Consider the following 56,975-nt stretch of genomic DNA (forward strand, 5'->3'; position numbering starts at 1 on the left):
TTACAGGGGAATTGATATTTTAAGGGAAAAATAAAGGCTGTCGAGATTTTCTCGACAGCCTGAAGATACCAAATGATATTGGTATCTTTTTTGTTTGCACTAGGTTTTATATTGATGTTTTTGCTGAATGACATCTTCTTCATGCTTCCTGCTTCAGAACAGAAAAATGTTTGCTGCTGAAACTGACGGACGGCTTAATGAAAAGCGGTTTTCACAAAGCTTGAGGATTGAAAAGCGTTATTGATTTATTTGTGAAATAACATATCATGGAAGTATAAAATATAATCTCGTTTGGAAGGAGAATGATATGATCATTAAAATGACTCAATTAAATATGAAAGACTTCAATAAACCAAACGAACCTTTCGCTGTTTTTGGGAGAATTGTACCTGCATTTGAAAACAATGTTTGGACATATACCGAGGAACTATTTTCGAAGCCTTATTTCAAGAAGTATGAAGATGACGAAATTGATGCCAGTTACGTTGATGAAGAAGGGAAAGTTGTCTTTTTTTATTATGTTGAAAGCAGCTGCGTCGGCCGGATTAAGCTTCGTTCTAATTGGAATGGGTATGCGCTAATAGAGGACATTGCCGTTGCAAAAGATTATCGGAAAAATGGTGTTGGAACAGCATTGTTACATAAAGCGATTGAATGGGCAAAGGAGAATCACTTGTGCGGTCTAATGCTTGAAACACAAGATATTAATGTTTCAGCTTGTCATTTTTATGCTAAACATCACTTTGTCATAGGTGCGGTCGATACGATGCTTTATTCCAACTTTCCAACAGCAAATGAAATTGCGATTTTTTGGTACTGTAAATTTTAATTGTTGCTTAAGGTTGTATGAGTTTTAATTGAGTGGCATTCAAGTTAAAAAGGGGAAGTCTCAGAAATTATGTCGTTTGAGGCTAAAGATACGTCGATAGAATAAACCGTGAGTAAGAATGTCTGATGTTGTTCGGATCATGAGAAGAATTAATGAAAAATAGAATTGTATTCATATTGTATTTTTTATTGAATAACATAAAATGTAAAAATACTGGTTTTAAGTACATTTATTAAAAAGGGGTTATCATATTGTTAAAAAGGTTTTGTCTGGTTTTTCTTACGCTTATGATGTCTATTGCTGTTGTGCTGGTGGCTGCTAAAGATTCCCCTGGAGATAACGTCATTTCATTTGAGCAGCCTATTCTCTTAGTGATATCAATTGGAATCGTTGTCTTTTTATTCATACCCCCATTAGCCATGTCCTTTTTTGGCCACCGGGTTGTAAGAATCATTTCTGGAGTATATCAATGTTTTATCGTTTTAACTTTTCTGGGGCTCATACCCATTGGATTTCTTATTCCTAATGGTGCTTTGACTATTCTTGTTTCTATTGCAGGAACGTTAGTCAGCATAGCAAGTGTTGTGGTAACCTTACTCATTGGAAGAAATAAAAAAGTTCAATCATAGCTGACAACAAGGTGAGAGGGCTTTATCCTTAATCTCGGGGAAAGAAGCTTTCTTTTTTTTGCAGGTTTATAGGTTGGGGACATTATAGTTCTTATTGACTGATGCTTTTAGGATCGGAAAGCAAAGTTACAGGGCATAATATTCCCTAAATGTCAGAGTGCAAATTGTTCATTTACCCCAAAGTAAGTCCTCTAAGCGATCAGCAGTTTCTTATCCATAAATATCAATGTTGTTTCATAAAAGCATGTCCAAGTCTTCCTTTTGTGATTGCATAATCTTAACCTTAAGCTTAATCTATTGAATACATAATAAAGTTTGAACCTGCCGCTTGATATCGGAGAATAAACAACGATCGTATGTCAAAAATAAAATGAACAGGAGGTTCCTCATGACAAATAACAGAACGAATCCTAAGGTTGACGAATTTTTAAGTAAAGCTGCAACGTGGAAGGACGAATATGAGAAGTTGAGATCCATCGTTCTTGACTGTGAGCTGACCGAAGAATTGAAGTGGATGCATCCTTGTTACACGTTTAATAATAAAAATATCGTTTTAATACATGGATTTAAAGAATATTGCGCGCTTCTGTTTCACAAAGGTGCCTTGCTGCAGGATGCCTATGGGATTCTCATCCAACAAACGGAGAATGTACAGGCGGCGCGCCAGATTCGGTTTACCAATGTCCAGGAAATCGTTGAAATGGAAACCATCTTGAAAGACTATATTCATGAAGCCATTGAAGTTGAAAAGGCCGGGTTGCAAGTGAAAAAGAATACGGAATTGATCATTCCTGAAGAGCTTGAAAACAAATTCGATGAAATTCCCGCCTTAAAAACAGCTTTTGAAGCATTGACCCCGGGGCGGCAAAGAGCATACATTTTTTATTTTTCTCAAGCCAAACAATCAAAAACTAGAGAAGCAAGGGTTGAAAAATATGTGGAGAAAATTCTTGATGGAAAGGGATTAAAGGATTAGTTTATAGTTTGGCTTTCAGGTATTGCTGAGGAATAAATTATGGAAGTTTATTCTGCTCATAAGGCAGAAAAAAACAAGCATAGGAATGATATGCTTGTTTTTCTGAAGACATCATTTACTTTCTGCTGAGATGTTTCTTTAGATTAGCATTGTATACTACTAGACATACAGCGCTATAAAATTCTAAAGCAACACCCAGTAATAAGACGATCCAGCCCAAAGTAACTGATAATGCAACAGTTTGGCTCATAACTAATAGAATGACTCCGACTGATGAAAGAGCCAATAGGATAGGCAGATTTTTAAGCAAGTGATTACACTCCAAACTTTGTAAATATAAAAATAACTAACCATTATTGATAAAAAAGATAGGCGTGAAAAAGTATCATGTGTCTGTTGCAGACACATGATACTGATTAATGAATAATCATAATGTCTATGAGTCGCTTGATTTTTTGATCGTCGCCAGTATTAACGTACACTTTTTTTGTGTTTTTAATGATATTCTCAGTCTCTTTCCGCATGACGCCTTGATCTAAATCAGCTGCGGAATCCCAGCGTAAAGGAACATTGTATATATTGATTGTGCCATCTCCATTGCCGCTATAGGTAACTGATCCATCTACTAACCTGGAACCTGCCAACTGGATCACATCTTCTGGATAGCTGGCACTGGTGTCATCATTAGGATTGATCGGCTCACCAGCTGAAATGTGCCGAACATTCAATTCATCTAATTCTTGGTTGGGCCCAAGTTGCAGCCAAACACGGGCATACTCGATTTTCTCAGATGAATATGCAGCCAATCCATTGCCCTCTTTGCCTTTCTCCACATTTTTTACTTTTTCAGAAGAGGTTTTGCTTGATTCATTCGTTGTGGATTCTTTTGATGCATTTTCAGTTGAAGCCTTAGCTGCGGCTTTTTCTGATTCTGTTGTTGGCTCTGTTTCCTCTTTGCGTATGTTGGTGCTATCTTCAGTCCCATTATCATTTTTGTCAGAATGGGCAGCAGCATCATGTTTTGAAGGCTGTTTTGACTCTTCGTCCTTACTGCCCGTACATCCTGCAAGCAATAAAGCGAGCAGAAGCAAGGCAGCATGACTGTAAAATATCTTGCTAAGTTTCTTCATTCTTTCATTCCTCTCCATTACCTCGGTTTCAGTTTCATCAGTTTATACAACTAAATATTACCATGTAATAGATAGAATTGTATAAAATTTGTTTAAAAGAGGAAACAATTTTTCATCCTAAACGGCTGTCAGCCTTCGTTCACTTCAGATATTGACTGTGATAGAGGAAAACAAACTGGGGAGATTCGATATGAAGCGTCTGTTATTTTTATTTTAATATATAGGCCAGCTAAGAACTGTCGTCGCCATTCTTACCGGTTCAAGGTTTCTTGAATTTTATTAAAAAAAAAGTGTAAAGGCGAATTAGATTTTATTGATTGTAAATGAATGCGCTAAAGGTAAGGCATAAGATGTATAGGAAAACAGATGAAGAAACAGTTAAACGATTAGATTTTAAAATGGAAGGACATGAGGAAGTTATTTTAACAAAAGAAGACAAACCCAGTAATAGGGATCAAAAGAGGGCTGACAATCTCGATTCAATAACCTCTCATTACAATCATAAGAGCCTGGCTATATTGTAGCACCAGACTCTTATCCATTTGACATTATTTTTTTGTGTAACGCACCCAATCGTAATGAGCGTATAGAGGTGTTACACCATTGTAGGAGCCAAGCCAGTCATCGACACCTGCACCATTCCACAAGTTCATCATAATTTTTCCCGGTGTTGTCGGAAGTTGGCTTGTCGCAGTATGTTTTAATTGCCCATCGACGTACCATTTAATAGAGTTTGGCTGCCAATCGAACGCATACGTATGATAGGCATTAGCGGCATCAAATCCGAGATTCACAATTTTCTCATGGTTTCCTGCACCATTTGTATAATAGTTAAATTGAACCTTTGTTGTGTCTTTTCCTAAAAATTCGATATCAATCTCATCCCAAGGAGTTCCATCCGATGGACCTGTGTAAGTGAAGAACGATGAAACGATCCCTGTGTTTTTAGCTGGTTTCATTCTGACTTCGTAAAGCCCGTAGCCATATGTTTGAGCAGAGCGGTTTTCTCCGCAGTCAAACTTGTTATAAGACGGACTTGTCAAAGCCAAACGCAATTCACCTGCTGACGTCATTGATATGTTATTTGCACGCCAAGTGCAGTTGAACATATCTCCGTTTGAGTAACCATCTGCTTTTTGCCATAAGCCGGAGTTATAGCTGTTAAAAGGATCATAAAACGATCCGCCTGTTTGAGCCGAGGCAGTAGAAGTGACTCCAAACAAACTCATAAACAATCCAGTGACAAGAAGTAACAACAATCGTTTCATACGACAAGACATATTGGCATCCCCCTTTATTTGAAAGCGTTTTCCTAAATGATCATACATGATTCTTTGAAAGGGGAACATCGGTCAAATTAATGATAATAACGAATCTTATTTATTGAGAGGATCCGCCTGGGTTTTATTGGGCATTATTCCTATTAAAAATGTTGCAGGCTTAGAGCAACTCAAAATAGACGTATGACGATGAAAGAATGAGGTGGAAAAGTTCATTTAGCAGGTCAAGCAGCGGCCACTGAAAGACAACGGCGTGATTGAGGGATATACATTTAAAGTGAAATTAGGTTGTTAATATATATTGCCTTGCCTATATTTATACAAATAGCATCTATCATCAGCCATACCTGTCATGGATAAAAACACAAGAGAAATATCATCAATCATGATAAAAACAGCGGAGACGGCTGTTAGTTTGAATGCATATTTCCGCCTAATAAATGTTAGATCAGCTGTAAATGATAAATGACCGATTGTGATTAATAAATAGAGACAATAACCCGGGAGGTTGATTGCATCTACACGGACGCATGCAAAAAAACAAGGGCCCCAGACTCTTGGTTTTTTTATGCTTTCATATATTTTACTCCTTACTACTTTGCAAATCGCCGAGCAGCTGCCACGCACATGATCACGGCAATACTCACTGCTACTAGTGCCCAGCCTACTTTTTCGTGCAGGATCATTGAGGCAAGCAGCAGTCCAAATAAGGGCTGAAAAAGCTGAAGCTGTCCAACCGCCGCAATTCCGACTTGGGTAAGGCCTCGATACCAGAACATAAAGCCGATCAGCATGCTGAATAAAGACACATAGGCAAGGCTGAGCAGCGCGGGAGTCCCGGTGCCTGACCATGAGGCCGGTGTAAAAAAGAACGACAATGGCAGCATAAGGGGGAGCGACAGAACGAGTGCCCAAGAGATCACCTGCCAATTGCCCAGACGACGAGCAAAAAAAGAGCCCTTTTACTAGAAACTGTGCAAAGAGAATGAGGAAAGCATGTCAGGATTCGCGGAGAAAACGCCGGGCTTCGGATTCTATTTGACGTTTATTTGCCTTATAGTGAAAAAGAGTGAATTGAGAAGGCGGAGGAACATGGGGTGAAAATTTATCCTGTTTCACTTTCTTATCAAAACAACCCTCCTGCAAAAGCGGTCTCACTTGGATTTGCAGGGGTTTCGGAATGTAACATACGAGAAGGCATAAAAAAACTGAAAGCAGCTTGGAAAGTATGAGGGAGCTTTCAGTTTAGTTTATAATTAAAAAGGACAAGTGCCTATACTGCAGCATTTGTCCTTTGGCACTGCCTCACTATTTTATTTAAGGCTCGTACAAAATCAATTACAAAGTAGAGGTGTAAGCATGAGATTAGATGAGTTTACAATTGGCCAGGTATTCAAAACGAAATCACTAAAGGTAACAAAAGATGATATTATGCGGTTTGCAGGTGAGTTTGACCCTCAATATATGCATGTAAATGAGGAAAAAGCGAGTAAAGGCAGATTTAATGGCATTATCTCTTCTGGAATACAAACGCTGAGCATTTCCATTAAACTTTGGGTTGAAGAAGAGATGTATGGAGACGATGTGATAGCCGGAACAGAAATGAATAACATTAAATTCATAAAACCCGTCTATCCTGATGATGAACTGCATACCATTGTTGAGGTTCTTGATAAGCAGCCAAAGAGAAATGAATTGGGAATACTCACTGTATTATTATCTACTTATAATCATAAAGAAGAAAAAGTATTTGAAGGAGAGTTATCGGTATTAATTAAACAATAACGCGTAAAGCCCGCTATGCTAAAGCGGGCTTATTCAAATACGATGAAAGTTTTTAGCCGATTTCTTTTGAAAAATAGGAGCTTAGCACATCATAAACGATAGGCAAAGAAGTAAACCCCTCATTCTCCAAAAAATGGCCTCCGTGTTGGACTTCATAAAACGCAGCGTCTATTTGTTGTGCCAGCTCCTTGCTCCATGCAAATGGCACAATTTGATCGTCTTTAGAAGCAATGACAGCACGGTGCTTTGCGGACCTGATGATTTTTTGATCATCAAACGATCCCTCTGTAAATTCTTCTAACATCTTTAAATGAGGCAATGATTTGGCAAAGCCGGAAACAAGGATGATTCCGCCAAGCTGTTCGCGCAATTGAGTACGTTCCAAAAATCTCAAAATGGCGGGACACCCTAAACTGTGAGCCACGACATACGTATTTTCATGTAAAGTGTGTTGATAAGAAGCGAGTGTATCCAGCCAATCTTCAAGTCTGGGCTCAAGCGGGTTGGGCATGTCTAAAATTTCGGCTTGAATCCCGTCTGCGAGCAGTCGTTTTTTCAGCCATGGAAACCAATGGTTTGCCGAAGAGGCTCTGTAACCATGAATGATATAGACTTGTTTTGTCATTATTTCCTCCTAACAAAGTATTTTTATGTAGTATAAAATTCCTCTCATTAGAAGACAAGTACGCACTTTTTTGTAAGTGGTTTTTATTCAAGAGGTGCGCCTTGCGTTATTCCCCATTTGCACATCTCATCTAAAAGGGGATTCAATGACAGCCCTTTGTCTGATAACGAATACTCTACTTTGAGGGGGATTTGTGAAACCTCTGTCCGATGAATAAGGCCGTCGGTTTGCAATTCCTTGAGCTGTGAGCTTAACATTTTATGGGTGATTAAAGGCATAGCCCGTTTCAGCTCGCCGTATCTCATCGTTTTTTCACATCCTAACTCATACAGAATTCTCATTTTCCATTTGCCGCCTATAAGAGATAAGGTGTATTCAAATGGGGCTTGTTTACTGCGGCATAAGTTATTCAAGGAAATCAAACCTCCTTTTTAATAAGTATAATATCAGAATGAATCAGGATTTTCGGTGTTCTGATCCGAAAGCGTACTTGTTTGAGGATCTAGTGCGCGCAAAGAGGTTTATGAAGGATAACGAAGAATGTAAGTTCTTTTGTATTTTTGCTATAAACAGGATGCTGGATTTCATCTGCAGCAGGTACATGTTGAATGTTCTAATTCATAAAGGGTTACCTTATCTTTATGATTTATTATTCTTTGGTTGAGATATGGGATAAAGCGGTATAAGAGGAGTCCTTCTTACAAACTGAACAAATCTATTATGGTATAGTTACATATAACGAAATATTTAAGAAATGAGGAATGGTATGAATACAATCAAAAAACATAAGAAATTTAAAGCAAAAATGATTCTGCAAGTTATCATGGTCATTATCGGGGGAATTATAGCGGCATATGGATTAGAAACAGTGCTCATTCCAAATAGTGTCTCTGATGGAGGAGTGACAGGTCTCAGCATTGTTGGTTCACAGCTATTCCATTTGCCGCTGGGGATTCTGATTGCGATTATCAATATTCCATTTGTCTGGTTAGGATATAAACAAATTGGGAAAGGCTTTGCGTTATTATCCATTCTCGGCATCGTATCACTTGCCGCGGGGACAAGCTTTTTTCACCACACTCCGGCTATCATAGAGGGAGACACTTTGTTAATTACCGTTGTCGGCGGGATTATCCTTGGTTTCGGAATGGGCTTGGCGCTGCGTAATGGCGGCGCGTTAGATGGAATTGATATGCTAGCTGTGCTGCTATCCCGCAAACTGCCATTTGGAACGAGCGATCTTATTCTATTCTTAAACCTTTTTGTGTTTATTTTTGTTTCCACAGTATTTGGTTTGCAAGGGGCATTGCTTTCAGTCATTGCTTACTACATCGCATCCAAAGTCATTCATGTCGTTGAGGAAGGCTTAAGCGGTTCTAAAACGTTTCAAATTATTACCGCCGAGCCTGCATTAATGGTAGAGACCATACGTGATGAATTAGGACGAAGCGCCACATACAAAGAAGCTTACGGGGGCTTTTCCCACGAGAAATTTCAAGAAATCACTTGTGTCATCAACCGATTAGAAGAAACCAAACTAAAGGAAATAATTAATGATATTGATAAAAGTGCCTTTGTTACTGTCTACGACGTAGCTGAAGTGAAAGGCAGCAATTTTAGAAAACACAATGCTCATTAGAAAAAGGAATGGCCTTTTCACAGTGACACTCAGAAAAGGCTTTTGCCGTCAATGAAGCTCGGCCGCATATATAGAAATACCAAGGGTTTTGAGACCCTTGGTATTTTTATTTCTCTGAGATGAAATAAAGCAAAGCGATGACCGGAAAAGCGATTCCAATCCATAATGCCGCACTCCATCCGCCTGAGGCATAGGCCCACCCCCCAATTGATGACCCTATAGCGCCGCCAAGAAAGAAGATTGCCATGAATAATCCGTTTAATCGGCTGCGGATTTCAGGCGCCAACGAAAAAATAGCACGTTGACTGAGCACGAGATTGGCGGATACGCCCATATCCAACAGAATAGCCGCGGCCGCTAGAACTGTTATACCAACGGGGGAGCTGCTCTGAATCATGAGCGGCAATAATAAAGAAACGATGACAACACTGAGAGCGATTCCAGTGGCAATCCGGGTCAATCCGCGATCAGCCAAACGGCCGCCTATAGGGGCAGCGGCTGCACCCGCAATGCCCACTAATGCGTACAGTGCTATTGCCTTCTGAGAAAAATGAAAAGCAGGACCGGATAATAATAAAGGAACAGTCGTCCAGAACAAGCTGAAAGCTCCAAATACAAACGCATGGTAGATGGCGCGGCGGCGTAAGACTGGAGTCGTCTTCAGCAGCCTCCACATTGAACCGAGTAAGGCGGTATAGTTTGTATGTGCGGTTGGTTTTCTGGCAGGAAGCACTTTTGCTAATACGATTGCCAGGACAACACTTACCGCGGCGGACAAAGCAAATATTGCATTCCATCCCCAGATATCAGCGACTAGACTGGATATCGGGCGAGAAAGCATGATACCGAGCAATAGGCCGCTCATGACATTGCCGACCACTCGGCCCCGCGCAGCGTCTGACGAAAGGTATGAAGCATATGGAACAAGCACTTGGGCTGCGACCGATCCCAATCCGATGAAAAACGCAGCAGCTAAAAACAGTGTGCCATGCTTTACAAACGCCGTTAGTGTCAAAGCTGCTGCGCTTAGAAGCAGAGATACAACGACGAGTTTTTTGTTTTCGATCATATCTCCCAAAGGGACAAGAAATAGTAAGCCGGCAACGTATCCGATTTGGGTGAGTGTGACAATCAATCCAGCACCGCTCGGAGAAATTCCAATTGCCGCACTAATTAATCCTACCAAGGGTTGTGCGTAGTAAAGATTAGCGACAATGATACCGCATGCAGTTGCGAGAAGAAGGGTTAAACTGGGTGAGATTCTCTTATCTGCTTTTTGTTTGTTTAATGTAGCCATATGAATGAACTCCTTTTTAATGATTTTATGATGTTTGATACATAATTTGCTGATTCTTCTCCTCTCCATAGATTTTTAGTGATAAGGTTTTGCGGAGTGTTGAGCATTTTATAAACTAAACGTTCAGTTTTATTTATAAGTGAATGATAAACTAAACGTTCAGTTTTGTAAATGGGTTTCTGTTTTATTTTTTTATCATGTTAAGTATACTGAACGTATCGTTTATATTTCGGGAAGGAATGATTGATGTGCAGAGTAAACGAGGGCGGCCGCGTGATGAAGGAACACATAAGGCGATTCTTTCTGCGGCCTATGACCTCTTGCTGGAAAAAGGCTTTGATGCGGTGACAGTCGATAAAATTGCAGAGCGCGCGAAAGTGAGTAAAGCAACGATTTATAAATGGTGGGCAAACAAAGCTGCCGTTATCATGGACAGCTTTCTTTCGACTGCTACGGAAAGACTGCCAGTGCCTGATACAGGATCAACTGTACATGATATATCGATCCACGCCGCGAATTTAGCAAGGTTTTTGACAAGCCGGGAAGGTACCGTTATTAAGGAATTAATAGGTGCGGGGCAGCTGGATGCCAAATTGGCAGAAGAATATCGCACACGATTTTTCCAGCCCCGCCGCCTTCAAGCTAAAGGCCTTCTGGAAAAGGGAATTCATAAAGGTGAATTGAGAGAGAATCTTGATATTGAAGTAAGTATTGATCTCATTTACGGACCGATTTTCTATCGCCTGCTTGTTACAGGGGACGAGGTCAATGATGCCTATGTGCATGATTTGGTGATGAATGCGTTTAAGGGAGTTCAAGCTACGTGAATCGTGTAGAGAGGAGTCCGTTCTTACATTTCTGTTCCATACGTGTCAATTTGATTGCCTTAACTTAAATAGGGTGATGAGCTTCTTTCCCATGCTATTTCGATGCCCGCGGGCATCTTTTTTTCTTACCAATTGATTAACTTTATAGAGAATTCGTGAATGAGGACAGAAGAGGGCAATGGCGGTTATGATTCAATAAATGATTCATGTCCCAGGTTGATACATTGCAATTGAATCGATCACGAGGACGAATTGTTACATCACATCAAACAAAAGGAAACTCAAGTGTGTTGCCAGTAAGGAGGCTTTGGATTGACTTCAGTGATTTTGGCGGTATTCATTTTTTTCTTAACTTTAGTATTGGTCATATGGCAGCCGAGAAACTTATCTATAGGGTGGTCAGCCTGCGGAGGAGCTATCTTGGCTCTAATTGCCGGAGTTGTTACTTTACATGATGTATTAACTGTGACCGGGATTGTTTGGAATGCGACATTGGCATTTGTGGCCATCATTATTATATCCTTAATCTTAGATAACATCGGTTTCTTTGAATGGGCAGCGCTTCATATGGCTAAGGCCGCAAAAGGAAGCGGTGTGCGCATGTTCGTTTATGTATCTATATTAGGCGCTATCGTCGCCGCATTATTTGCAAATGACGGTGCCGCTCTTATCTTGACACCGATTGTATTAGCGATGGTCAGAGCTTTAAACTTCAATGAAAAATTGGTTTTTCCCTTTATCATTGCCAGCGGGTTTATAGCAGATACGACCTCACTTCCATTAGTCGTGAGCAATTTGGTCAACATCGTTTCAGCGGATTATTTTCATATTACGTTTATTGATTATGCATCCAGAATGATTGTCCCGAACTTGTTCTCGCTGCTGGCGAGCATCATTGTACTTTACCTTTTCTTTAGAAAAAGCATACCAAAACATTATGATCTGACTGAGGTGAAAAACCCTGCTGATGTCATAAAAGATCATAACATGTTCAAGCTATCGTGGTATATATTAGGGCTGTTGTTAGTTGGATACTTTGCAAGTGAATTCTTATCTATCCCTGTATCAGTGGTAGCCGGTATCATTGCACTCTTTTTCTTAATTGCTGCAAAAAAGAGTCCAGCCGTTCATACAAAAAAAGTGCTGAAGGACGCGCCATGGGCTATCGTGTTCTTTTCAATTGGCATGTACGTTGTTGTGTACGGTGTCCGTAATGCTGGATTGACAGATGTGCTTTCAGATGTGATTCAAACCGCGGGTGATCAAGGAGTGTTTGCGGGTACGATTGGAATGGGCTTTATCGCGGCGATTCTTTCTTCCGTGATGAATAACTTGCCGACTGTCATGATTGATGCATTGGCAATTGCCGGCACAGATACACATGGGATGATGAGAGAAGCGCTCATATACGCAAATGTTATCGGTTCAGATTTGGGACCTAAAATAACGCCGATTGGTTCCTTGGCGACATTATTATGGCTCCATGTCCTCTCGCAAAAAGGTGTGAAGATTTCCTGGGGAACGTATTTTAAAACAGGAATCATTCTTACAATTCCAACATTATTGATTACACTTGTCGGCCTGTATCTTTGGCTGATGATGATTCATTCATGTTTCTAAAAGGAGAAAATGGACATGCCAAAGAAAACATTTTACTTTCTATGCACAGGAAACTCCTGCCGCAGTCAAATGGCTGAAGGGTGGGGGTAAAGCACCTCGGAGATGAGTGGAATGTGTACAGCGCGGGAATCGAGGCTTATGGATTACATCCTCGTGCTGTCAAAGCAATGAAAGAAGCGGGGATTGATATTTCCAAATGTAAAACGTGAGCATTGGGGATTTAATAATCCGGCAAAAACGCAGGGAACAGACGAAGAAAAATGGGCGTTTTTCCAAAGAGTCCGTGATGAAATTGGAGGTAAAACAGTTTGCTGAAACTGGGGAATAAAAATATTAGATATACTCAGCATTTATGAAAAAATTGGTGAGCCCATCAATTGCTGTTCAACAGGTGGGCTCAGTGCAGGCACCTGTTTTTTATTTGACTTGTCTGAGTTCTGAACCGCCGCTTAAAAGCTGAGACAAAGGAAAATTGATTTTGTTAACAGAATGATGAAGGAGACGCTGTTTGAGAGGAGTTGTCGGTTTGCAGGAATTAGCAAAAGAAAAATATAACGGCATAAAAACATTGTTTGATGAATCATTTTGTCCCACATTTGTCTATGCAATATTAGAACAAACCATTCCGGGAGTTGTTTATACAGATGACCAAACATCCCCTAGATCGTTTTTTATAGGAACTGAATCAGGAATTTATTTTATTGCGGGAGACCAAGGGAATCAAGTTTTTAATGATTTCATTGCTGAATATTATGAACAACAAGCGAAATCAACAAAAAGGTTTACCCTGTTTTCTGCTAATGATACATGGGATCAAGTATTGAAAACAATACTGAAAGACGATTTGAATCAAATGAAAAGAATGGCATTTTCCTTTCAGCAAAAACCTTCTAAAACAGCTTTGAAACTTCCAAAGGAGTTTGTATTGAAAAGAATAGATGAAGACATGATTTCAAACAGCACAGTGTTTAACAGTGCTTATTACGAGGAGTATTGGAATTCTGTCTCACATTTTTCTTCAAAAGGTTTTGGATTTGCCGTATTACATGGCCATCATGTTGTGAGTGAGTGCACCTCTATATTCTTAGGGGGGAATCGGGCAGAAATGGATATCTATACACTTGAAGAATATAGAGGCATGGGGTTAGCGTATTGTGCAGGCAGCAAGTTTATCGAATGTTGTCTGGAAAATGGGATGGCTCCCATTTGGGATTGTGATGTTTGCAACAAGTCGTCCATAACACTAGCAGCTAAACTAGGATTTAAGCCGGCAGCTGAATACTCTATTTACTACTCTGGATAATCTTAATGAAAGAACCTTAAAGGAGATACCAAACGATGTTGGTATCTTTTTTTGTTTTAGATTTTTTTAACCCTTTTAGCAGAAAAATGGGTGAAGGAAATCTTATTCGATTTATTTATTTTTAGGTAGGTAAAACACACGCCGCTGACTGTAACCATCCCGCCCAGCAGAGAAAGAAATGCAGGTATTTCGCCTATCCATACCCATGAAATGACCAAGGCCAAAGCCGGTGTTACATAAAGAGAAAGAGTTGCTTCTGAAGCGCCGACGAGCGAAGTGACATATGCTAGTGCGAAGTAAGGAATAACCGTGGGCAATAATCCCAAGTAAACGATAGACAAAGTTGCGCTTGTTGAAGCGTTTATCATCTCTCCGCCTAAGCCTGGCAGAAACACAAGCATAGGTATTGTTCCGCCCCAAATGGTGAATGTAACGAATGGGATAAAACCATATTTTTCTATATAGCGGGCTTGAAACACGAAATAAAAACTCTCCGAAAAGGCTGCCAGCAGGATGAACAAGATACCACTCATTGAATACGTAAAGTCTCCTGACCCAAATGCAATCAATAATACACCCACTAAACTGATCATAGAACCAAGCCATTTCGTAAATCCAAAATGCTCTCTAAAAAACAGGCGGGATAGCATGGCTGAAAAGATCGGTGCCATGGTGACGAGCAAGCTTGCAACCCCGGCACTCACTGTTTTTTCACCGATGTTCAGCAACATGTGATAGAGTGCAAAACCTAAAAACCCTAAAAGAAAAATGGCAGGAATGTCTTTCATGTCAGGTAAGCGCATCTGAGTCAAAACAGCAAAAAGGAATAATGCCATAGAGGCGATTAACAAACGAAATAAAGCAAGGTGTTCTGGTGTATAACCTTCCAGACCTGCACGAATTCCCGGAAAAGCTGATGCCCACAAACCGATCATCAGACTGTAAGATATGATAATTTGAACTGTTTTCTTTCGCATCTTTCTCTCTCCTCTTTACAAAAACCAACCGGTTATTTAATGTGTTTCTATACTAATAAAGATTTGGTGATATGGCTTCAACCAGTTCAATAGATTATGACCCAACCAATTTAGTTTGAAGGAGACTGCTTTCATGAACGACCCAGAAGAAAAAAAGATGAAAAATCTACCTAAGTACAGACAAATCGTTCATTTTATTAAGGAGAAAATCGGAAATGGAGAGTGGCCGATTGGAAGCAAGATTCCAAGCCAGCGCACGCTCGCAAAAGACTTTCAGGTAAATCGAAGCACGGTCATTACGGCCTTAGAGGAATTAATGGCAGATGGGTTAATAGAAGGCAGAATGGGGAAAGGGACAGTTGTTATCAACAATACATGGACACTTTTGGCTAAGAATTCTGCGCCTAATTGGGATCAATATGTAACCTCAGGAATCCAGCGGCCCAGCCAAAAAATCGTTCAAGAGATCAATCAATCAGAATCAAATACAGATCTTATACAGCTCAGCAAAGGCGAACTTTCAGCTGAGATTTTTCCTTTGGATGTTATGAAAAAGATGATGGGGCAGGTATCTCAAAACATGGAAGCATTCGGATATGAGGAACCAAAAGGTTATTTTCCATTAAGAGGGGCCCTAAGCAGCTATTTAAGAACCATTGGGATCAATGCCTCCCCATCTTCCATTCTGATTGTGTCGGGAGCGTTGCAAGCTCTGCAGCTGATATCAATGGGGCTTTTGCAAAGAGGATCAACCGTATATCTTGATCAGCCATCCTACCTTTATTCATTGCATGTGTTTCAATCTGCCGATATGAAACTAACGGGCCTTCCTATGGATCAAGACGGGCTTTTGCCGGAAAATATTCACATGCCAAGAGGGGAACGGGGAAGGTCTATCTTATATACAAATCCTTGTTTTCATAATCCGACCGGTATTTTAATGTCAAAAAAACGGCGGGAAGAAATCCTTGCAGCGAGTGAGAATACACAGCTTCCCATTATTGAAGATGACATTTATCGTGAGTTATGGATCGATGAAATTCCGCCATTTCCTATTAAAACAATAGATAAAAATGGGCATGTGCTTTACATAGGCAGTTTATCGAAAACATTGAGCCCAGGCTTGAGGATTGGGTGGATCGTCGGTCCGGAACCAGTGATAGAACGTTTATCCGATATTAAAATGCAAACAGATTACGGATCCAGTTCGTTATCCCAGAGAGTAGCGGCAGAGTGGTTTACAACAGGCCAATACCAGCTGCATGTGGAAAAGGTTAGGCAGCAATTAAAGCTGAGAAGAGAATTGGCCTTGAGTGCATTAGGAACTCATTTGAAAGATGTTGCGACATGGAATATCCCAAAGGGAGGATTCTTTATCTGGATAAAAGTATTGCCTTCAATATCAATGAAATTACTTTATGCGAAAGCTTTGTCAAAAGGGATTCTTCTCAATCTAGGCAGTATCTATGCTCAGGAAAAAGGGAATTATGTTCGCTTATCATATGCCTATGCGTCACTTGAAGACCTTCAAAAGGGGATCTATGAATTGGGCTTAATGATAAAAGAATTGGCAAGTAAGTAACTCTATCCTTAAATGGATGTTCTAAAAAAGAGACCAAGCCTGATGATGGCTTGGTTTTGAAAAGGTAAGAAAGGTCATGTTTCTGAACGAAAGGTTTTTCCTCTTTCTCTTCCTAAACCAAAATAATGTCTAAAATTATAAATAAGAGGACTCCATTTAGAAGGGTTTATATGATTTTCATTCAAAATGATCCTTTCCTCGGCGTGAAAATGCAATGCCTGCGTCTCTACAATCGCAAAAGATGAATCATATTCTGGAATGCGAATATGTTTGACTTCGGCTTCAATTTGGATAGGGCATTCTTGAATTCGTGTTGGTAATACTGTTTTTGATTGTAAAGGAGTTAACCCTGCCGCCTCGTATTTTTCTTTTTTATAGGCAAACCCGAGCTGTTTCTTCAGAGGCGGTATACTCTTTTTTCCGCTATAAGATGAAATTCTTTCAACGTGTTCCCACAGTTCAGGGCCAGGCAAGTTGATGACACATTCATTGTGTCTTTCTAAATTTTCAATGGCTTTTCCTCCCAGCCCTACTCCGAGGACAATATAGTTTCCAAGAGCCCAGGAAGAAGACATAGGGCTGATATTAGTTGTTCCATCCTCATTCAGTGTGGTAAGAAGAAATGCAGGGGTGCCATAATACATGATTGTTGGTTTGATTTCTTTAAAATGCAGAGTGTCTTGTTTTTCAATATCCAACGCTTATTCCTCCTTGTCATGATTCCATTCCTATTGTAAAGGTTTAACATTTCAACTATCATCGAAATATGAATGTAAGGAGGAAAACCATGAATCCTAATATCGCAAAAATCTCTTCGCTGCTATCTGATCCCTCGCGTTCGTCCATTCTTCTCACCCTAATGGATGGAAGGATACACCCCGCAGGAGAGCTTGCATATCTCGCTAATATTAAACCTCAAACCGCAAGTTTTCACCTGAAAAAATTGCTGGAAGAAAAGCTAATCAGCGTAGAGAAGCACGGAAGGCATCGGTATTACAGATTGTCTAACTCAGATACTGCAAACGTGATTGAACAATTGCTTTGTATAGCGCCTAAAGCCAAAGTCACATCTTTAAAAGGTTCAAAAGGAAAAAGTGACTTGCATTTCGCCCGAAGCTGTTATGATCATCTGGCGGGTTATGTGGGTGTGCAAATCACAAATTCATTAGTTGAGCAGGGGATGTTAAAAAAAGTCGATCAAAACTTTGAGATGACGTCAGAGGGTTCTTTGTTCTTTTTAAGTTTAGGCATCAACGAAGAGCAGCAGCGAAATAAGAGGAGAGCTTTTGCCCGCTGCTGTTTGGATTGGAGTGAACGGCAGCATCATCTTGCAGGAGCATTAGGAAACGCCCTATTGGCACGAATGTTGGAAGAAGAATGGATCGTTCGTATGCCTAAAACGAGAGCGGTTAGGATTACACAAAGCGGGAAAAACGCGTTTGAGAAGTACTTCAAAGTGAATATGTAGGGACTTTTAATGAAGGGAATGAGAAAGAAGGAGCAAGATTCGTTACATCTTACTCCTTCTTATTATCTTGAAGTTGCTTGATTTCCCATTGCAATAGAGATGCGATTCCAACTGTTTATTTGATTGATGATGAGCACAAGGTCTTTCATCATAATGTTTTCGCACTCGATGATATAGCTCGTTGGGAATCCTTTTAGTTGGGATCAGCGTGATGTGTTCACACAGTACGAGCGCAGCTTCCTCTTTATGGAATTATTTTACTATTTTTTGGCAAGAAGCTGCTTTGAATAAAAATAGGGATAGCCAACAATGATGAGCGGAGCTGCTAATGCAAGCAGGATCCACGAGTCTGAGTGACTGTCTTTAATGATTCCAATGAATATACAAGTACCGATGAGAAAATATAATAAAGTACCTAAAAACCAATACATGTTCATTCCTCTTTTTCCTTGAATGTGATTTTTGATTGAGTATTTTTGTCTTTCTCATTGCTTAATCGATCGCTGATTTTTTAACACTTTTTCAGTCCGGATTCCTTTTCTTTTTAATGATAAAATGGTGAGATCAATCGATTTCAATGATGATCATTCCTTCAAAATAGTGACTTCCTTATTATTGTAAATGTAAGCTCGGAAAGATAAAACGTACATAAAGGCAGAACGCTTATGTACGTTTGGGCAATCATCACATGTTGGAAACGCTAATGCTTCACTGTATCTTTGTATTGTTGAGTACCTTCTCTTCCTATAAAATGATGGGAAACATGTATATGTGGTTCGAGTGTATATCGCTTCTGCCAATGGAAAGGAAGTGAATGCGGTTTGCGTATAAGGAATCCATTCAAAGAAAAATACTACACACATGATAGACGGGCATTAAACATGCTTGCGCTCAGAGTACCGGGGCTGGCTTTTATTCTCATGATCTATGTAGCCTCTGTCGTGCTGCAATTTATTACTGCGAGCTGGTCCGTTTTATTGCTTAATGTGTTCACGATATTGATGGCTGTTTTTTCTTTTCTGCACTGGCATTCATATCGCTGGGTTAAGAAAAGCGTCATTCTATACTTTGCACTGCAAGGTTTGATCACTTTTACACTTGCCAATGTCATGACCGGTTTCTTGGTGCTGATTATCATTGGCCTTTATGCATTTTTGATTGGACAGATTGCAGGAATGGCAGACAGAAGAAAGACTTTCCTCATACTTTATTTATTGCTTCTGCTGTCAATCAATATACCGCATCAGATTCATAAAGGTGAATATTTGCATTTTCTTGTCATTGCCGTACCTATTATGATCGTGATTATTACTTATGCCGCTACATTATTTGCCCAAGTCGATGAAAAGATAAAAGCGCAGCTGACTCTTGAAAGGCTGGAGCTGGCTCATCAGCAGGTCGAACAGCTGACGCTGCAAAACGAAAGACAGCGTATGGCCCGGGACTTACACGATACGCTTGCTCAAGGGCTGGTCAGTTTAAATATGCAGCTGGACGCTATTCATGTTCATCTCACGAAAGGCAACACAGAAAGAGCAAAAGAAATCATTCAACAATCGATGAATAGAGTGAAAGGCACATTAGCTGATGCTCGTTCAGCGATTGATGATCTGCGCAGCAAATCAGAAGAAATCGGTTTTTTAAAAGAAAGAATTACCTCCCTGATGGATCATTTTCAAGAGTCGACAGGCATGCGTGGTTTTTTAGACTACAGATTACATCAGGTGTTAGACGTTCGTACAGCTGAAAACTGTTATTCCATTATTGGAGAATGTATTACGAATGCAGCAAAGCATGCTGAAGCAGAATCGATCTCAGTATCCATTTGGGATGACGATAAGGGGAGGCTCCATTTAACTGTCGAGGACAATGGCAAAGGATTTAATGTTGAAAAGAGCAAGAAAAAGAGAGGGCATTATGGGCTTCTTGGCATACAAGAACGCGTCAGAGCTATGAATGGCCAATTCAATATAAAGAGCACAAAATCGAAAGGAACACAAATTGAGATCACTGTACCAATTCAGGGAGAGATGCAAGATGAATAAGGTTTTAATCGTTGACGACCATCTTGTCGTGAGGGAAGGTCTAAAGCTTTTAATTGAAACGAATGATCACTACACCATCATAGGAGAGGCCGAAAATGGCAAAACGGCAGTCCGCCTTGCAGATGATTTAAAACCGGATATCATTCTCATGGATTTGTATATGCCGGAGATGAGCGGGTTAGAAGCCATTAAACAAATAAAAGAAAAACACGACATCCCTATCATTATTTTGACTACTTATAATGAAGATCACCTAATGATTGAAGGAATTGAATTAGGTGCGAAAGGATATCTGTTGAAGGATACGAGTTCAGAAACCCTTTTTCAGACGATGGATGCAGCAATAAGTGGAAACGTGCTGTTGCAGCCTGATATCTTAAAACGTCTGCAAGACATCCAATTGGAGCGGATGAAAAAGCAGAGCAATGATACGCAGCTGACAGAAAAAGAAGTCATTGTTCTCAAAGCAATTGCTAAAGGTTTTAAAAGCAAAGCGATCGCCTTTGATTTGGGCGTCTCAGAGAGAACAGTAAAATCCAGGTTAACGTCCATTTACAATAAATTAGGCGCGAATTCAAGAACGGAAGCCGTGACGATTGCCATGCAAAGAGGTATTCTGACATTAGACAAATAACTTCATATTTAAAATTTGCCCAAACGTACATGCCCGAATGTACGTTTTTTTTATTTCAATGTCAACTACAATGAGAAAGTAAGTTGATCAAGCAATGTGCTGAAAGGAGATTATCATGTCAAAAATGTTATATAAATTAGGAGGATGGGTTGCTCGCCATCGCGTAAAAGTCATATGCGCGTGGATCGTTGTGTTAGTTGCATCGATAGGGTTTGCCATCACGTTAAAACCAAGTTTTTCTGAGGATATGTCCATACCTGACACACCTTCGGAAAAAGCGATGGATGTGATTCAAAAGGAATTTCCGCATGGCCCTGATAAAGGGAGCATACGGGTGATTTTCGGAGCTGAAGATGGAGAGAAACTTACTGCAAATTCAGCGAAAAAGGCAATAGAAAAAACGTTCAAGGAAATCAATAAAGATGATTCAGTGGACTCGATTGCAAGTCCTTTTGTGACAGGAACAATCGCGAAAGACGGCACAGTTGCCTATGCTGATATCAAATATAAATCTTCAGCGGATGATATAAAAGATTACTCTATTAAACACTTAAAAGACAGTTTGAAAATCGCTGATGATGAGGGATTGCAAACGGAGCTGAGCGGTGATATACCGGGAGCCGAGATGGAAATAGGCGGTGTGTCTGAAATTGTCGGCATTATCTTGGCCTTTGTGGTGTTAGCCATTACGTTTGGCTCTTTATTAATAGCGGGTTTGCCGATTATAACTGCGCTCATTGGTTTAGGTGTAAGCATTGGACTGGTGTTGATTGGAACACAAGTTTTCGATATTGCTTCCGTCAGTCTTTCATTAGCAGGAATGATTGGTCTTGCTGTTGGGATTGATTATGCTTTATTTATTTTTACGAAACACCGCCAGTTTTTAAGTGAAGGCATACAAAAAAATGAATCGATTGCGAAAGCTATAGGAACAGCTGGGAGTGCAGTTGTTTTTGCCGGAGTTACCGTGATCGTCGCCCTTTGCGGATTGACTGTTGTTAATATTCCATTTATGTCCGCAATGGGACTTACAGCAGGACTTACTGTGCTGATGGCTGTTCTCGCTTCGATCACGCTGGTGCCTGCCGTTTTATCAATAGCAGGGAAACGGATGATTCCGAGAGCAAACAAGAAAAAAGAAAAACAAAGCTCTGACACAAATGTTTGGGGTCGTTTTGTCACAAAACATCCTATTCTGCTAAGTGTTTGCAGCATTCTCATTTTGATCGTCATTAGTATTCCATCTATGCATTTGGAACTGGGCTTGCCTGATGCAGGGATGAAAGCGAAGGATAATCCTGAACGCCGGGCTTATGACTTGTTTGCCGATGGGTTTGGAGAAGGTTTTAATGGCCAATTAACAATCGTAGCGGATGCACAAAGTGTCACAGGAAATAAGGCGAAAGCCTTCGCAGACGCAGTGAAAGAGATAAAAGGCTTAGACCATGTAGCGAGTGTCACTCCTGCAAGGCCTAATAAAGAAGGGAACTTTGCCATCATTACGGTTGTTCCTGCAACAGGTCCAAATGATGTGGCAACGAAGGATTTGGTAAAGGAAGTACGAAGCTTATCAGATAAAAACGGAGTGGATTTGCTCGTTACTGGATCGACGGCAGTGAATATTGATATTTCAGATCGCCTTAATGATGCGATACCGGTATTTGCTGTACTCATTGTTGGTTTTGCGTTTGTATTGCTGACAATCGTATTCCGTTCGCTGCTGGTTCCTCTTGCTGCAGTTGCTGGTTTCGTATTGACAATGACAGCCACTCTTGGAATCTGTGTATTTGTTTTACAAGACGGGAATCTCATCGACTTTTTCAAAATACCTGAAAAAGGGCCGATACTCGCGTTCCTGCCGATTTTATCTATTGGGATTCTGTTTGGATTAGCAATGGATTATCAAGTATTCCTTGTAAGCAGAATGCGGGAAGAATATGTGAAAACAAAGAACCCGGTACAAGCGATACAAGCTGGATTAAAACACAGCGGTCCTGTTGTCACAGCGGCCGGTTTGATCATGATATTCGTTTTCGCAGGATTTATTTTTGCCGGAGAAGCTACTGTGAAAGCCAACGGATTGGCCCTTTCCTTTGGTGTGCTCTTTGACGCATTTATTGTGCGAATGACCCTGATTCCAAGTGTGATGAAACTGATGGGGAATGCAGCCTGGTATTTGCCGAAATGGCTAGACAAGATCATTCCGAATGTGGACATAGAAGGGCATCAGCTCACGAAGGAAATACAGCCAGAGATCGATCATGAACAAAAGAAACAAATCAGTGTGTAATCGAAAAAGCAGATCTTTAATGATCTGCTTTTTTTGCTTAACAATCAGTTCTTGGATTCTATAGCCTTTCCATTGTGGTAGTATTTAGAAGATGAGGTCGGCAGTTAAAAGGAGACACTTATGGCACAATCACTCATTTTCGATATGGATGGAACTTTGTTTCAAACTGATCGAATTTTGGAATTATCATTAAACGATGCTTTTGATTTTTTAAGGTCACTTGGCAAATGGGATACGGTCACCCCCATTCAGAAATACAGGGCAATCATGGGTGTTCCTTTACCTGAAGTATGGAAGATTTTATTGCCAAACCACTCCAATGAAATAAGAGAAAAGATGGATGCTTATTTTTTAGAAAGGTTAATCGCTAATATCAATCAAGGGAAAGGCGCATTATATCCTCACGTTGAAGAGATATTCAGTTATTTGAGAGACAATAATTATTCAATTTTTATAGCAAGCAACGGCTTAATAGAATACCTCAAAGCAATTGTGAGTTTTTATCAGTTGGACAGGTGGGTGACGGAAATGTTTAGTATTCAACAAATACATACACTGAATAAAGGAGATTTAGTCAACACTATCCTGAAAAAATACGACATTCAGCAGGCGGCAGTTGTCGGAGACCGATTGTCTGACATAAATGCGGCTAAAGATAATGGTTTGATGGCCATCGGGTGCCATTTTGATTTTGCGCAGGAAGAGGAACTTGCTCAAGCTGACTTTGTCATCCATGACTTCATTGAGCTGAAAACATTGCTGCCTGAGCTGAAAATAAGTACTGTGAAAATATAATGAACTTAAATAGGGCTATGTTTTATATTGAACGGAGGCTAAAAGATGAACTCAGAGAACAAGATTTACTATGAACGCGGCACTGAAGAATTAAGAAAACAAAACATTCGTGCACATAAACTTGTTCGAAAATTTAATCATGCTGAACCTGAAGAAGTTGAAAAAAAGGAAGAAATCATTAGACGTTTGTTTGGAACTGCAGGGGCAAATCCCAGCGTTGAACATAACTTTCACTGTGATTTTGGATACAATATTCATGTGGGTGACCATTTTTACGCCGGTTATAATTGTACGATTTTGGATGTTGCTGAAGTACGGATAGGTGATAACTGCATGATAGGTCCTGATGTAGGCATTTATACAGCGGGACATTCAATCGAACCTAAAGACAGACATAAAAGCGGGTACGGCATTCCAATTAGTATTGGAGACAATGTATGGATTGGCGGAAGCTGTGTCATCCTTGCTGGCGTGACAATAGGAGATAACTCTGTTATCGCTGCGGGCTCGGTTGTGACGAAGGATGTTCCCCCTAATTCTGTCGTGGCAGGGAATCCGGGGAAAGTCATAAAACATATCAAATGATTTTTTTGACTTTGCATTCTCTCCTTGAAGCCTAGGTTATTGAGAATTTATCTTAAGAATAAAGGATTTTACAACTGATCATATAAGAAACCCAAATAAAACAAGCATACAAAACCAGCTGCGGGTTTTGTCCAATTGGTCATGATATAAATGCAAAAGAAAATGATTTCCAAAAAAAATAGAGTCCATTAGAGAGACTCTATTTTTTTTGGAATGCCCGTCTAGAAGCATATTGCAGATCATTATGAATGCAAATTACTATTTTATAAACACTTACCTGCATTAAAAAAACGCATTACACGTTCATTTACGTACGCCGGCTGATCCATTGATAAGACATGGCCGGCATTTTTAATGATTTCCGCCTCGATACCGGGAACTAACGAAGAAGCGCGGTGTAAGGCTGAGCGGGGATCATAGATGACTTCATGTTCACCTAGTAATAATAGAATGGGGACTTTTACTGACTGTAATTCCTCGTCGGTGAAAACATACGGAAATCCATCTGCTTTAGGGCTTGGATTTCTTAATCCATCCTGCCACATCACTCCTGCCTGAAACTGCTTCACAAAATTCGGGTGAAGAGCATTGCGATCTCTCATCATCCAACTTAAGAATTTCTCAACCCCATTCGGCTCTGTAAGACTAAGAGCGTATTTGTAAAAATCGTGATGGAATGGCAAAAACGTTTCTGCCGGACTCAGTATAGCTGCGCTTTTTACTCTCTCAGGCATACGGAAAAGGAAATTCATCGTATGAAGGCCGCCAAGCGAAAGCCCGATTATGCGGGACTTTTCGATCTCCAGATTGTCAAACACATCAAGAAGCCAATTGGCGTAATCCGTTCTCGTACCGCTTAAATTCTCAGGAATACTCTTGTTTTTATCACCTATAATGTCAACTGCATATGTTCTGTATTTGCTGCTCCAATCGGCGATGTTGGGATACCACATCGTCGAGCTGAATAATGCTCCGTGGAGTAATACAAGCGGCGGGGCATCCTCTGGCCCGCTAGCAATCACATGTGTTTGACCAAAACGAGTAGATATGTAGAATGATTTGCAGCGGACTGGCCAAAGACTAAGGCTTTCATTATAAGTTTGATAATAGCGGATACCGCTGTCGCTTAATTCGGGAATACTAGATGAATGATTTGACATATAAATGCCCCTCCCAATTTTGTTTAATGAAGGTGCCGTTTCGTGATGGGGAGTCTGAGTTTGATATAACAGCCTTTATTTACAATATAATACAGGGGTTATTTGACGTCAAATCCAAGATAAAAAAGAAATAAAATGATTAGAACAGATTATTGAAAATCAATATAACAGAATATTAACCTCCTTTTTGGGAGCCGCTTCATTAAAACCGCAATCCAAACACATGAATCATAAAAAGGGCAACAGGCGGAATCAATAGGGAAGGCAGCAGGTTCATCGTTTTACATTTCTTGATTCCCAGAATGCTTATTCCTGAACTGAGGATGAGGATGCCTCCTACTATTGTGATTTCGTTTATAAGGTCTGTATTGAGCGCGCTCTCCATTAGTTTAGCAAATAAATAGATGGAGCCCTGCCAGGCAAATAATACAATGGCAGCGGCTGCTATTCCAAAGCCAAAGGTTGAAGCGAGCACAATGGAGGTAATCCCATCTAACAGTCCGTTTGTCAGGAGGTATGTATAATCTCCATGCAAAGCGGCTTCAACCGGGCCTAATATTGACAGCGAACCGATACAAAATAATAGGATCGCAGTTGATAACCCTTCCGCTAAATTGCTTTTAGAGAATTTGTTCACCAGCTTGGTGAATCGCAATTCCAGATTGATGCTCTGGCCAAGCAATCCTCCAAGGGCTAAACTCACGATAAAAAGAATGGGATATTGACTATCTGGCAAATGCTGTGCAATGGTATTGATCCCCAGCGCGACTGCGGCGAATCCCATTGCCTGCATCAGGATATCCTGCAATTCATCTTTCATGCCTTTTTTGAATATCCCTCCGATGATGCTTCCTGCAATGATCATAACGGTATTGAATATGGTTCCTAACATAAGTTGTCTCCTCCAATAATGATTTCTGCATAAAAAATAAACCCTCCAGTTAGTAGAGAGTCAAGGGAGTTTACAAACATATTCATTTTATTGGCAACAGGATTTCAGTCACATAATGGTCTGGGTTATTCGTAATCCCATAATCAATGAGTGTGACTTCAATTGAGTCCCCGGCTACTTCATACTTTTGTTCTTTTATATAGGCCAGCAGCTGTTTGTAATATGGTTCGGCTTCCGGATGCGATCCTTTAAACCGAATTTGAAGATATTCTCTTGAAGGAAAAGTGATTTCTGATGAGGTTTTTTCAGTTTCATCTTCAAGTATCATGAATATACTCGAATATTTGTCGAACTGATTTGCTTTTACATTTGCGGCTGAAATGGACAAACCTATCTTTCCTATGAATATGTCTTCGTTCACATTCAGATGAGTTCTCAACTGTGCTAATGAATGTTCGATATCGTGGCCGAGAATATATTCATGCTGTAAGTAAGCCACACGTATTGCAGGAAGTTTGATTTTTGAAATGTGATGTAATGGCGTGTGAACGGCATCTTCTATTTGGATGATCCGGCGGGAAATCTTTTTTTCAATGCGTTCCAATTCTCTCTTTTTGCGATCAATTTCAGTTTGCTGGCTTTTTAGTAAATCAATCAGCGTGTTTGTATTTTGAGAGTTATAAAAATCAAGGAGTTTATTGATTGGCAGACCTAGAGTCCTCAAATATTTGATGGTATCCAGCCGCTCAAACTGCTGGGTAGAATAATATCTATAGTTGGTTTGCCCGTCTTTATATTCAGGTTTCAAAAGACCAATCTCATCATAATACCTAAGTGCTGAGATTTTCACATTGAACAGCTTTGAAACTTCTCCGATCGAAAAAAATTCCTTCATTCTAACAACCTTTCTGTCCTTATGATTTGCTACATCCACATTATATAGTACAGTGGGTTATAAGAGTAAAGTTTGCTGCATAAAGCAAAAGCTCCCTTAAAAAGGAGCTTTTTCATTCTTCAAAATAAGGATTCACATGAATGAGCACTTCTTCAACATCTGAAAAGTGACTTTTGATTTCATTTCGGATTTCGCGGGCAATATCGTGTCCCTGCTTAATCGTCAAATCATGATCCAAAGATAACCGGACATCAAGCAGCTTATAGTGGCCATGTTCTCTCGCTCGGATTTTATCGAGCCGTTTGACTTGAGGACAATGCAAAATAACTGCTTTATATTCCTCTATCAGTTCAGGATCAACACTTTTCTCCATGAGAACGTCAACAGACGGCCTGATTAATTCCATTGAAATCTTAAAAATGAGGTACGCCACGATGGCACTGGCAATTGCATCGGCGTACAACAGATAGGACCATCCGCGGGTGTTCCCGATAATCGCCAATAGGACGCCGATAAAAGCGGCAAGAGAGGCAACGATATCGCCTTTATGATCGTATGCAATCGCTATAATCGCTTTACTGTTCCATTTTTCCCCTTGTTTGATCGAATAACGATATAAGATCTGCTTAGCCACGTAGGAAATCAGAGCCGCAAACAATGCGCTGTATTGCGGAACGCTTGGACCTTCAACGAAGGACGAAATCGCTTCTATTAGAATATACACGGAAACGAGCACTAATATGATTCCTACAATCGCTTCGCTGATGACTTCAGCTTTGCCATGCCCGAAAGGATGGTCTTGATCGGGCGGCTTATTAGAAATGCCGATCACGGCCAGGACAGCAATCGAAGCCACGACATCCGCTGCAGAATGTATACCGTCGGCAAAAACGGCTTCACTATCGCCTATCAGTCCAAAAAAGATCTTTCCTGCCATTAAGATCAGATTGGCTATCAATGCAATCAAAGCGACTTTTTTGCTTATTTGTTCTCTTTCACTTGTCATTTTGTCCTCCTATAAAACTGCACAAAAAAACAGGAGCGCTTTTGATTCGCTCTCCGTATCCTTTCTTGTGTAATCACTTTGCTTATCATACCAATTCAGTTTCGAGTGGGTCTATAGCAACGTTGTTTCCTGTTTACTAATAAATAAGGTGAAAGAAAAAAAGTTGGAGCAGGGCTAAACAGCACACAGAAAAATTCCGCTGAATTTGAAAATGAACTGTTGACATTTAAGTATTTATCTTTTATTATTGTCTCATATTCAAGATGTTTTAATTCGAGATAATTTAATTAGAGTGCAGGATAATAACCTTCCGATCGTTTGAATCACGAAAAGATCAGGGGAGAGAACGCTTCGTTTTTTTGATCATATGCTATTTGATTTTTTATACCATAATATCTCGAATTCGAGATAAAAGGGAGTGCGAGAGAAATGGCTGAATTTGTACAGCTAGTGAATGAAAGAAGATCTGCAAGCAACTTTCTTCCAGATCATCCAATCACAAGAGATGAACTCAACGAAATGTTTGAATTGGTTGCGTTGGCTCCATCAGCTTTTAATTTGCAGCATACAAAATATGTGACGGTTCTTGACCCGGATGTGAAAGAAAAGCTGAAGCAGGCCGCAAACGGACAATATAAAGTGTTTAGCTCATCAGCGGTTCTTTTGGTTTTAGGGGATAAGCAGGCATACCAGCAAGCTGCTGACATTTATGAAGGATTAAAGGTGCTGGGGGTACTCAATAAACAAGAGTATGATCATATGGTTCAAGACACCGTTTCGTTTTATGAAAACAGGGGAGAACCATTTAAGAGAGATGAGGCGATAAGAAATGCTTCGCTTTCTGCGATGATGTTTATGCTGAGTGCTAAGGAAAAAGGCTGGGATACCTGTCCGATGATAGGGTTTGATGCTGAAGCCGTGAAACAGATTTTGAACATAGATGACCGGTTTGAGGTTGTGATGATGATTACAATCGGGAAAGAAAAAACAGAAAGCAGAAGGCCGCGCGGCTACCGGAAGCCTGTGAATGAGTTTGTAGAGTATATCTAAATATTATGTAAAGGAGCGGATAAAAATGGCTAAAAAAACGATGGGAATCCATCATATTACAGCAATTGTCGGTCACCCTCAAGAGAATGCTGATTTCTACGCGGGAGTGCTGGGGCTGCGATTGGTCAAGCAAACGGTCAATTTTGATGATCCAGGTACGTATCACCTTTATTTTGGGAATGGAGGCGGGAAGCCGGGAACAATTATCACCTTCTTTCCTTGGGCGGGCGCCCGCCAAGGCATCATTGGAGACGGCCAAGTTGGCGTGACTTCTTATGTCGTGCCGAACGGTGCCATGGCATTTTGGGAAAAGAGACTTGAAAAGTTCAACGTGCCATACACAAAAATCGAACGTTTTGGAGAACAATATATCGAATTTGATGACCCCCATGGCCTGCATTTAGAAATCGTGGAAAGAGAAGCAGGGGAGGCCAATACGTGGACATTCGGAGATGTAACCCCGGATGTTGCCATTAAAGGTTTTGGCGGTGCAACCCTGTTATCAGCACAGCCTGAAAAAACAGGTGAACTGTTAGAAAACATCATGGGACTGGAGCGAGTCGGCAAGGAAGGAGACTTCATTCGTTATCACTCTGCCGGTGATATCGGAAATGTGATTGACCTTAAGTTAACGCCTATCGGCCGCGGGCAAATGGGTGTCGGCACGGTCCATCACATTGCTTGGCGGGCCGATGATGACGAAGATCAATTAGATTGGCAAAAATATATTGCTGCCCATGGATATGGTGTGACCCCGGTTCGGGATAGAAACTATTTTAATGCGATTTACTTCAGAGAGCATGGGGAAATTCTTTTTGAGATCGCTACTGATCCCCCGGGTTTTGCACATGATGAATCACAAGAAACGATGGGCGGCAAATTGATGCTCCCTGAGCAGTATGAACCGCACCGGGCACAAATTGAACAAGGGCTGCTGCCGTTTGAAGTGAGAGAACTAGATTAGTCTTAATGACTGCTGACGCATGAAGAAAAAGAAAGAGACATGTATTCAACCGATGTTGCTGGACGGTACTTGAAAAGAATCAGACTGCTGCCTTTCAGCATATCATATTACAACAAAAACGAGGAGAGATTAAAAATGGAAGATGCAGGATTGTTGCTTATTCGTATCATGATTGGTGTGGTGTTTCTGTTTTATGGATCACAAAAATTATTCGGCTGGTTTGGCGGATACGGGATTAAAGGAACCGGACAATGGTTCGAATCAATTGGAGTTAAACCGGGCAATGCCGCGGCCGCTTTATCAGGCCTCGGGGAACTCGCAAGCGGAATTTTATTTATTTTAGGTGTATTCCTCCCGCTTGGAGCTGCTATCATAACGATCATTATGTTAGGTGCCATTGTAAAAGTCCATGGAGCGAAAGGGTTTGCGAACGGTGCCGGCGGTTTTGAATATAACTTGGTGCTGATTGCAGTCTCCATCGGAGTTGCACTTATCGGTTCAGGAGCTTACGCTTTGCATTTTTAATATAAGGATCTAAGAACAGTTACTGAAAAGCAGTAACTGTTCTTTTATTTTTCAAGCACAACATTAAGGTGCTCTCAAAGCAAAAAAGCGGATATGATCCATATAAATGTGTATAGTGAATGTACGCGTATGGATGAGCTTGTTCATGAAAGACGGGCCGATTTGAAGGAGGGTTTTGATGAAAGAGCTGACAAACTTACATTCATTAGATTCTATAGAGAATTTTATTAAACAGCACCGATTCAGTTTTATCTACATTTCAAGACCCGCCTGTACAGTATGTCACGCTGTTCTCCCGCAGCTCAGAAAAGTATTGGATCAGTTTCCACATATCAAATTGGGGCATATCAATGCTGACGAGGTAGAAGAGGTTGCCGGCAGATTTTCAGTCTTCACTGTCCCCGTGCTTCTTTTGTTCATTGATGGGACTGAGTTTCTGAGAGAAGCCCGCTTTGTTCATTTTGAACAGCTCGAAGAAAGGCTGAAAAGGGTTTATCAGATATATCAAGATGAATAAAGTGTTTATACTTTATAAATGAAAAGCCCCCTTTAAGGGGCTTTTTGTCATGATAGGGATTGTGTCACACTGCCCTCCATGCTTGTTTTAAGAGCTGGATACCATGCGTGATGTAAGATGGCTGTTTGTATTTAGGACGATCATGGTGAAAAGCAAAAATCATATTTTTTACTGCGACATATGTATTTATTCAAATCCGTACCTTTGAAAATGTCAGTTCGATCCTTAACCAGAAAGGAGGTTTATTCAGCCCCATTTCAACTTACCGAATTAGAAGCTCATGATGTCATCCGGGAAAACGGTTTTGCCACGTTGTTTTCAATGAATGAAGGCATGCTGCAACCACTTACCGCTCTTGATGAGTGCTGGCAATGCCTGTTGGAATGACACAGCGGATCACGTTTATGCGGAGCTTTTAGAGGATGAGAAAGAACTGGCTGACTCTATGAAGACTTGTATTGAAGTATGAAAGCCCGGACAGCTCGCACAAATGAGATGATGTAGATCCTGCATTTTTGGCGGGCTTACATAAAGGAGTAAAAGGATTCGAAATTCACATGAGCCGAAATCATTCACTTTTGCGGCAAACATTAGTAAGGAATCAGCTCAAACAGATTCTATATATCGACGAAAAGAAAATCGCAAGTTTAATGAATGAACAGGCTTGGGCACATAGGCTGTTAAGAAAGATTTAAGGAATGAATTGGGAATTTTTTATATCTTTTCGCTTCTTTATCAGTCATAATGAAATGGGCCAAAGATTTGTTTGGCATTGAACAGTTAAACAAAAAGGAGCTTTTTGAAATTGGGCTGGAGCAAATGGATTAATCTTATCTGCATCATAGCATTAGGAGCAGTCTTGGGATATAAGTTATTTACCCATCAACACATCAGTACCCTTCACCTCATCATCACTTCCGCGCTCATCCTGTGGAATGTCATTGGGCTTTTCAGCAAAGAAGCCTCACATCAAACAAGACAAACCTAAGAAGTAAGATGAAAAAGAACTCAGAACGAGTTCTTTTTTTGTGCGTCTTTTTATTCCTCACTAGGTGAAGAGGGGTTATCAGTCTGTCCTTGATCACTTTTATCATTATCAAAACTTACTGAAAAGATAATCGAAGTAGAGGGGGAATAATCGCCCAGTGTAAAATTCACTCCGTAATTCTTGCTGTTCGCTGTATGGCTGTTTTGCAAGTTTTGCCCAATATCGGCATTGGCGTTTTGTGTGATTCCGTTTATGGTGAAATTTGAGATGTTGATTTGAGATCGCATGCTCCAAAGGCTCCTTTCATTCATAAATACATGACATACCGAGACCGCTGACAATCTATTATTTTGGATTTGTACTCATAGGATATTTCATTTTTAGATATTAGCTTAAACTTAACGGTAAAAATGATATGTAACTTCAAGACAGTGATGAGAGAGAACATATTCTTTGAACAGCAAGATTCCGCTCGAATAGCCGCCTGACTAAGTTCAGGCGGCAGATCATGATTGTCATCTAAGAATTTGGCGTTTCATTTTTATTTTGCCTAAAGGATATGATTGTGGTTTTCAAAGATGAGTAGGAACCGATAGCGGCGTAGCCGTAAAACCAGCCCATAAATATGCCGGAAAAGAGGCTGTGTCGATGGCTTATAAAAATCGAAATGGCTAGGCCTATTATCAAGGCGGCGGACGGGACAAATGTTTTGGGGATCTTCAGCAACATTTTGAGAATTTGGGTGATCAAGATGATTGTTGGAACAGCTATCACGGCATCCCAAAAGTTTGTGTGGATATTTGGAAAATACATACGGCACCTCAGTAAGTGAAAATATCTGGTTTGGTAAACGATGAAAAATCTACGTTAAAATCTGGTTCATCAGTTCTTGAATCGCATTTGCAATATTTTGATTAAAGGCTTGGTTGTTTGAGGAGTTTGTTTGACTGGAAAAGGTGCGTTCAAAAACCATTCCTGTATTGCCTCCTCCGGCACCCTCTGTTGTTTTAGACACAGAGAACGGGCTGATAGAAAGTGCAGAGCCATTATTGAAAACGCTGTTTCCGGATATCGAATGAATAATTACAGTGCATCTCATCATTCATCTCTCTTCTCCTCTCGATTATTGCTGTTTATACAATATGGCATATGAGCGGCAACTGCTTAAACAAAACGGCAAAAACATACGGTGATAGACATAAAACTACATAAATCCCCAAGCGCTTTTTAATGCAGTTTTTTAGGGGTCTCTTTTTTATGCTTTTTACCAATTTCATCAAAAATATTCTGATTGCCTGAATTCTGGGCTTGTCCATCCTTCCTTAAGAAATCCGGGTGAATGAGTTGTTTGAGATCCCTGACTGTTAAAGGCTTAGCATCAGCGGTTAATTCTAATCCCAATTGGCCGTTTGCTTCTAATGTCGCTTTTTTGACATCTTGTATGGCTGTTACGCCATGGAGTCTCAGCTGCATTTCAAGCTGATCAGCTGTAAGTCTCATCCTCTTTAAATTTTCAATATGAAGCTGCCCGTTTTCAATCACAATTTTTGCCTTTCCGGTTAGCATCTTTTCAATTATGTTAAATCGAATCTGAAGCCATTCCATAAGGATAAGTGTCATTGTGAAAATCGCCGCGCCGATCAATGTTTTGACGAGGCTGTTTTCAATGATTGGCTGAACGATAATGGTTCCGATAGAAATCATGACAACCGTTTGAGTTGAGGTCATTTGTGCGATTGATTTTCTTCCTGAAATTCTGAGTAAAATAACTCCGGCTATAATGAGAACAAAAGCTTCCCAAGTAAAATTCATGCGACCACCTGACCAATGAGTAATGGATTTGTCATGAAGCGGCTATGCAGCCATTCGCGATTTAATATATCCGAAAGGCTGACGATTCATTCTGTATGTACACGATATTTTGGTCTGGCCAATGTTATTGGTATAGATGGATACAATAAGTTAAACAATGACATCAGCAGGAGATTTTTATCCAAACCATTTGGTAATTGGGGAGTGCCTTAATATGATTGAAATAGAAGTTGTCATTAGAACCGTTGCCAGCGTTGGCTTGTTGTTAATTGCAGAAAGAGTTTTAGGCAAGCAGACGATCTCTCAGATGACGATTTTTGATTTTATCGCAGCGATCACACTGGGGGCGATTGCTGCCGGGCTGGCATACAATACCAAAATCAAACCTCACAATATGGCCATTTCGTTTAGCATTTTTGTGCTGACCATTTTTCTTATTTCGTTTCTGGCGATAAAGAACAGGAAGCTGAGAAAATTCTTTGCCGGCGATCCAACAGTGCTTATTCAAAACGGGAAGATACTGGAATCAAATATGAGGAAAATGCGTTATACACTTGACTATTTAAATCAGCAATTGCGTGAAAAGGAAATTTTCAATATCGAAGAAGTTCTTTTTGCGATCCTTGAGACGAATGGCCAGCTGACTGTGTTAAGAAAACCGCAATTCCGGTATGTGACAAAACAGGATTTAATGATCGAGGTTAATAGTGAGAATAAACTGCCGATAGAGCTGATTATGGATGGAAAAATCATTGAGAATAATTTGATGCAAAATCATTTGACGGAATCCTGGCTTTTTGAAGAATTGCAAAAAAGAGATGTAACGGTAAAAGATATCGTATACGCGGTTTTGCTCGGCAATGGGCATATTTATGTGGATCAATATAAAGACCATATATCAGTCCCTATCGATAAAGAATGAGGAAGGCCTATTAAAGCCCTTTAGTGAACGCAATGTTTTCGACATGTCTTGGGTACGAAATGTGCAGCAGTCCGTTTAACATCTGAAATTGTAATAAATGAAATTCAGTGGCTTCAGGAAGCTGAATCGTCCGCTCAATTTCGCCGTAATACCGTTCACGCTGCACCTCCATTTCGGCGGGGAAAACCGGCGTGACGGTTCCTTTGATCAGCAGCTCGGTTTTAGAAAGTAAGCGGATCGTTAATTCCTCCTCATACACGCCGGGCATTTCCACAATGATAAAGTTATACTCTTCATCTTGATAAAAGTCATAAACGAGCGTAGAAGCATCGGAATTAAAAAATTGCTGAGGAGCTTTATATTTGAGTACATTTGTCCAAAAGTCACTTTGCTTATATTCATTCGTAATCTCAAGCCACTTTCGAATTTTTTCGAAATCCATATGAAATTCTCCTTAAACTTGATTTGAAATCGGTGCAGAAGGGTTTCCGATTTGGTCCTGGTCACTGACGTCTGAATCAATATTTCCAGTGTTTAAAAGTGAAGACGTTGGCGAAAGATCACCTAAGGAAAAGTTTGCTCCAAAGTATTTGCTGTTCGCTGTATGGCTGTTGTGCACGGTTGGGCCGACATCTATATTTCCGTTTTGCGTGACGCCGTTGATCTTAATATTTGCGATGTTAATTTGATATGGCATAAACGAAACCCCTTTAGTCTAAAATTGGCGGTGGTGCAATCGGAGGAGCATTAACATTGGATGTATCAGAGTTGCCGATAGATGTCTGGTCATTTACATCAGGATCGTTTAAGAAATTTTCCATTACGGATTCTGTAGGTGATGTATCACCGAAAGAAGAATTGGTTCCTTGAGATTTTTGGTTGTTGGTAGGGCTGTTATATGCGGCTTCGCCTATTGTAATTGAACCATTGCCCGAAATGCTGTTGATCTTCAAATAATACAGGTTGATTACTGTAGACGGCATCCTATCACACCCTTCCATGATTCTGTACAGTACAGTATGCGCCGCCGCACCCAATTGTTCCTTGTAATTATAGGCGAAACTCTGCCTCGCCCGGGAGTGATGCTCGTTAAAAAAATTCACTTTGAAATCAAATGCAAAAGGAAAGAAACAACTGAAAAACACCTGAATGAATTCCTAAAAATAAAGGAGAGAATGCAAGAGTCGGAGCGGGTTCGCAGTAAGCCAACACTCCATACGTTATTGTTTCATACTTGATGTTAAGATCACGGAGGTTTTGAAAATATAAAGAAAAAAGGACAACGGCGGTTGTCCTTTTTCCTATCATTCAATGCGATCCCCATTCAGTCTTCTTGATCTGATTGATCCAGCTCTTTCATCCGCTTCGTAAGTTCAGTGAAAGCCTGATCCAGCTCCTTATAGCCTTTATCATTCGGCGTCATAAAACTGAGCTTTCCCAGTACTTCTTGTCTTTCTGTCTCCAGCTTTAACCGAAGCTCCTCCCGGTTATTTCTTTCCGCTGGAACGTCACTCAATTGCTTTTTGATGCCATTGTCCGAGATGACGAGTTTACTGCTTGTTGTTTTTTCGAGAAAGTAGCGGTCATGTGACACCGCCAGCAATGTGCCGCTATAGTGTGACAGTGTTTCTTCCAGCTGCTCGCGTGACGGCAGGTCGAGATGGTTTGTCGGCTCATCTAAAATCAGCACGTCTTTTTCCTCCAGCATATACGCCATCAGCTTGACCTTTACCCGCTCACCCATACTCATATGCTTGATCGGCTCCGTCCATTGAGAAGCTGTAAAACCTAAGTGTCTCATCAGGGTTTGAACGTGTCCTCTTGCTTTGTATGTTTCATTATGAAATAGCTCTTCAGGTGTTTGTTCTAAAGGCAAATCAAACACTTCCTGCGTTAAATAGCCGATATTTGCGGATGGAGACACCCATACACTTCCCTCAGCCGTTTCCTGTCCCAGAATGATTTTCAGCAATGTTGTTTTTCCGCTGCCATTGGGGCCTATGATCGCAACTTTTTCGCCGTGCTGAATTGTAAAATGTGCGTTTTGAAAGAGGATTCTTTCGCCAAAAGCCTTCGTTACATGCTGAACTTCTAAAAAACGTTTTCCTGTTTTTTTGGTCGTATCAATTGAAAAGCTGACAGTATATTCCGGCTCAACGGGTTCCGCCTTTGCTTTTTCCAGCTCTTGTTCAAGCCGCTTCCGCTTGGATTTAATTTGGGCGTCCGTACGCTTCGCTTTGACACGGTGATATTCTTTAAACCCTTCCTTTTTCGTCGATTGGGCATGGGCTTTTTCCGACCATGAAGCAAGCTTATTCATTTGCGCTTCAATCCGTTCTGCCGTTTTTTGCTGCTTTTCATATTCACGCTGCTGGGCGAGTCTTTTCTTTTCCCGGAACTTCATATACCCAGAGTAGTTTCCTTTGAATTCAATCAGGGTTTGAGCTTCGAGCGACCATATTTTTGTTGCGGCTTCATCTAAAAAATAACGATCGTGAGAAACAAGAATCACAGTCCCTCTGTAACTTTTTAGCTCTTGAATAAGAAATTGCAAGCTTTCTTCATCAAGGTGGTTTGTCGGTTCATCTAAGAGTAAAAGGTCTGCATCGTCTGACAGTCCTTTCGCCAGCCTTGCTTTCAGTTTTTCACCGCCGCTTAATTGTTGGAAATCACGAACGGGTACACGCCATTTCTCCAGCAGTTTCTTTTCGGCGGGTGTCTGATCCGCAAAGGAATACGACGCGGTTTCTTGTTCAACCACCGCCATTTTTACATCCTGCCGTCGGATTTGTCCCTGTGCAGGAGCTAAGTCATTGTGTATGAGGTGCAGCAACGTAGATTTCCCAGCGCCGTTTTTGCCGATAATACCAATAATATCCCCTTGCTGAACACTGGCATTTACGTTTTTAAAAACAGTCAGATCCTTCACTTCATAGCTGACGTTCGTTAATGTTACGATCTCTTTCATCGATATCCCTCGCTTTAAAGGGAGAATCAAAAAAATCCTCCCAAATGTGTTGGAAGGATTAGCCGCGCCTTGCATGATCAAATAAGCTATTTTTTATAAATAGCCATATCGTATATATAGAAAATGGGCAGACTAATCCTATTTTTTCTGATTTGAAATATTGATTTCAAACGGCAAAATAAGATTAGTTAATCATTGTCCACCCATCATCCCTTCTTGTTTTCATTACACACACTATAGCATACCTTCAAATTCAAAAGCAAAGGTCATTTTCATCAAAAAAACTCCTGCTCTCATTTTTGAGGCAGGAGCCGCGAGCTTATTGATGCTTCGCTTTTCTCACTTTATAAATCACAATCAGCAAAATAAACCAAACCGGTGTGACAAATAAGGAAACACGAGTATCCTGAGCCAATGCTAGCACTACAAGAATAAACGCCAAGAACGCAAGAATCACGTAATTTGTATACGGATAAAGCGGAAGCTTGAACTTGTTTGTTTTTGCTAATTCAGGTCTTGTTTTCCGGTATTTCATATGGCAGATGATCGTAATACCCCAAATATAGATAAAGCAGACGGTTGAAATGCTTGTGATCAGGGTGAATACGCCTTCTGGCATGATGTAGTTTAACGTGACACCGATTAAAATCACGATAGCTGAAAAGAACAACGCATTGCTGGGCACTTTTCGCTGAGTCAGTTTCGCCATGGATTCAGGCGCATTGTTATCTTTCGCCAGTGAATAGACCATACGGCTTGTACTGAAGACAGCGCTGTTGCAAGCTGAAGCAGCAGATGTCAATACCACAAAGTTGATAATGCTTGCCGCCCCGACGATGCCAACCGCGACGAATACTTGTACGAATGGACTCTCGCTTGGATTGATGACATCCCAAGGATATATGCTCATAATCACAAGAAGAGCGCCAATATAGAAAAGCAGCACCCGGACAGGGATATTGTTGATCGCCTTAGGGATGACTTTTTCAGGGTTTTCTGTTTCACCGGCCGTAAGTCCGACCAGCTCAATGCCGACAAAGGCAAATACAACCATTTGGAATGAAAGGATAAACCCGTGAATGCCATTCGGGAACATGCCTCCATGGCTCCAGAGATTTGTGAAACTGGAGACCCCTGAGCTTGTGGAAAAACCTTTGAAAATCATCACAAGGCCAATGACGATCAGCGCTAAAATAGCAATGACTTTAATTAAAGCAAACCAAAATTCCAATTCTCCAAAAAGCTTGACGGTTGCCAGGTTCATAATCAGTAAAATAATGAGAGCGATTAAGCCGGGCACCCATTGCGGCACACCCGGGAGCCAATATTGAGTGTAAAGCCCGACGGCTGTCAGATCAGCCATCGCAATGGAAATCCAGCAGAACCAATAGGTCCAGCCGGTGATAAAGGCTGCCATATCACCTAAATAATCTTGTACAAAATCAACAAAGGAGTGATAGTTCAAATTCGATAACAGCAGTTCACCCAGCGATCTCATAATTAAAAAGCAAATGATTCCCGTGATCATGTAAGCAAATAAAATCGATGGTCCGGCAAAATGAATCGATTTTCCTGAGCCGAGAAATAAACCCGTCCCAATGGCCCCGCCGATGGCGATGAGCTGGATGTGCCTGTTTTTTAAGCCTCTCTCCAATTTTTGCTGATTTATATTGTCTTTCCTCATGTCATCTGTCACTTTGTTTGTTCCTCCATTGAAAATTGTTTATTTGAGTCAGCAATATGTTTTAATGATTATTATAACACTAAAATTTCTATCTTTTTTACTATACAGGAAATATGAAAAGAAATTTTAATGTGATTTGGACTATGCATCCATAAAAAAGCGGCTCCATTTAGGCGCCGCTTTCTTTTATGCTAATTCTGTTTTTTCATATACAGGTAGAGCCCGTAATCTGTCGGAGCGGACGCGTATCCTGCTTGCCGCAGCATTGCCGCGATATTGCCGCGGTGGTATGTCCCATGATTGACAACGTGGGGAACCAGCTCGGAAACAGCCGTCTTCATGATTCCGCCTGAGGGGTTTTGAATGTGGAGAGGTTTATTAAGCTGTTCTTTTTGCTGTAAAAATAATGTATATCGCTCGGATATCTTCAGAAACAGGTCTTCCATTTCCTCCATTTCTTTTGCCTCTGTCTGCTCTTTAAGCTGTTCAGCTAACGCCAAAGCATCGTTCATGTTTTTGCCGGAAAACACTTCAATCCAGCCGAGATCAGAAAGATACACATGAGACAGCACATGGGAGATCGACGGAAACACACTTTGCATGTCTTGGCGGTACACCTCTTTTGGCAGCTCTTTTAATCGGTTGAATATTTGCTGATTGGCCCACACGTTATATTCATACAGTTTTAATAAAAAATCTGACATGTTCATTTTCCCCTTTCGCGTTGATAACTCCTATTATACACGAACAAACGTTCCGGTTGGATTCGAAAATAAAATATATTGACAGACATAGTTTAGGGGAATAAACTAATTACCATTGATCATAAAGTTTAGAGGGATAAACTATAATGAGGAGGGGAAGATGTTGAATGAACAAAAGCTATGTCAGGCGATAAACCTGTTTGTGGAAGTATTGCTTGAAGGGACAGAATTTGTGCATCGTGAAATCAATCAGGATGTCTTCAAGCATATCTCAAAGGAACAAGCAGACCTGTTGAAAATCTTAAAAGTCAAAGGCCCAGCCTCTCCCGGCAGTCTGGCCATGTATCAAAATGTACATAAGAGCGCGATTTCTAACAGACTGAAAAAGCTGATCGATAAGGGTTTTGTTGAATGGGATGACTGTCCGGTGAAAAGTGATAAGCGCTCTAAGCTGATTAACATCACAGCCAGCGGTGAACACATCATGGAAGAGTTAGATGCAGCCATCTTTAACGCTCTTAAGGAGCTGATCGATGATATAGACGAGGAACATTTGAATTCCATCATAGAGTTATTCACCATTCTCAAAAGCAAATTTAAAGGAGGAGATTCTGCAGAATGAGAGCCATCATCAAATTCAAATGGGCAATTGCAGCCGTTATATTGGCACTTACCGTCGTATTGAGTTTATTTTCTCCGAACTTGACGGAGCTGGCCAATCAAAAGGGGCAGGCCCAGCTTCCCGCTGATGCTGTTTCAGAAAGAGCAAACGCCATTTTAAAACAAGCAGGAGAAGACAATCATTCGATCAGTGTAGTCTTTCCTTTAAACCACGCTTTAAAGAAAGAAACAGAGGACCAGCTCCGCGCCATGATCGATAAAATCAAAAAGATCGACGGTGTGGAAGAGGTCACGTCTCCTCTGACAGCGGAAAAAGAAGTCAAAGACCAATTGATATCAAAAGACAAGAAAACCGTCCTCATTCCTGTTACGATCACAGGTTCCGATAAAAAAGCGGAAAAAATCGCGGATGACATTTATAAAATCGTCCCTGATGATTTGACAGCGTATATTACGGGAGCTTCTCTCATCAATCAGGATTTCGCCCACAGCTCGGAGGAAGGGCTTAAGAAAACGGAAGTGATCACAGTCTGCCTGATCATCGGTTTACTGCTGATCGTGTTCCGATCTGTTGTGACGCCTTGTATCCCGATTGTTGTTGTCGGTTTCTCGTATCTGATCAGTCAATCCATACTTGGCATCCTTGTGTACAATGTTGATTTCCCAATCTCGACGTTTACCCAAACCTTCTTAGTCGCCATCCTGTTCGGTATCGGAACAGATTACTGCATTCTGCTTCTGACCCGATTCCGTGAAGAATTGGCAAACGGTCATGACAAAAAAGAAGCGGCGCTTATCGCCTACCGTACAGGAGGAAAAACCTTATTTATCAGCGGATTTGCGGTATTGATCGGATTTTCCGCCTTAGGATTTGCGAAGTTTGCGATTTTCCAATCCGCAGTGGGAGTCGCAGTTGGTGTCGGAATTCTAATGATCATCCTCTACACATTGCTGCCATTATTTATGGTGACGCTTGGGGAAAAATTATTCTGGCCTTCTAAGAAAGTGCTGTCGCACAGTGACAATAAGTTATGGGCGTTTCTCGGCAGACATTCCGTCGCTCGTCCGTTTCTGTTTATTGTCATCACGGTCATGATCACACTTCCGTTCATCTTGACCTATGATGACCAGATTTCATTCGACTCGACTGCGGAAATCAGCAGCGATTATAAATCCATAAAAGCTCTTGAGGCCATTAAGGATGGATTCGGTGAAGGAAAAGCGTTTCCGATCAATGTTGTCGTGAAAGGAGACAAAGATCTCACAACAGCTGATACAATCCCTTATCTCGGAAACATCAGCAAAGCGATCGAAAAAGTCGATCATGTTGACTCTGTCATGACCATCACACAGCCGACCGGTGAAAAAATCAAAGATTTATATATTGATAAACAGCTAGGCTCAGTTTCAGACGGACTGGATAAGACGGTGAAAGGAATTGCCGATGTCCAAAGCGGTTTAACAGATATAGAAAATGGATTGAATCAAATGGCGGGGCAAACCGGTTCAGCCTCAAATAGCGGCTCCGGCGGTTCACTTGGCGATGCGGCAGAGGGCTTGGGCAAAATCAATCAGCAGCTGCAGCTCGTCAGCAAACAGGTTTCTCAAACCGGCAATACTGCTGCACAGACCGCACAGCAGCTTACAGCAATCAGCGGACAGCTAGGCCAGGTTCAAGCCGGACTTGAACAAGCGAACCAGAAGCTTTCAGGCCAGCAGGCGCAAGCCGGAACCTTGTCTGAAAACTTGAAGAAGCTTGCCGATGGCGTAAAGAGCGCAAATGACGGCCTGACAAAAATCTCTGACGGCATGACAGCTTCCAGTGATGTGTTAAAGGACATGAGCAAAAGCCCAACCGTAAGGGATACAGGCATATTCCTTCCTGACCAAGTTATGAAGGACAAAGACTTCAAGAAGGCCATTGACCAGTATTCCTTTGCAGACGGAAAAGGCGTGCAATTAAGCATCGTCCTGGATTCCAATCCTTATTCAGAACAAGCCATTGCGACAATAAACCAGATCAAAAAAGCCGTGGCAAACGAAGTTGACGGCACTCCTTTCGAGGACTCTCAGATCGTATACGGCGGGGTCACGAGTATGAACGCAGACTTAAAAGAACTGTCCACAACGGACTTCTCCAGAACAATGGTGATCATGATTATTGGCCTGTTTATCGTGTTAACCATTTTGTTCCGCTCCATGATCATGCCGATTTATATGATTGCGTCATTGCTGCTGACGTACTATACGTCGATATCGATCACAGAATTAATATTTGTAAACGGCTTAGGAAACGCCGGCATCAGCTGGGCAGTACCGTTCTTCAGCTTTGTTATCTTGATCGCGTTAGGCGTGGATTATTCAATCTTCCTGCTGGACCGATTTAAGGAAGAGGTGCGAATGGGCATTGAGCAGGGTGTCGTCAGATCAATGAGTAAAATGGGGTCGGTCATTATAACGGCTGCCATTATTTTGGCCGGCACGTTCGCGGCGATGATGCCTTCAGGCGTCAATACGCTGATGCAGGTGGCAAGTGTCATCATTATCGGACTCTTGCTGTACGGCCTTGTCATTCTTCCGCTGTTCATGCCGGCAATCATTGTGACCTTTGGGGAAGGGAACTGGTGGCCGTTTGGCAGGAAGAAAGTAAAAGAATAATCGAGAAGGAGTGATGAATTTCATCACTCTTTTTTTATAACAAATGACAAAAATAAATATTTGTCATTTGTTTTTGGTTCTGCTAATATGTCCTCAAGGAGGTGTCTCATGCGGCCCTGAAAAGCCGCAGCACTATGAATAGATCTTCAGAAGGTGACGTGTTAACCAAAAAACAAATACTGACAGCGACAGAAGAAACATTAAGGCGTTTTGGTGTCGCCAAAACATCAATCACGGATGTAGCGAAAGCATTACATGTAAGCCATGGAACGATCTATCGCCATTTCAAAAGCAAAAAAGAGATTTTAGAAGCGGCGACTGAAATGTGGCTCAATGAAAAGATCATCGCGCCTCTTACCGCTGTATATGAGGATTCTTCACTAAAAGGCGCTGCGCATGTGAAAGCTTATATCAAAAAATTGTTTACACTTAAGCAGTATTATGCTGCTGAAGATGAAGAATTATTTGCCATGTATGCGAAAGTGACGGGGGAATGCTCTGAGATGGTCAATAATAGCATTGTTCATATGGTCAAGCAGCTGAGTGTCCTTTTGAAGGAATGTGACACGAAATCAAATGATCATGAAGTGCTCGCGCGAGGCATTTTTTTCGCAACAGAACGTTTTCACCATCCCGCTCATGCGTACGAGTGGAAAAAAGGCACGATTGAAGAGGAATTTGAAAGTGTTTGGTCATTGCTTGAAAATGGTTTTTTGGCTTTTACAGAAAAATCGTAATCAATCGGAGGGTGACATACATGGAACAGGTGAAAGGAAAAACAGCGATAGTAACGGGGGCTTCAAGAGGGATAGGCCGTGCGATTGCCGAACAGCTGGCTGATCTCGGCATCAAAGTCGCAGTTAATTTTTCAAGCAGCCCGGAAAAAGCGGAAGAGGCTGTGGAAGGCATTAAGAAAAAGGGCGGAGAAGCTGTAGCCATCCAAGCCGACCTCAGCAAGGTAGCCGGCGTCGAGTCGTTGTTTACAAAAACCATCGAGGCCTTTGGAAAAGTAGATATTTTAATCAACAATGCGGGCGTCAATATTTATCAGCCAATCGAAGAAGTCACAGAGGAAGACTTCGACAAGCAGTTTAATCTCAATGTAAAAGGAACGTTTTTCGCCTGCCAGCAAGCGATGAAATACATGGAGGAAAAGGGGAGAATCATCAACTTCTCGACATCCGTCGTCGGTCAAATGTTTCCGACGTACAGCGTATACGCGGGAACAAAAGGGGCGGTCGAGCAATTCACCCGCCAGCTTGCAAAAGAATTAGCTGTAAAGCAAATTACCATTAACGCGGTTGCGCCTGGGCCGGTGAACACTGAGCTGTTTACTGTGGGCAAAACCGAGCAGCAAATTGAAGGCCTGAAAAAGACCGTCGCACTCGGCCGTATTGGCGAACCCGAAGATATTGCAAATGTCATCGAGTTCCTTGTAAGTGAAAAATCACAATGGATTACAGGCCAGACGATCCGCGTGAACGGCGGCTTTATTTAAAACAAAGAGCCCGGGACATATCCCTGGGCTCTTTGTTTTATTTCCACTCTGCAATTGTATCAATCGGCAGACGGTAGGAAGCGTAGCCTTCGTCTGCTGCTTTTCCGATAGAAAGAAGCATGACCGGTACATAACGTTCTTTATCTAGTCCGAATGTTTCTGCGATGTTTTCTTTATCGTAACCGCCGATCGGGTTTGTATCGTAACCGTGCGCGCGTGCAGTCAGCATCAGCTGCATTGAAACAAGACCACCGTCAATCAGGATCGTTTCACGGTTCACCTGTGCCGGAAGCTTTTCAAAATGAGCAGTCAGCGCGGCGATTTGTCTGTCTTTGACCTCCTGCGGCATGTAACCGAGTTCAACGGCTTTAGAATAAATTTCTTCTAAGTAGTCTGCATTGTTCATGTCTGCAAATACAGCGATGACAGCAGATGATGTTGTGACTTGTGTTTGGTTAAAGCTTGCGAGCGGTGCGAGCTTTTCTTTTCCTTCCGGGCTGTCAATGACGAGAAAACGCCATGGCTGTGCGTTAACAGAAGAAGGCGCGGTTGTTGCTTCCTCTAAGATTTCTGTCATTTCTTCTTTACTGATTTTCACTGTCGGATCATAGTTGCGAATGGAACGGCGTCCTTTCATAATCTCCATAAAATCATTTGTTTTTATCATGTTGATACACTCCTCTTATGCTTCAATATTGTTTATGTTGTTCCGCATGCGCGCCAGCACATCAATGAGCAGGCGGCGCTCGTCTGCACTTACATTTGCGAGCATTTCCTTCATGAAACGCTCCTTTTCTTTCTTGGAGGACTCGATTCGCTCTCTTCCTTGGTCTGTTAATCGAACAAGAGTGATACGGTTGTCCTCAGGCTTGCGCCGTCTTGAGACCATGCCTTTGGCTTCCAGCTGTTTCAGGTGCCTCGTGACTGCTGCGCCATCAATATTTACTTTCTTTTGAAGGTCGCTTTGACTGATCTCATCTGCATGATAAAGCAATGTCAGCAATTCCAAACGAGATTGGCTGATGCCCGTGCATGCTTCGAACTTCACGCCAATCACCTTGTTCACGCCTTGCAGCTGATATAAAATCTCGGCTTCCTCTGAACAAAATGACGCCAAAACCCATCCCTTCCTTCTTGTCAAAAATATTAATTGATATATCAATGATTGACACGTCAATTAATATACAACGATTGATTTCAGATTGCAAGCCATTTGCACATTTAAACCTCTCGGAGATGAAAACTGGGAGGTTTTTGTCATCCTTGCGGCTCGGGATAAAACATCAGCAGAAAAAAGCTGAGTTGATGTAGCTGTGCGGAGTGATCCTGCCAACTGCAAGGCGTCTCCGGAAGAGAGCATGTGCTCCTGATGATGGTGAAGATGAATCGTTCGGTGTTGCTTCCAATAAGATTGTCAAACACGAGCCGATTAACGACCGCTGGATGTTCGGCTAAAATCTTACAGCGTATGCGTGCAGGGTGCTGTCTTGTGTGGCAGGTGCTGTTTTTGGCAAGCGGATTACCGATCCCGAATCGTTCGGACTTGATTTTGCGGTGACCGCTCCATTACTGTGATCAGCGGTGTACTTCTTATGGCGGGTGTGCGATTATAGGCATAAAAAATAGGCTTGGCACTTCCCGGATCAGGGCTGAAAAACCCTGATTTTTTTCTGTCTTTCATTCAAGCTTTAAGCGGCTTTCACAGGCTGAAAGTTATGATACAATATACAAATGTTTTACAGCTTCAATCCATCGTTGGAGCTGACATCCATTTTAGATGAGGGACTAGGTTGAAGGGAAGGTTTGATAACATGCTGCACAATCCAACTGGAAAAGAACGCTTGGCATTGGCGTTTTTGCTCGGCATGCTTGCTATATTGGGCCCGCTTAATATAGATATGTATTTGCCGAGTTTTCCTGAAATCGCGGATGATTTATCAGCAAATGCTTCACTTGTACAATTAAGTTTAACAGCCTGTCTGGTCGGGCTGACGATCGGCCAGCTGATCGTCGGGCCGGTCAGTGACGCACAGGGAAGGCGGAAACCGCTATTAATCTGTATTTTTTTATTTGCGTTATCGTCTCTGTTTTGTGCGCTGTCGCCCAATATTACAACATTAGTGGCCGCGCGTTTTTTACAGGGATTTACCGCTTCCGCAGGGCTTGTGCTGTCTCGCGCTATCGTCCGCGATGTGTTTACCGGAAGAGAGCTTTCTAAATTTTTCTCGCTGTTAATGGTGATTACAGCTGTTGCGCCAATGGTCGCGCCTATGACAGGCGGTGCCATTTTGCTTTTGCCGTTCGCAACATGGCACACAATTTTTCACGTGTTAATGATCATCGGATTTTTACTTGTTCTTCTGATTGCATTGAGGCTAAAAGAAACGCTGCCGCCGGAAAAACGGATTCCAAGCTCAATCGGAACATCTGTTAAAACGATGGGCAGCCTGCTGAAGGATCGGTCCTTTATTGGGTACGCGTTAACGGTCGGATTTATTCACGGGGGAAGCTTCGCATATGTGTCAGGCACGCCTTTTGTATACCAGGATATCTACGGAGTGTCGCCGCAGGTGTTTAGTATTCTTTTCGGCATTAACGGCCTGGCGATTATATCGGGCAGCTTTATGATCGGGCGCTTTGGCGGAATCATTCATGAAAAAAGTCTCCTTCGCACGGCCGTCATTACCGCTATGATTGCGACTGCTGTGCTTTTGACCATGACGATGATTCACGGCCCTCTTGCTGCATTAGTCATATCCATTTTCATTTACATGATTACGATCGGCATGGTTCTGACCAGCACGTTTACGCTGGCCATGGAAAAGCAGGGGCACCGCGCCGGGAGCGCAAGTGCGATGCTTGGCATGCTTCCGCTGCTCCTCGGTTCGATCGTGTCGCCGCTAGTAGGCATTAATGAGACAACAGCCATCCCAATGGGAGCGATCATGTTTGTGACAGCGGTCATCGGCTCGCTCGCGTTTTTTGGATTAACGAAAGAACGAGCGGAGCAAAACTCATAAAAAAACCTGACGTCACGTCAGGTTTTTTTGTTTATTTAGAATAACAACAGCAGGCCCGCAATCGCCGGAGTCAAAAAGATGGCTGATTTTAAGACCGCCTTTGGCATAAGGTTGGTGAATTTCGCGCCTACATAGGCACCGCACATTGTGCCAACCAGAACTTTGATCAGCAGGACATAATCGACAAATCCTTCTGAGATATATCCGATGCCTCCTCCCACAGCGAGAGGAATGATCACAAGCATCGTCGTTCCAACGGAATGGCGGATGGACAGATTCAGCATAATCATTAAACCGATTTGAATAAAAGGCGCCGAGCCGATGCCGAACGTGCCGGAAAGAATGCCGGCTACAATTCCTAAGATGACCGCTCTCGTATACGTTGAAAGAGTGCTCTGATTCATTTGAGCCTTCTCTTTTAAAAGAAACAATCTGATTAAGATAAGAATCGCTGATAAAAACAACATCCCGGCCGTCAAGTAGTGAAGCAAATCAGCCGGAATAAAAGATGTCAGCTTGGCGCCGAAAAATGAGCCAACCGCAGCAAAGCATCCCACTGTTAAGCCGATTTTTATTTGAATGTTGCCCTCACGATAGTGGCTGTACGCCCCTGATAAGCTGGTGAAAGCCATGCCGGCGAGGGAAGTGCCCAGCGCCGTATGAATCGGAATATGGAAAAGAAGCGTTAAAAGTGCAATGACAAAGCCTGCTCCCCCGGCACCAATAAAACCTAAAATAATTCCGAGAAGAAACATAACAAGAATAATGAGCATATTTTGTCCTCCATTGAAAAGATATAAAAATATAATAGTGCGCTATTTTGGCAGAGGTATGGTGTCCTATTGACGATGAAAAACACGCGGATTTTTCAGTTGCCAGTAGTCCGTCGACCGTCGTTTAGCAAACATATCGTACCTTAAATTGTGAGATCTGACAAGGCTGTTTGTTGCTTCCCATTACTATCTGTTATATGATTTTGATGAAGAAAAGCCCTTGAATATATTCAAAAGAGGTATTATATATGGACGATTTTAAATTAGACAAACCGACTCCTTACTACCTGCAATTTTATAACCAGCTGAAAAAAATGATCTTCAACGGGACTTTTAAGCCGGGGGAACGGATAAACGAAACACAGCTGGCGAAAAGCTTTGGCGTCAGCCGCTCACCGATAAGGGAAGCGATGCGGCTGCTTGAGAAAGACGGTTTGTTAAAAGCAGATGACCGAAATGGATTTTCTATCACGTCGTTAACGGCAAAAGATGTTGATGAAATTTATAAAATCAGAATTCCGCTGGAGCAGCTGGCAGTCGAATTAGTCATAGACGAAGCGGCTGAAGAAGAGCTTGCCATACTTGAAAAACAGCTTGAAGCAACAGAGAAAGCCATTCACAATGGCACGGAAGATACGGAAATTATCCGTTTAAACCAAAAGTTTCATGAGCTGCTTGTTGATTTCAGCCATAACCGGCATTTGAAAAATCTGCTTGAACATGTAAATGATCTGATTCACTTTTGCAGAATTCTCAATTATACCGGCGACCACCGTGCAGAAACGATACTGAATGAACACCGCAAGATATTTGAAGAAGTGAAAAAGAAAAACAAAGAAGCGGCCAAACAGTATGTGATGGCTCATTTCAATCATGACTGTGAGCATTTGAAGCGAGTGCTTGAGGAAGGAAAAGAGAATTGATTTTCGTGATCAGGTACCAAGGGGAAGTCGCCCCTTGGTATTTTTTATGTGCTTACCTACATATATAAGAGACCCGATTAATAAGATTTTATGATGGATTGACTAACGAATAATGGGGGTTAAACATGTTTATCCATATCGTCGGGCCTGGTGATTCTTTGTTTTCCATAAGCAGAAGATACGGTGCTTCTGCTGACCGAATCCGGGGTGTGAATGGTTTAGAAGAGACAAATATCGTGCCGGGGCAGGCTCTGCTTATCCCTCTTTACGTATATACAGTCCAGCCGGGGGACACGCTGACCGCCATTGCAGCAAAAGCGTTTGTTCCTTTAGAACGGCTGCGGGCCGCGAACCCTGGCATCAGTCCAAATGCGTTACAAGCGGGAGCAAAAATAACGATTCCTTCTATTTCAAATTACATTGCGGGCACGCTAAGTTTTTACGTGCTTCGAAACCCTGACCTTGATCGGGAGCTAATCAATGATTATGCGCCATATTCGTCTTCGATATCGATTTTCGAATACCATATTGCACCTAACGGCGACATTGCAAACCAATTGAATGACACGGCCGCTATTCAGGCAACATGGCAAAGACGGGTGACCCCGCTTGCCACCATAACGAACCTTACATCAACAGGGTTCAGTACAGAACTCGCTCACCAAGTCCTGAATAACCCGACAGCAAGAACCAATCTGGTCAACAATATTTATGACTTAGTATCCACAAAAGGATATGGCGGTGTGACAATCGATTTTGAACGTGTAAGCGCCGAGGACCGTGATCTTTTCACTGGATTTTTACGTCAGCTGAGGAATCGTCTTCAGGCGGGAGGGTATGTGCTGACAATAGCTGTTCCGGCAAAAACAAATGATAATATTCCATGGCTGAGAGGCTATGATTACGGAGGAATAGGAGCGGTTGTCAATTATATGTTTATTATGGCTTATGATTGGCATCATGCCGGAAGTGAGCCGGGCCCTGTAGCACCCATTACCGAGATCAGGAGAACCATTGAGTTTGCGATTGCGCAGGTGCCGAGCAGAAAAATCATTATCGGAGTCCCGCTCTACGGGTACGACTGGATCATCCCATACCAGCCGGGCACAGTTGCTTCAGCGATTTCAAATCAAAACGCAATCGAAAGAGCGATGAGGTACCAAGCCCCGATCCAATATTCAGCCGAATATCAATCACCGTTTTTCCGGTACAGTGATCAGCAGGGGCGAACGCACGAAGTATGGTTTGAAGATGTCAGAAGCATGAGCCGGAAGATGCAGATCGTCCGCGAATATAGATTGCAGGCTATAGGCGCTTGGCAGTTAACCTTGGGCTTCACGCCAGGCCCATGGCTTCTGCGGAAATTTTTTACGATCAGAAAGGTATAAAAAGGGGCACCAGAGCTAGGTGTCTTTTTTTGATTCAGCCTACAGGAGCAGAATCGTTCAATCATTTGTCCCTTGCATGGGGGTGCGTTCCCATTTTACGATTAGTAGTGTCTGATCAAATAAAAACACCAGAATGCGATGTGAGAGGGAGCTGTCAAAATGAAATCAGTATTAATATTAAATTTTCCTGCGGAAGGCCATGTGAATCCTACCTTAGGTATCACAAAAGCGTTTTCCGATAAGGGATATGATGTGCATTATATTTCCACTGAAAAATACAAAAAACGATTAGAAGCAGTCGGAGCAACTGTCCATCTTCATCGGGATCTGCTGCGAACAACACCTATTCATATCGGTTCGCCCAATGGCATTCTTGATTTCTTAAAAATCCATATCAAAACCTCGCTGGATATTTTACAAATTGTGAAAGACTTATCTAAGAACATTCAATTTGATTTTGTGTATTATGATAAATTCGGCGCGGGAGAGTTGGTGAGGGACTACTTAGATATCCCGGGTGTTTCTTCATCAGCGTCCTTCCTGTTTGGCGAAGAGCATCTGAAAACCCTGCCGCTGCATCCGGAATCAGGAGCACCGCTTGAAGTGGATCAAGAGTGCGAAGACCTTTTGGCAAAAATGAAAAAAATGTATGGTGTCGCCCCGAAAAACATGGTTCAATTCATGAACAATCAAGGGGAATTGAATGTGGTGTATACAAGCCGTTATTTTCAGCCTGAAAGCGATCGTTTCGGGGATGAATGTCTGTTTATCGGTCCGAGCTTTCCGAAGAGAGCGGAGAATACAGATTTCCCGATTGAACAGCTAAAAGGTGAAAAGGTCATTTATATTTCCATGGGGACGGTTCTGAACAATACGGAGGAATTCTTCAACCTTTGTATTGACGCATTTTCCGGATTTAACGGAAAAGTCATCATCGCTGCCGGAGAAAAAGCGGATCTGACCAAATTAAAGCAGGCGCCGGAAAACTTTATCGTCGCTCCGTATGTCCCTCAGCTGGAAGTGCTGGAGCATGCTGATGTGTTTATTACACACGGAGGAATGAACAGCGTAAATGAAGGCATTCATTTCAGCGTGCCGCTGGTTGTCATGCCTCATGACAAGGATCAGCCGATGGTGGCGCAGCGCCTCTCTGAACTCCATGCAGGCTATGTCATCTCTAAAGATGAAGTCAATGTCCAAATATTAAAACAGGCTGTTGATGAGGTTTTACACAGCGATCAGTATACGGCAGGCATTAAAAAAATCAATCAAAGCTTCAAAGAGTGCACGGACATGGAAGAAGTGCTGGAGCGGATTGATGAATTGATTCGTCAAAAAAACATATAAGCAAAGAACTCCCGTATCTATTTGGCACGGGAGTTCATTTTTTAAAACTTGATCTTGATCTTTTGAGCATCGCTGATTTTCTTATGATTGTGGTCAAAGACGTCACTTGTTGTGATTTCGATCCACTTAATCTCCGCTTTTTTCTTATCAGCACCTTTATCATGGGCATGGCCGCTTGGTGCGTTCACAATAAAGCCGAGGTTTCCGGACTTTTCGGCTCTGTCTTCCAATTCACCATTTAATCCTTCCAGATAAATATCCTTGTTCCAATCAAAGGCTTCCCCTGTATTTGTTTTCAGCAAGGCAATCGGCGCAACATTTACTTTCTTTGAAGATGTGTTTTTGATCTCAACGAAGATCTTAACGAAATCAAACTCTTCATCGTGCGTTAACACGTGAAAATAATCAATCATGCTGTAGTCCGGGCGCAAATGAATCAGCTTCATTTCTTTTACTGTTAGCTCCACATCGCCCATTTTATATGTTTGATTCACTTGCTTGATATTCTTTAAGACGGCTTTTCCCTTGTCATCAGAAAACGTTTGGCCAACCTTCAGCAATGACCGGTCATCGGTTACTTGGGAATTAGGCTGATACTCATCTGAACTGTCTTTTTGAGAGGACGTGTTTTGCTTTGTGGCTTTTACCGCTTGCTCTCCGCCCGTATTTGGTTTTTCTGAACTTACGTTTGCTGAGCAGCCCGCAAGTATGATGGCAAAAATAAAAATTGAAAGAATTCTTTTCATGATGATTCCTCCATTAAAAAGAAAGCCCGTTACTTCACACAAGCAACGGGCCACCTTGTATTCTTTTACTTATCGTTAATCTTAATGTTGTATTGTAAAGCCTTGAAGACATTTTTGGCGATTTTTGTATTATCGATTTGGCCGGCAAATGTCTCACTAGACGGACCGTACGCATAGACGGGAACATCTTCACCGGTATGTCCGCCTGTTGTCCAGCCGGTGTGTGAGCGTTTATTGAAAATGGTCTCGATCGCATTATCGATATCCTGCACTTCCTTCGATTTGGCTGCTTCTTCAACAGATTGAATTTCGGCTTTTGTTAGAGCCAATTTCTTTTGATCGATGTATGTTTTTAGTGTCTTTTCAACATCCGCGCCGTCAGCGATTTTTTCTGCCATAAAGTCAGGTGTGCGCTTTGCCGCTTTAATGGGTTCACTGAACCAGTTGTAGATACCGTCCGCACCAATGGAATACCCGCCGGTGGAGTGGTCAGCCGTTGCGACAACTAATGTGTGTTTGTCTTTTTTGGCAAAATCAATAGCCGCCTTATAAGCTTGTTCGAAGTCTTCCATCTCACTCATGGCGCCGACGATATCATTGTCATGTCCCGCCCAGTCAATCTGACTGCCTTCCACCATGAGGAAGAAACCGTCTTTATCCTTGCTTAATTTTTTAATCGCTGTGTTTGTCATATCTTTTAATGAAGGAATGTCCTTCGTGCGGTCAATCTTTTTAGGAAGGCCGCCGTCAGCGAATAGGCCGAGAATTTGGCTGTCTTTATTTTTCAGCATGTCCTTGCGGTTATCCACATAGCTGTATCCCGCTTTTTTGAATTCCTTGATCAAATTGCGGTCCTTGCGATCAAAATTGCTTTTTCCTCCGCCGAGAAGGACATCAATTTTGTGCTTGCCGTTGACCATTTCATCGAAATAATCATTGGCAATGGAGTTCATATTTTTCCGGCTGTGATCATGTGAACCGAAAGAGGCGGGAGTGGCGTGTGTAATTTCTGAAGTGGCCACAAGCCCAGTTGATTTTCCTTTTTCTTTCGCCGCTTCAAGTACTGTTTTGGCCTCTGACCCGTCGTTATCCACCGCAATCGCATTATTGTATGTTTTAATTCCCGCAGACATAGCCGTTGCCGCGGCTGCAGAATCTGTCACGTTTTCCTCAGGATCATCGGGATAAGTCGTTTGCTGGCCGACTAAATATTGGTCAAAAGCCGTAGGCTCCACAGTTTTTGTCTTTTGATTATCCTTTAAGTAGCGATAAGCAGACGTATAAGACACACCCATTCCATCACCAATCAGAACGATAACATTCTTCGTTTCGCCTTGGTTCCCCTTTTTCTTTTCCTGGGCGCTGGCTTCAGGAAGACTTCCGCTGGCTAAGCTGCTGAACGCAATAGATGATAAAACCGCGATAGGCAGTAATTTCTTCGGGAATTTTTTCAACTGGATAACCTCCTAAAATATATGTATCTCAATTACAACCTCATTATATTTTTAAACTGTTAAGCTAATATTAATCGATTTTAAAGATTGGATTTACAAGGCGAATTGGTCGTACATGCTGTTGCCAAACATTGAGGTTCCCTTTGTGGGAATTTTGGAAGGAGAGAACGATATGACTAAAGAATGCAGTAGAAAGAATAGGTATTGGCCGCAGGTAAGGATTTGATCAAACCAAGCGTTCAATAATGCGAGGGATTAAACTTTGCAGAAAAATACCGCTGGAAATCACCATCTCGGATGAACCCCAATGCTTGGCAAAAAAATCAGTCATCATATGTTTCGGCAACTCATTGCTAGGGACGATCTTCATCGCAATCCTCCTTTCAGAAAATAGCTAATATCAATATATACAAGATATAATAATATGAAAATAGATGTTGAGGTGACGGCATGGAAATCAACGATATCATTTACGGACAGCACCAAATAGACGGAGTGCTGGAAGAGCTTATCAAGAGCAAGCCGGTGCAAAGGTTAAAAGGAATCTATCAAGGCGGAGCGAGCTTTTTAGTGAATCGAAAGTGGGATGTGACCCGGTATGAGCACTCCATCGGCGTGATGCTTCTCATCAAAAAGCTGGGAGGAACGATAGAAGAGCAGATAGCAGGCCTGCTTCACGATGTGTCGCACACAGCTTTTTCTCATGTCGTCGATGTTGTTTTTGAAAATGAAGCGGAAGACTACCATGAAAATATCTTTCAACAAGTCATTTTTCAATCTGAGATTCCGGGAATTCTAGAAAAACACGGATATGATGCCGAAGAACTTTTAACAGACGATACGAGATGGACATTGCTCGAACAGCCCGCACCGGAGCTCTGTGCCGATCGGACAGACTATACGCTGCGCGACATGTACCGATATGGGCACATTAGTTTGCATGAAGCGCAAACCTTTTTGGATCATCTCATTGTGAGAAACGGAAGGATGTTTCCGGATGGTATTGAAGCTGCTGAATGGTTTGTCAGGATATATTACAAAGAAGTAATTGATTTCTTTTTGAATCCCGTGAATGTATATGGCTATGAATACGTAGCACGAACGTTGAAGGCTGCGCTGCGTCACCATGTCATATCCGCGGAAGATCTGTTGAAAACGGATCAAGAGGTACTCGACATCCTGCACGCATCCAAAAATGAAGAAGTGCTGAGCCTGCTTACACATATCCATCCCCGCGTTCAAGTAAAAGAAGATGACATCCAGTATGATTTCCATCAAAAGAAGAAAATGCGCCTCATCGATCCATCCGTTTTTCATCAAGGCGAATGGGTCAAAGCCTCTGCGGTATCTGAAAACATCAGAAGATGGGGCGAGGACGCTTATCAAAAAGCGAAAAAAGGTGTGTATATAAAAGTGTTGCATCACTAATTGCCGCGTCACAGCGGCTTTTTTCATGTTTGATTTTGCAAACTAAAGGGAATAGGACAAACTGAGGGACCGTTTTATGAGAATATCAGCGTATTTACATACCATTCGGGGGTATAGTATTATCGAGAGGGCAGTTTGCTTGCGGATATGAGTTTTTATTGTCTGCGGGCAACAGTTACAGTGAAAAATGAAGCAAAGGAGAATGAACATGAAAATCTCTAAAAAAGCACTGGGAATTCTGATGTTATCTCTGGTTTTTGTGTTATCAGCATGCGGCGCTGACAATAGCGCGAAAGAAAGCAAATCTGAAAAGCATTCAGGTTCCTCATCACATGAAGAAATGGAACATTCCGGATCAGCTGACGTACCAGCGGGATTACAGGAATCTAAAAATCCAAAATATAAAGTAGGCAGCCAAGTGGTCATCAATGCATCTCATATGAAAGGCATGAAAGGTGCGGACGCTACAGTGACAGGCGCCTATGACACGACAGCTTATGCTGTATCATACACTCCGACAAACGGGGGACAGCGTGTGGATCATCATAAATGGGTGATCCAGGAAGAAATCAAAGACGCGGGAGATAAAACATTAAACCCCGGAGATCAAGTGATCTTAGAGGCTTCTCATATGAAAGGTATGAAGGGAGCGACAGCCGAGATCGACTCCGCCGAAAAAACAACCGTATACATGGTTGACTATACATCAACAACAA

At 41.7% G+C, this 56,975-nt stretch carries 56 protein-coding genes and 10 pseudogenes (1 of these 66 running past the window's edge); 35 read left to right on the top strand and 31 right to left on the bottom strand.

Going from position 1 to position 56,975, the window contains the following annotated elements; genetic code table 11:
- The first annotated feature begins 307 nt into the window (after nucleotides 1-307).
- From satA to V756_RS0106425, 3 genes are all read left to right on the top strand, one after another.
- The gene (gene satA, locus V756_RS0106415; protein WP_024713960.1) at nucleotides 308-829 is read left to right on the top strand and encodes a streptothricin N-acetyltransferase SatA; all 522 of its coding nucleotides are present in this window, start codon (nucleotides 308-310) and stop codon (nucleotides 827-829) included.
- A 251-nt stretch (nucleotides 830-1,080) separates the two neighbouring features.
- Nucleotides 1,081-1,458, top strand: coding sequence for a YdeH family membrane protein (locus V756_RS0106420; RefSeq protein WP_024713961.1), 378 nt, complete (start codon nucleotides 1,081-1,083; stop codon nucleotides 1,456-1,458).
- Nucleotides 1,459-1,846: 388 nt separating this feature from the next.
- Nucleotides 1,847-2,434 carry a YdeI/OmpD-associated family protein gene (locus tag V756_RS0106425; RefSeq protein WP_024713962.1) on the top strand — a complete coding sequence of 196 codons (588 nt, stop codon included), beginning with the start codon at nucleotides 1,847-1,849 and terminating at the stop codon, nucleotides 2,432-2,434.
- A gap of 416 nt (nucleotides 2,435-2,850) precedes the next feature.
- Here the strand turns inward: V756_RS0106425 and V756_RS0106430 are convergent, their stop codons facing one another.
- Nucleotides 2,851-3,564, bottom strand: a complete 714-nt coding sequence (locus V756_RS0106430) for a YdeJ family lipoprotein (RefSeq protein WP_024713963.1) — start codon at nucleotides 3,562-3,564, stop codon at nucleotides 2,851-2,853.
- A gap of 548 nt (nucleotides 3,565-4,112) precedes the next feature.
- Entirely contained in the window at nucleotides 4,113-4,844 is a 732-nt protein-coding gene (gene bglS / locus V756_RS0106440; protein ID WP_024713964.1) for a beta-glucanase, read from the bottom strand.
- A 183-nt stretch (nucleotides 4,845-5,027) separates the two neighbouring features.
- Here bglS and V756_RS1000000124320 point away from each other — a divergent pair.
- A pseudogene (locus tag V756_RS1000000124320) lies at nucleotides 5,028-5,255 on the top strand (Lrp/AsnC family transcriptional regulator); the annotation flags it as partial.
- 182 nt (nucleotides 5,256-5,437) lie between these two features.
- On the opposite strand, the pseudogene V756_RS01000000121955 reads toward V756_RS1000000124320, so the two are convergent.
- Nucleotides 5,438-5,794: pseudogene (locus tag V756_RS01000000121955) on the bottom strand (EamA family transporter); the annotation flags it as partial.
- On the opposite strand from V756_RS01000000121955, the pseudogene V756_RS1000000123335 reads away from it, so the two are divergent.
- Together V756_RS1000000123335 and V756_RS0106455 are read left to right on the top strand one after the other, a co-directional pair.
- Nucleotides 5,792-6,076 (top strand): annotated as a pseudogene (locus V756_RS1000000123335) (MocR-like pyridoxine biosynthesis transcription factor PdxR); the annotation flags it as partial. The pseudogenes V756_RS01000000121955 and V756_RS1000000123335 overlap by 3 nt on opposite strands.
- Nucleotides 6,077-6,203: 127 nt before the next feature.
- Nucleotides 6,204-6,629, top strand: a complete 426-nt coding sequence (locus tag V756_RS0106455) for a MaoC family dehydratase (protein ID WP_024713966.1) — start codon at nucleotides 6,204-6,206, stop codon at nucleotides 6,627-6,629.
- Nucleotides 6,630-6,681: 52 nt separating this feature from the next.
- Here the strand turns inward: V756_RS0106455 and V756_RS0106460 are convergent, their stop codons facing one another.
- Both V756_RS0106460 and V756_RS0106465 read right to left on the bottom strand, forming a co-directional pair.
- Entirely contained in the window at nucleotides 6,682-7,254 is a 573-nt protein-coding gene (locus V756_RS0106460) for an alpha/beta hydrolase (RefSeq protein WP_024713967.1), read from the bottom strand.
- Between the two features lie 83 nt (nucleotides 7,255-7,337).
- Entirely contained in the window at nucleotides 7,338-7,667 is a 330-nt protein-coding gene (locus V756_RS0106465) for a winged helix-turn-helix transcriptional regulator (protein WP_024713968.1), read from the bottom strand.
- Nucleotides 7,668-8,020: 353 nt separating this feature from the next.
- Here V756_RS0106465 and V756_RS0106470 point away from each other — a divergent pair, with 353 nt between their 5' ends.
- Nucleotides 8,021-8,893, top strand: a complete 873-nt coding sequence (locus tag V756_RS0106470; protein WP_024713969.1) for a YitT family protein — start codon at nucleotides 8,021-8,023, stop codon at nucleotides 8,891-8,893.
- A gap of 106 nt (nucleotides 8,894-8,999) precedes the next feature.
- Here V756_RS0106470 and V756_RS0106475 read toward each other — a convergent pair whose 3' ends face one another.
- Nucleotides 9,000-10,190 (bottom strand): MFS transporter, encoded by a 1,191-nt coding sequence (locus V756_RS0106475; RefSeq protein WP_024713970.1) that lies wholly within the window; start codon nucleotides 10,188-10,190, stop codon nucleotides 9,000-9,002.
- A gap of 248 nt (nucleotides 10,191-10,438) precedes the next feature.
- Between V756_RS0106475 and V756_RS0106480 the strand changes: the two genes are divergently transcribed.
- The 5 genes and pseudogenes from V756_RS0106480 (at nucleotide 10,439) to V756_RS0106495 (ending at nucleotide 13,940) form a co-directional block, all read left to right on the top strand.
- Entirely contained in the window at nucleotides 10,439-11,017 is a 579-nt protein-coding gene (locus tag V756_RS0106480; RefSeq protein ID WP_024713971.1) for a TetR/AcrR family transcriptional regulator, read from the top strand.
- Nucleotides 11,018-11,169: 152 nt separating this feature from the next.
- Nucleotides 11,170-11,317, top strand: a pseudogene (gene aseR / locus V756_RS1000000123340) (metal-responsive transcriptional regulator AseR); the annotation flags it as partial.
- A gap of 12 nt (nucleotides 11,318-11,329) precedes the next feature.
- Entirely contained in the window at nucleotides 11,330-12,637 is a 1,308-nt protein-coding gene (locus V756_RS0106485) for an arsenical efflux pump membrane protein ArsB (protein ID WP_024713972.1), read from the top strand.
- Nucleotides 12,638-12,652: 15 nt separating this feature from the next.
- Nucleotides 12,653-12,965, top strand: a pseudogene (locus V756_RS01000000121965) (arsenate reductase/protein-tyrosine-phosphatase family protein).
- Nucleotides 12,966-13,163: 198 nt separating this feature from the next.
- Nucleotides 13,164-13,940, top strand: coding sequence for a GNAT family N-acetyltransferase (locus tag V756_RS0106495; RefSeq protein WP_024713973.1), 777 nt, complete (start codon nucleotides 13,164-13,166; stop codon nucleotides 13,938-13,940).
- 56 nt (nucleotides 13,941-13,996) lie between these two features.
- Here V756_RS0106495 and V756_RS0106500 read toward each other — a convergent pair whose 3' ends face one another.
- Nucleotides 13,997-14,917, bottom strand: a complete 921-nt coding sequence (locus tag V756_RS0106500; RefSeq protein WP_024713974.1) for a DMT family transporter — start codon at nucleotides 14,915-14,917, stop codon at nucleotides 13,997-13,999.
- Nucleotides 14,918-15,050: 133 nt separating this feature from the next.
- On the opposite strand from V756_RS0106500, the gene V756_RS0106505 reads away from it, so the two are divergent.
- Nucleotides 15,051-16,499 carry an aminotransferase-like domain-containing protein gene (locus tag V756_RS0106505; RefSeq protein WP_024713975.1) on the top strand — a complete coding sequence of 483 codons (1,449 nt, stop codon included), beginning with the start codon at nucleotides 15,051-15,053 and terminating at the stop codon, nucleotides 16,497-16,499.
- Between the two features lie 74 nt (nucleotides 16,500-16,573).
- On the opposite strand, the gene V756_RS0106510 is transcribed toward V756_RS0106505, so the two are convergent.
- Nucleotides 16,574-17,197, bottom strand: a complete 624-nt coding sequence (locus tag V756_RS0106510; protein WP_024713976.1) for a flavin reductase family protein — start codon at nucleotides 17,195-17,197, stop codon at nucleotides 16,574-16,576.
- Nucleotides 17,198-17,286: 89 nt separating this feature from the next.
- On the opposite strand from V756_RS0106510, the gene V756_RS0106515 reads away from it, so the two are divergent.
- On the top strand, nucleotides 17,287-17,967 hold the full coding sequence (locus V756_RS0106515) for an ArsR/SmtB family transcription factor (protein ID WP_024713977.1): 681 nt from the start codon (nucleotides 17,287-17,289) through the stop codon (nucleotides 17,965-17,967).
- A 62-nt stretch (nucleotides 17,968-18,029) separates the two neighbouring features.
- On the opposite strand, the pseudogene V756_RS01000000121970 reads toward V756_RS0106515, so the two are convergent.
- From V756_RS01000000121970 to V756_RS01000000121975, 3 genes and pseudogenes are all read right to left on the bottom strand, one after another.
- Nucleotides 18,030-18,213: pseudogene (locus V756_RS01000000121970) on the bottom strand (carboxymuconolactone decarboxylase family protein); the annotation flags it as partial.
- 14 nt (nucleotides 18,214-18,227) lie between these two features.
- Nucleotides 18,228-18,404: a hypothetical protein gene (locus V756_RS1000000123345; RefSeq protein WP_081719792.1), complete on the bottom strand. Its 177-nt coding sequence runs from the start codon at nucleotides 18,402-18,404 to the stop codon at nucleotides 18,228-18,230.
- Nucleotides 18,401-18,545 (bottom strand): annotated as a pseudogene (locus V756_RS01000000121975) (hypothetical protein). Before V756_RS01000000121975 ends, V756_RS1000000123345 begins: the two are co-directional and overlap by 4 nt.
- A gap of 243 nt (nucleotides 18,546-18,788) precedes the next feature.
- Here V756_RS01000000121975 and ydfH point away from each other — a divergent pair.
- From ydfH to V756_RS0106550, 5 genes are all read left to right on the top strand, one after another.
- Nucleotides 18,789-20,012: a two-component system sensor histidine kinase YdfH gene (ydfH, locus tag V756_RS0106530; RefSeq protein ID WP_032681856.1), complete on the top strand. Its 1,224-nt coding sequence runs from the start codon at nucleotides 18,789-18,791 to the stop codon at nucleotides 20,010-20,012.
- A complete protein-coding gene (gene ydfI / locus V756_RS0106535; RefSeq protein WP_024713980.1) occupies nucleotides 20,005-20,646 on the top strand; it encodes a two-component system response regulator YdfI in 642 nt (213 codons plus the stop codon). Before ydfH ends, ydfI begins: the two co-directional genes overlap by 8 nt.
- Nucleotides 20,647-20,761: 115 nt before the next feature.
- On the top strand, nucleotides 20,762-22,936 hold the full coding sequence (locus V756_RS0106540; protein WP_024713981.1) for an MMPL family transporter: 2,175 nt from the start codon (nucleotides 20,762-20,764) through the stop codon (nucleotides 22,934-22,936).
- A 120-nt stretch (nucleotides 22,937-23,056) separates the two neighbouring features.
- Nucleotides 23,057-23,731, top strand: a complete 675-nt coding sequence (locus V756_RS0106545) for an HAD hydrolase-like protein (RefSeq protein ID WP_024713982.1) — start codon at nucleotides 23,057-23,059, stop codon at nucleotides 23,729-23,731.
- Nucleotides 23,732-23,776: 45 nt separating this feature from the next.
- Nucleotides 23,777-24,316 carry a sugar O-acetyltransferase gene (locus tag V756_RS0106550; protein ID WP_024713983.1) on the top strand — a complete coding sequence of 180 codons (540 nt, stop codon included), beginning with the start codon at nucleotides 23,777-23,779 and terminating at the stop codon, nucleotides 24,314-24,316.
- Between the two features lie 263 nt (nucleotides 24,317-24,579).
- Here the strand turns inward: V756_RS0106550 and V756_RS0106555 are convergent, their stop codons facing one another.
- The 4 genes from V756_RS0106555 to mneP form a co-directional block, all read right to left on the bottom strand.
- Entirely contained in the window at nucleotides 24,580-25,476 is an 897-nt protein-coding gene (locus tag V756_RS0106555; RefSeq protein WP_024713984.1) for a carboxylesterase, read from the bottom strand.
- 202 nt (nucleotides 25,477-25,678) lie between these two features.
- Nucleotides 25,679-26,368, bottom strand: coding sequence for a DUF554 domain-containing protein (locus V756_RS0106560; protein ID WP_024713985.1), 690 nt, complete (start codon nucleotides 26,366-26,368; stop codon nucleotides 25,679-25,681).
- 82 nt (nucleotides 26,369-26,450) lie between these two features.
- Nucleotides 26,451-27,263, bottom strand: coding sequence for a MerR family transcriptional regulator (locus tag V756_RS0106565; protein WP_024713986.1), 813 nt, complete (start codon nucleotides 27,261-27,263; stop codon nucleotides 26,451-26,453).
- Between the two features lie 112 nt (nucleotides 27,264-27,375).
- Complete coding sequence (gene mneP, locus V756_RS0106570) at nucleotides 27,376-28,269, bottom strand: manganese transporter MneP (protein ID WP_024713987.1); 894 nt, start codon at nucleotides 28,267-28,269, stop codon at nucleotides 27,376-27,378.
- A 429-nt stretch (nucleotides 28,270-28,698) separates the two neighbouring features.
- Between mneP and V756_RS0106575 the strand changes: the two genes are divergently transcribed.
- The 4 genes from V756_RS0106575 to V756_RS0106590 all read left to right on the top strand — a co-directional run bounded on the left by V756_RS0106575 (nucleotide 28,699) and on the right by V756_RS0106590 (nucleotide 31,325).
- Nucleotides 28,699-29,319 (top strand): nitroreductase family protein, encoded by a 621-nt coding sequence (locus V756_RS0106575; protein WP_024713988.1) that lies wholly within the window; start codon nucleotides 28,699-28,701, stop codon nucleotides 29,317-29,319.
- Nucleotides 29,320-29,344: 25 nt separating this feature from the next.
- Nucleotides 29,345-30,283, top strand: coding sequence for a ring-cleaving dioxygenase (locus tag V756_RS0106580; RefSeq protein WP_024713989.1), 939 nt, complete (start codon nucleotides 29,345-29,347; stop codon nucleotides 30,281-30,283).
- 135 nt (nucleotides 30,284-30,418) lie between these two features.
- Nucleotides 30,419-30,808, top strand: coding sequence for a DoxX family protein (locus tag V756_RS0106585; protein WP_007609195.1), 390 nt, complete (start codon nucleotides 30,419-30,421; stop codon nucleotides 30,806-30,808).
- Between the two features lie 178 nt (nucleotides 30,809-30,986).
- A complete protein-coding gene (locus V756_RS0106590) occupies nucleotides 30,987-31,325 on the top strand; it encodes a thioredoxin family protein (protein WP_024713990.1) in 339 nt (112 codons plus the stop codon).
- 1,038 nt (nucleotides 31,326-32,363) lie between these two features.
- Here V756_RS0106590 and V756_RS0106600 read toward each other — a convergent pair.
- From V756_RS0106600 to V756_RS0106615, 4 genes are all read right to left on the bottom strand, one after another.
- Entirely contained in the window at nucleotides 32,364-32,600 is a 237-nt protein-coding gene (locus V756_RS0106600) for a spore germination protein (protein WP_024713991.1), read from the bottom strand.
- Nucleotides 32,601-32,832: 232 nt separating this feature from the next.
- Nucleotides 32,833-33,126, bottom strand: a complete 294-nt coding sequence (locus tag V756_RS1000000124325; RefSeq protein ID WP_240939723.1) for a hypothetical protein — start codon at nucleotides 33,124-33,126, stop codon at nucleotides 32,833-32,835.
- Between the two features lie 49 nt (nucleotides 33,127-33,175).
- The gene (locus tag V756_RS0106610; RefSeq protein ID WP_024713992.1) at nucleotides 33,176-33,415 is read right to left on the bottom strand and encodes a spore germination protein; all 240 of its coding nucleotides are present in this window, start codon (nucleotides 33,413-33,415) and stop codon (nucleotides 33,176-33,178) included.
- A 125-nt stretch (nucleotides 33,416-33,540) separates the two neighbouring features.
- A complete protein-coding gene (locus V756_RS0106615; RefSeq protein WP_024713993.1) occupies nucleotides 33,541-34,125 on the bottom strand; it encodes a DUF421 domain-containing protein in 585 nt (194 codons plus the stop codon).
- 214 nt (nucleotides 34,126-34,339) lie between these two features.
- Here V756_RS0106615 and V756_RS0106620 point away from each other — a divergent pair, with 214 nt between their 5' ends.
- Nucleotides 34,340-35,047 (top strand): DUF421 domain-containing protein, encoded by a 708-nt coding sequence (locus tag V756_RS0106620; RefSeq protein ID WP_024713994.1) that lies wholly within the window; start codon nucleotides 34,340-34,342, stop codon nucleotides 35,045-35,047.
- A gap of 10 nt (nucleotides 35,048-35,057) precedes the next feature.
- Here the strand turns inward: V756_RS0106620 and cotP are convergent, their stop codons facing one another.
- The 6 genes from cotP to dinB form a co-directional block, all read right to left on the bottom strand.
- Entirely contained in the window at nucleotides 35,058-35,489 is a 432-nt protein-coding gene (gene cotP / locus V756_RS0106625) for a spore coat protein CotP (protein ID WP_024713995.1), read from the bottom strand.
- Nucleotides 35,490-35,501: 12 nt separating this feature from the next.
- A complete protein-coding gene (locus V756_RS0106630) occupies nucleotides 35,502-35,744 on the bottom strand; it encodes a spore germination protein (RefSeq protein ID WP_024713996.1) in 243 nt (80 codons plus the stop codon).
- A gap of 13 nt (nucleotides 35,745-35,757) precedes the next feature.
- A complete protein-coding gene (locus V756_RS0106635; RefSeq protein WP_003243854.1) occupies nucleotides 35,758-36,030 on the bottom strand; it encodes a spore germination protein in 273 nt (90 codons plus the stop codon).
- A gap of 341 nt (nucleotides 36,031-36,371) precedes the next feature.
- Entirely contained in the window at nucleotides 36,372-38,015 is a 1,644-nt protein-coding gene (gene vmlR / locus V756_RS0106645) for an ABC-F type ribosomal protection protein VmlR (protein WP_024713998.1), read from the bottom strand.
- Nucleotides 38,016-38,334: 319 nt separating this feature from the next.
- Nucleotides 38,335-39,711, bottom strand: coding sequence for an amino acid permease (locus V756_RS0106650; RefSeq protein WP_024713999.1), 1,377 nt, complete (start codon nucleotides 39,709-39,711; stop codon nucleotides 38,335-38,337).
- 179 nt (nucleotides 39,712-39,890) lie between these two features.
- Nucleotides 39,891-40,403, bottom strand: coding sequence for a damage-inducible protein DinB (gene dinB / locus V756_RS0106655; protein ID WP_024714000.1), 513 nt, complete (start codon nucleotides 40,401-40,403; stop codon nucleotides 39,891-39,893).
- A 163-nt stretch (nucleotides 40,404-40,566) separates the two neighbouring features.
- On the opposite strand from dinB, the gene V756_RS0106660 reads away from it, so the two are divergent.
- The 4 genes from V756_RS0106660 to V756_RS0106675 all read left to right on the top strand — a co-directional run bounded on the left by V756_RS0106660 (nucleotide 40,567) and on the right by V756_RS0106675 (nucleotide 45,180).
- Nucleotides 40,567-41,025, top strand: a complete 459-nt coding sequence (locus V756_RS0106660) for a MarR family transcriptional regulator (protein WP_024714001.1) — start codon at nucleotides 40,567-40,569, stop codon at nucleotides 41,023-41,025.
- Nucleotides 41,022-43,682 (top strand): MMPL family transporter, encoded by a 2,661-nt coding sequence (locus V756_RS0106665; protein WP_024714002.1) that lies wholly within the window; start codon nucleotides 41,022-41,024, stop codon nucleotides 43,680-43,682. The genes V756_RS0106660 and V756_RS0106665 overlap by 4 nt, the downstream gene beginning before the upstream one ends.
- A 134-nt stretch (nucleotides 43,683-43,816) precedes the next feature.
- Nucleotides 43,817-44,419, top strand: a complete 603-nt coding sequence (locus V756_RS0106670) for a TetR/AcrR family transcriptional regulator (RefSeq protein ID WP_024714003.1) — start codon at nucleotides 43,817-43,819, stop codon at nucleotides 44,417-44,419.
- A gap of 20 nt (nucleotides 44,420-44,439) precedes the next feature.
- Nucleotides 44,440-45,180, top strand: a complete 741-nt coding sequence (locus V756_RS0106675; protein ID WP_024714004.1) for an SDR family oxidoreductase — start codon at nucleotides 44,440-44,442, stop codon at nucleotides 45,178-45,180.
- 37 nt (nucleotides 45,181-45,217) lie between these two features.
- On the opposite strand, the gene V756_RS0106680 is transcribed toward V756_RS0106675, so the two are convergent.
- Entirely contained in the window at nucleotides 45,218-45,847 is a 630-nt protein-coding gene (locus V756_RS0106680) for a nitroreductase family protein (RefSeq protein WP_014112842.1), read from the bottom strand.
- Between the two features lie 15 nt (nucleotides 45,848-45,862).
- On the bottom strand, nucleotides 45,863-46,357 hold the full coding sequence (locus V756_RS0106685) for a MarR family transcriptional regulator (protein WP_081719794.1): 495 nt from the start codon (nucleotides 46,355-46,357) through the stop codon (nucleotides 45,863-45,865).
- A 203-nt stretch (nucleotides 46,358-46,560) separates the two neighbouring features.
- On the opposite strand from V756_RS0106685, the pseudogene V756_RS1000000124330 reads away from it, so the two are divergent.
- Together V756_RS1000000124330 and V756_RS0106695 are read left to right on the top strand one after the other, a co-directional pair.
- Nucleotides 46,561-46,752: pseudogene (locus tag V756_RS1000000124330) on the top strand (branched-chain amino acid ABC transporter permease); the annotation flags it as partial.
- A 239-nt stretch (nucleotides 46,753-46,991) separates the two neighbouring features.
- Nucleotides 46,992-48,200: a Bcr/CflA family efflux MFS transporter gene (locus tag V756_RS0106695; protein WP_024714006.1), complete on the top strand. Its 1,209-nt coding sequence runs from the start codon at nucleotides 46,992-46,994 to the stop codon at nucleotides 48,198-48,200.
- Between the two features lie 35 nt (nucleotides 48,201-48,235).
- Here V756_RS0106695 and V756_RS0106700 read toward each other — a convergent pair whose 3' ends face one another.
- Nucleotides 48,236-48,973, bottom strand: a complete 738-nt coding sequence (locus tag V756_RS0106700; RefSeq protein WP_024714007.1) for a sulfite exporter TauE/SafE family protein — start codon at nucleotides 48,971-48,973, stop codon at nucleotides 48,236-48,238.
- Nucleotides 48,974-49,221: 248 nt separating this feature from the next.
- On the opposite strand from V756_RS0106700, the gene V756_RS0106705 reads away from it, so the two are divergent.
- The 3 genes from V756_RS0106705 (at nucleotide 49,222) to V756_RS0106715 (ending at nucleotide 52,631) form a co-directional block, all read left to right on the top strand.
- The gene (locus V756_RS0106705; protein ID WP_024714008.1) at nucleotides 49,222-49,896 is read left to right on the top strand and encodes a GntR family transcriptional regulator; all 675 of its coding nucleotides are present in this window, start codon (nucleotides 49,222-49,224) and stop codon (nucleotides 49,894-49,896) included.
- A 125-nt stretch (nucleotides 49,897-50,021) separates the two neighbouring features.
- Nucleotides 50,022-51,284, top strand: a complete 1,263-nt coding sequence (locus tag V756_RS0106710; RefSeq protein WP_024714009.1) for a glycoside hydrolase family 18 protein — start codon at nucleotides 50,022-50,024, stop codon at nucleotides 51,282-51,284.
- A gap of 159 nt (nucleotides 51,285-51,443) precedes the next feature.
- Entirely contained in the window at nucleotides 51,444-52,631 is a 1,188-nt protein-coding gene (locus tag V756_RS0106715) for a macrolide family glycosyltransferase (protein ID WP_024714010.1), read from the top strand.
- A 41-nt stretch (nucleotides 52,632-52,672) separates the two neighbouring features.
- Here V756_RS0106715 and V756_RS0106720 read toward each other — a convergent pair whose 3' ends face one another.
- The 3 genes and pseudogenes from V756_RS0106720 to V756_RS1000000123360 form a co-directional block, all read right to left on the bottom strand.
- On the bottom strand, nucleotides 52,673-53,377 hold the full coding sequence (locus V756_RS0106720) for a membrane lipoprotein lipid attachment site-containing protein (RefSeq protein WP_024714011.1): 705 nt from the start codon (nucleotides 53,375-53,377) through the stop codon (nucleotides 52,673-52,675).
- Between the two features lie 65 nt (nucleotides 53,378-53,442).
- On the bottom strand, nucleotides 53,443-54,831 hold the full coding sequence (locus V756_RS0106725) for an alkaline phosphatase family protein (protein WP_024714012.1): 1,389 nt from the start codon (nucleotides 54,829-54,831) through the stop codon (nucleotides 53,443-53,445).
- A gap of 268 nt (nucleotides 54,832-55,099) precedes the next feature.
- Nucleotides 55,100-55,201, bottom strand: a pseudogene (locus tag V756_RS1000000123360) (GNAT family N-acetyltransferase); the annotation flags it as partial.
- Nucleotides 55,202-55,281: 80 nt separating this feature from the next.
- Between V756_RS1000000123360 and V756_RS0106735 the strand changes: the two are divergent.
- Both V756_RS0106735 and V756_RS0106740 read left to right on the top strand, forming a co-directional pair.
- Nucleotides 55,282-56,259 (top strand): HD domain-containing protein, encoded by a 978-nt coding sequence (locus V756_RS0106735; protein WP_024714013.1) that lies wholly within the window; start codon nucleotides 55,282-55,284, stop codon nucleotides 56,257-56,259.
- Between the two features lie 158 nt (nucleotides 56,260-56,417).
- Nucleotides 56,418-56,975: pseudogene (locus V756_RS0106740) on the top strand (YdhK family protein); it runs 62 nt beyond the window's last position.

Source organism: Bacillus tequilensis KCTC 13622 (assembly GCF_000507145.1).
Taxonomy (GTDB): domain Bacteria; phylum Bacillota; class Bacilli; order Bacillales; family Bacillaceae; genus Bacillus; species Bacillus tequilensis.

What these genes read in the sequence shown, in the direction of transcription:
- V756_RS1000000124325 (WP_240939723.1), bottom strand. Translation starts at nt 33,126, where the DNA reads ATGTATTTTCCAAATATCCACACAAACTTTTGGGATGCCGTGATAGCT.
- satA (WP_024713960.1), top strand. Translation starts at nt 308, where the DNA reads ATGATCATTAAAATGACTCAATTAAATATGAAAGACTTCAATAAACCA.
- V756_RS0106735 (WP_024714013.1), top strand. Translation starts at nt 55,282, where the DNA reads ATGGAAATCAACGATATCATTTACGGACAGCACCAAATAGACGGAGTG.
- V756_RS0106720 (WP_024714011.1), bottom strand. Translation starts at nt 53,377, where the DNA reads ATGAAAAGAATTCTTTCAATTTTTATTTTTGCCATCATACTTGCGGGC.
- V756_RS0106620 (WP_024713994.1), top strand. Translation starts at nt 34,340, where the DNA reads ATGATTGAAATAGAAGTTGTCATTAGAACCGTTGCCAGCGTTGGCTTG.
- V756_RS0106555 (WP_024713984.1), bottom strand. Translation starts at nt 25,476, where the DNA reads ATGTCAAATCATTCATCTAGTATTCCCGAATTAAGCGACAGCGGTATC.
- mneP (WP_024713987.1), bottom strand. Translation starts at nt 28,269, where the DNA reads ATGACAAGTGAAAGAGAACAAATAAGCAAAAAAGTCGCTTTGATTGCA.
- V756_RS0106550 (WP_024713983.1), top strand. Translation starts at nt 23,777, where the DNA reads ATGAACTCAGAGAACAAGATTTACTATGAACGCGGCACTGAAGAATTA.
- V756_RS0106540 (WP_024713981.1), top strand. Translation starts at nt 20,762, where the DNA reads ATGTCAAAAATGTTATATAAATTAGGAGGATGGGTTGCTCGCCATCGC.
- V756_RS0106575 (WP_024713988.1), top strand. Translation starts at nt 28,699, where the DNA reads ATGGCTGAATTTGTACAGCTAGTGAATGAAAGAAGATCTGCAAGCAAC.
- V756_RS0106710 (WP_024714009.1), top strand. Translation starts at nt 50,022, where the DNA reads ATGTTTATCCATATCGTCGGGCCTGGTGATTCTTTGTTTTCCATAAGC.
- V756_RS0106580 (WP_024713989.1), top strand. Translation starts at nt 29,345, where the DNA reads ATGGCTAAAAAAACGATGGGAATCCATCATATTACAGCAATTGTCGGT.
- V756_RS0106715 (WP_024714010.1), top strand. Translation starts at nt 51,444, where the DNA reads ATGAAATCAGTATTAATATTAAATTTTCCTGCGGAAGGCCATGTGAAT.
- ydfI (WP_024713980.1), top strand. Translation starts at nt 20,005, where the DNA reads ATGAATAAGGTTTTAATCGTTGACGACCATCTTGTCGTGAGGGAAGGT.
- V756_RS0106455 (WP_024713966.1), top strand. Translation starts at nt 6,204, where the DNA reads ATGAGATTAGATGAGTTTACAATTGGCCAGGTATTCAAAACGAAATCA.
- V756_RS1000000123345 (WP_081719792.1), bottom strand. Translation starts at nt 18,404, where the DNA reads ATGAACATGTATTGGTTTTTAGGTACTTTATTATATTTTCTCATCGGT.
- V756_RS0106665 (WP_024714002.1), top strand. Translation starts at nt 41,022, where the DNA reads ATGAGAGCCATCATCAAATTCAAATGGGCAATTGCAGCCGTTATATTG.
- V756_RS0106500 (WP_024713974.1), bottom strand. Translation starts at nt 14,917, where the DNA reads ATGCGAAAGAAAACAGTTCAAATTATCATATCTTACAGTCTGATGATC.
- V756_RS0106615 (WP_024713993.1), bottom strand. Translation starts at nt 34,125, where the DNA reads ATGAATTTTACTTGGGAAGCTTTTGTTCTCATTATAGCCGGAGTTATT.
- V756_RS0106635 (WP_003243854.1), bottom strand. Translation starts at nt 36,030, where the DNA reads ATGCCGTCTACAGTAATCAACCTGTATTATTTGAAGATCAACAGCATT.
- dinB (WP_024714000.1), bottom strand. Translation starts at nt 40,403, where the DNA reads ATGTCAGATTTTTTATTAAAACTGTATGAATATAACGTGTGGGCCAAT.
- V756_RS0106515 (WP_024713977.1), top strand. Translation starts at nt 17,287, where the DNA reads ATGAATCCTAATATCGCAAAAATCTCTTCGCTGCTATCTGATCCCTCG.
- V756_RS0106695 (WP_024714006.1), top strand. Translation starts at nt 46,992, where the DNA reads ATGCTGCACAATCCAACTGGAAAAGAACGCTTGGCATTGGCGTTTTTG.
- V756_RS0106430 (WP_024713963.1), bottom strand. Translation starts at nt 3,564, where the DNA reads ATGAAGAAACTTAGCAAGATATTTTACAGTCATGCTGCCTTGCTTCTG.
- V756_RS0106460 (WP_024713967.1), bottom strand. Translation starts at nt 7,254, where the DNA reads ATGACAAAACAAGTCTATATCATTCATGGTTACAGAGCCTCTTCGGCA.
- V756_RS0106545 (WP_024713982.1), top strand. Translation starts at nt 23,057, where the DNA reads ATGGCACAATCACTCATTTTCGATATGGATGGAACTTTGTTTCAAACT.
- V756_RS0106680 (WP_014112842.1), bottom strand. Translation starts at nt 45,847, where the DNA reads ATGATAAAAACAAATGATTTTATGGAGATTATGAAAGGACGCCGTTCC.
- V756_RS0106600 (WP_024713991.1), bottom strand. Translation starts at nt 32,600, where the DNA reads ATGCGATCTCAAATCAACATCTCAAATTTCACCATAAACGGAATCACA.
- V756_RS0106560 (WP_024713985.1), bottom strand. Translation starts at nt 26,368, where the DNA reads ATGTTAGGAACCATATTCAATACCGTTATGATCATTGCAGGAAGCATC.
- bglS (WP_024713964.1), bottom strand. Translation starts at nt 4,844, where the DNA reads ATGTCTTGTCGTATGAAACGATTGTTGTTACTTCTTGTCACTGGATTG.
- V756_RS0106590 (WP_024713990.1), top strand. Translation starts at nt 30,987, where the DNA reads ATGAAAGAGCTGACAAACTTACATTCATTAGATTCTATAGAGAATTTT.
- V756_RS0106705 (WP_024714008.1), top strand. Translation starts at nt 49,222, where the DNA reads ATGGACGATTTTAAATTAGACAAACCGACTCCTTACTACCTGCAATTT.
- V756_RS0106565 (WP_024713986.1), bottom strand. Translation starts at nt 27,263, where the DNA reads ATGAAGGAATTTTTTTCGATCGGAGAAGTTTCAAAGCTGTTCAATGTG.
- V756_RS0106505 (WP_024713975.1), top strand. Translation starts at nt 15,051, where the DNA reads ATGAACGACCCAGAAGAAAAAAAGATGAAAAATCTACCTAAGTACAGA.
- V756_RS0106630 (WP_024713996.1), bottom strand. Translation starts at nt 35,744, where the DNA reads ATGCCATATCAAATTAACATCGCAAATATTAAGATCAACGGCGTCACG.
- V756_RS0106475 (WP_024713970.1), bottom strand. Translation starts at nt 10,190, where the DNA reads ATGGCTACATTAAACAAACAAAAAGCAGATAAGAGAATCTCACCCAGT.
- V756_RS0106610 (WP_024713992.1), bottom strand. Translation starts at nt 33,415, where the DNA reads ATGATGAGATGCACTGTAATTATTCATTCGATATCCGGAAACAGCGTT.
- vmlR (WP_024713998.1), bottom strand. Translation starts at nt 38,015, where the DNA reads ATGAAAGAGATCGTAACATTAACGAACGTCAGCTATGAAGTGAAGGAT.
- cotP (WP_024713995.1), bottom strand. Translation starts at nt 35,489, where the DNA reads ATGGATTTCGAAAAAATTCGAAAGTGGCTTGAGATTACGAATGAATAT.
- V756_RS0106670 (WP_024714003.1), top strand. Translation starts at nt 43,817, where the DNA reads ATGAATAGATCTTCAGAAGGTGACGTGTTAACCAAAAAACAAATACTG.
- V756_RS0106585 (WP_007609195.1), top strand. Translation starts at nt 30,419, where the DNA reads ATGGAAGATGCAGGATTGTTGCTTATTCGTATCATGATTGGTGTGGTG.
- V756_RS0106425 (WP_024713962.1), top strand. Translation starts at nt 1,847, where the DNA reads ATGACAAATAACAGAACGAATCCTAAGGTTGACGAATTTTTAAGTAAA.
- V756_RS0106470 (WP_024713969.1), top strand. Translation starts at nt 8,021, where the DNA reads ATGAATACAATCAAAAAACATAAGAAATTTAAAGCAAAAATGATTCTG.
- V756_RS0106675 (WP_024714004.1), top strand. Translation starts at nt 44,440, where the DNA reads ATGGAACAGGTGAAAGGAAAAACAGCGATAGTAACGGGGGCTTCAAGA.
- V756_RS0106700 (WP_024714007.1), bottom strand. Translation starts at nt 48,973, where the DNA reads ATGCTCATTATTCTTGTTATGTTTCTTCTCGGAATTATTTTAGGTTTT.